55 protein-coding genes and 2 tRNA genes (1 of these 57 running past the window's edge) are annotated in these 57,671 nt (G+C 43.6%); 22 read left to right on the top strand and 35 right to left on the bottom strand.

Translation table 11 applies throughout. The annotated features are described in order from the left end of the window. Window positions 1–58 precede the first annotated feature (58 nt). From HN980_05670 to HN980_05690, 5 genes are all read left to right on the top strand, one after another. Window positions 59–337, top strand: a complete 279-nt coding sequence (locus HN980_05670; GenBank protein MBT6928961.1) for a hypothetical protein — start codon at window positions 59–61, stop codon at window positions 335–337. Window positions 338–368: 31 nt separating this feature from the next. Beyond that, the gene (locus HN980_05675; GenBank protein ID MBT6928962.1) at window positions 369–656 is read left to right on the top strand and encodes a hypothetical protein; all 288 of its coding nucleotides are present in this window, start codon (window positions 369–371) and stop codon (window positions 654–656) included. Next, on the top strand, window positions 653–1,576 hold the full coding sequence (locus tag HN980_05680) for an RluA family pseudouridine synthase (protein ID MBT6928963.1): 924 nt from the start codon (window positions 653–655) through the stop codon (window positions 1,574–1,576). Before HN980_05675 ends, HN980_05680 begins: the two co-directional genes overlap by 4 nt. Beyond that, the gene (locus tag HN980_05685; GenBank protein ID MBT6928964.1) at window positions 1,576–2,019 is read left to right on the top strand and encodes a D-tyrosyl-tRNA(Tyr) deacylase; all 444 of its coding nucleotides are present in this window, start codon (window positions 1,576–1,578) and stop codon (window positions 2,017–2,019) included. Before HN980_05680 ends, HN980_05685 begins: the two co-directional genes overlap by 1 nt. A 102-nt stretch (window positions 2,020–2,121) precedes the next feature. Continuing rightward, window positions 2,122–2,403, top strand: a complete 282-nt coding sequence (locus HN980_05690) for a KH domain-containing protein (protein ID MBT6928965.1) — start codon at window positions 2,122–2,124, stop codon at window positions 2,401–2,403. 96 nt (window positions 2,404–2,499) lie between these two features. Here HN980_05690 and HN980_05695 read toward each other — a convergent pair. Next, window positions 2,500–2,573, bottom strand: a tRNA-Arg gene (locus HN980_05695). Between the two features lie 73 nt (window positions 2,574–2,646). Between HN980_05695 and dapB the strand changes: the two genes are divergently transcribed. Continuing rightward, window positions 2,647–3,357, top strand: a complete 711-nt coding sequence (dapB, locus tag HN980_05700) for a 4-hydroxy-tetrahydrodipicolinate reductase (protein ID MBT6928966.1) — start codon at window positions 2,647–2,649, stop codon at window positions 3,355–3,357. Between the two features lie 103 nt (window positions 3,358–3,460). Here dapB and HN980_05705 read toward each other — a convergent pair whose 3' ends face one another. After that, window positions 3,461–4,819, bottom strand: coding sequence for a YihY/virulence factor BrkB family protein (locus HN980_05705; GenBank protein ID MBT6928967.1), 1,359 nt, complete (start codon window positions 4,817–4,819; stop codon window positions 3,461–3,463). Between the two features lie 99 nt (window positions 4,820–4,918). Between HN980_05705 and kdsA the strand changes: the two genes are divergently transcribed. The 4 genes from kdsA to lptB are packed head-to-tail and all read left to right on the top strand — an operon-like array spanning window position 4,919 to window position 8,657. Next, on the top strand, window positions 4,919–5,743 hold the full coding sequence (kdsA, locus tag HN980_05710; GenBank protein MBT6928968.1) for a 3-deoxy-8-phosphooctulonate synthase: 825 nt from the start codon (window positions 4,919–4,921) through the stop codon (window positions 5,741–5,743). A 5-nt stretch (window positions 5,744–5,748) separates the two neighbouring features. Next, window positions 5,749–6,465: a hypothetical protein gene (locus HN980_05715; protein MBT6928969.1), complete on the top strand. Its 717-nt coding sequence runs from the start codon at window positions 5,749–5,751 to the stop codon at window positions 6,463–6,465. Then, window positions 6,465–7,907 (top strand): hypothetical protein, encoded by a 1,443-nt coding sequence (locus HN980_05720; GenBank protein ID MBT6928970.1) that lies wholly within the window; start codon window positions 6,465–6,467, stop codon window positions 7,905–7,907. Before HN980_05715 ends, HN980_05720 begins: the two co-directional genes overlap by 1 nt. Before the next feature lie 12 nt (window positions 7,908–7,919). Next, window positions 7,920–8,657: an LPS export ABC transporter ATP-binding protein gene (gene lptB / locus HN980_05725; GenBank protein ID MBT6928971.1), complete on the top strand. Its 738-nt coding sequence runs from the start codon at window positions 7,920–7,922 to the stop codon at window positions 8,655–8,657. 153 nt (window positions 8,658–8,810) lie between these two features. Here lptB and HN980_05730 read toward each other — a convergent pair whose 3' ends face one another. After that, entirely contained in the window at window positions 8,811–9,767 is a 957-nt protein-coding gene (locus HN980_05730; protein ID MBT6928972.1) for a D-2-hydroxyacid dehydrogenase, read from the bottom strand. 102 nt (window positions 9,768–9,869) lie between these two features. Between HN980_05730 and rplU the strand changes: the two genes are divergently transcribed. From rplU to obgE, 3 genes are all read left to right on the top strand, one after another. After that, window positions 9,870–10,184 carry a 50S ribosomal protein L21 gene (gene rplU / locus HN980_05735; protein MBT6928973.1) on the top strand — a complete coding sequence of 105 codons (315 nt, stop codon included), beginning with the start codon at window positions 9,870–9,872 and terminating at the stop codon, window positions 10,182–10,184. 21 nt (window positions 10,185–10,205) lie between these two features. Further along, a complete protein-coding gene (rpmA, locus tag HN980_05740; protein MBT6928974.1) occupies window positions 10,206–10,457 on the top strand; it encodes a 50S ribosomal protein L27 in 252 nt (83 codons plus the stop codon). Window positions 10,458–10,541: 84 nt separating this feature from the next. Beyond that, window positions 10,542–11,567 carry a GTPase ObgE gene (obgE, locus tag HN980_05745; GenBank protein ID MBT6928975.1) on the top strand — a complete coding sequence of 342 codons (1,026 nt, stop codon included), beginning with the start codon at window positions 10,542–10,544 and terminating at the stop codon, window positions 11,565–11,567. A 7-nt stretch (window positions 11,568–11,574) separates the two neighbouring features. Here the strand turns inward: obgE and HN980_05750 are convergent, their stop codons facing one another. From HN980_05750 to HN980_05770, 5 genes are all read right to left on the bottom strand, one after another. Next, window positions 11,575–12,405, bottom strand: coding sequence for a hypothetical protein (locus HN980_05750; GenBank protein ID MBT6928976.1), 831 nt, complete (start codon window positions 12,403–12,405; stop codon window positions 11,575–11,577). A gap of 154 nt (window positions 12,406–12,559) precedes the next feature. Then, window positions 12,560–14,011, bottom strand: a complete 1,452-nt coding sequence (rho, locus tag HN980_05755) for a transcription termination factor Rho (GenBank protein ID MBT6928977.1) — start codon at window positions 14,009–14,011, stop codon at window positions 12,560–12,562. Window positions 14,012–14,051: 40 nt separating this feature from the next. Beyond that, a complete protein-coding gene (locus HN980_05760) occupies window positions 14,052–14,633 on the bottom strand; it encodes a dephospho-CoA kinase (GenBank protein MBT6928978.1) in 582 nt (193 codons plus the stop codon). A 1-nt stretch (window position 14,634) separates the two neighbouring features. Beyond that, window positions 14,635–17,295, bottom strand: a complete 2,661-nt coding sequence (gene polA / locus HN980_05765) for a DNA polymerase I (protein ID MBT6928979.1) — start codon at window positions 17,293–17,295, stop codon at window positions 14,635–14,637. Further along, window positions 17,292–18,338, bottom strand: coding sequence for a S49 family peptidase (locus HN980_05770; protein MBT6928980.1), 1,047 nt, complete (start codon window positions 18,336–18,338; stop codon window positions 17,292–17,294). The genes polA and HN980_05770 overlap by 4 nt, the downstream gene beginning before the upstream one ends. A gap of 89 nt (window positions 18,339–18,427) precedes the next feature. On the opposite strand from HN980_05770, the gene HN980_05775 reads away from it, so the two are divergent. Together HN980_05775 and HN980_05780 are read left to right on the top strand one after the other, a co-directional pair. Continuing rightward, on the top strand, window positions 18,428–19,486 hold the full coding sequence (locus HN980_05775; GenBank protein ID MBT6928981.1) for a mechanosensitive ion channel family protein: 1,059 nt from the start codon (window positions 18,428–18,430) through the stop codon (window positions 19,484–19,486). A gap of 123 nt (window positions 19,487–19,609) precedes the next feature. Continuing rightward, a complete protein-coding gene (locus tag HN980_05780) occupies window positions 19,610–20,146 on the top strand; it encodes a CDP-alcohol phosphatidyltransferase family protein (GenBank protein MBT6928982.1) in 537 nt (178 codons plus the stop codon). Window positions 20,147–20,194: 48 nt separating this feature from the next. Here the strand turns inward: HN980_05780 and HN980_05785 are convergent, their stop codons facing one another. After that, window positions 20,195–20,800, bottom strand: a complete 606-nt coding sequence (locus HN980_05785) for an ATP-binding protein (protein ID MBT6928983.1) — start codon at window positions 20,798–20,800, stop codon at window positions 20,195–20,197. 21 nt (window positions 20,801–20,821) lie between these two features. After that, complete coding sequence (locus tag HN980_05790; protein MBT6928984.1) at window positions 20,822–21,073, bottom strand: hypothetical protein; 252 nt, start codon at window positions 21,071–21,073, stop codon at window positions 20,822–20,824. Window positions 21,074–21,461: 388 nt separating this feature from the next. Here HN980_05790 and HN980_05795 point away from each other — a divergent pair, with 388 nt between their 5' ends. Both HN980_05795 and HN980_05800 read left to right on the top strand, forming a co-directional pair. Next, window positions 21,462–21,776 (top strand): hypothetical protein, encoded by a 315-nt coding sequence (locus HN980_05795; GenBank protein MBT6928985.1) that lies wholly within the window; start codon window positions 21,462–21,464, stop codon window positions 21,774–21,776. A 4-nt stretch (window positions 21,777–21,780) separates the two neighbouring features. Further along, entirely contained in the window at window positions 21,781–22,662 is an 882-nt protein-coding gene (locus tag HN980_05800) for a DUF4065 domain-containing protein (protein MBT6928986.1), read from the top strand. A gap of 44 nt (window positions 22,663–22,706) precedes the next feature. Here HN980_05800 and HN980_05805 read toward each other — a convergent pair. Both HN980_05805 and HN980_05810 read right to left on the bottom strand, forming a co-directional pair. After that, window positions 22,707–22,779 (bottom strand) — tRNA-Phe (locus HN980_05805). Between the two features lie 43 nt (window positions 22,780–22,822). Next, complete coding sequence (locus tag HN980_05810; protein ID MBT6928987.1) at window positions 22,823–24,811, bottom strand: PDZ domain-containing protein; 1,989 nt, start codon at window positions 24,809–24,811, stop codon at window positions 22,823–22,825. A gap of 391 nt (window positions 24,812–25,202) precedes the next feature. On the opposite strand from HN980_05810, the gene HN980_05815 reads away from it, so the two are divergent. From HN980_05815 to HN980_05835, 5 genes are all read left to right on the top strand, one after another. Then, the gene (locus HN980_05815; GenBank protein MBT6928988.1) at window positions 25,203–26,780 is read left to right on the top strand and encodes a protein kinase; all 1,578 of its coding nucleotides are present in this window, start codon (window positions 25,203–25,205) and stop codon (window positions 26,778–26,780) included. An 81-nt stretch (window positions 26,781–26,861) separates the two neighbouring features. Then, entirely contained in the window at window positions 26,862–27,605 is a 744-nt protein-coding gene (locus HN980_05820) for a segregation/condensation protein A (protein ID MBT6928989.1), read from the top strand. Continuing rightward, entirely contained in the window at window positions 27,605–28,264 is a 660-nt protein-coding gene (scpB, locus tag HN980_05825; protein ID MBT6928990.1) for an SMC-Scp complex subunit ScpB, read from the top strand. The genes HN980_05820 and scpB overlap by 1 nt, the downstream gene beginning before the upstream one ends. 103 nt (window positions 28,265–28,367) lie before the next feature. After that, on the top strand, window positions 28,368–29,600 hold the full coding sequence (locus tag HN980_05830; protein MBT6928991.1) for a PAS domain S-box protein: 1,233 nt from the start codon (window positions 28,368–28,370) through the stop codon (window positions 29,598–29,600). Beyond that, complete coding sequence (locus HN980_05835) at window positions 29,591–30,826, top strand: sigma-54-dependent Fis family transcriptional regulator (GenBank protein MBT6928992.1); 1,236 nt, start codon at window positions 29,591–29,593, stop codon at window positions 30,824–30,826. Before HN980_05830 ends, HN980_05835 begins: the two co-directional genes overlap by 10 nt. Window positions 30,827–31,221: 395 nt before the next feature. On the opposite strand, the gene HN980_05840 is transcribed toward HN980_05835, so the two are convergent. From HN980_05840 to HN980_05950, 23 genes are all read right to left on the bottom strand, one after another. After that, the gene (locus HN980_05840) at window positions 31,222–31,599 is read right to left on the bottom strand and encodes a desulfoferrodoxin (protein MBT6928993.1); all 378 of its coding nucleotides are present in this window, start codon (window positions 31,597–31,599) and stop codon (window positions 31,222–31,224) included. Then, window positions 31,571–33,397 (bottom strand): motility associated factor glycosyltransferase family protein, encoded by a 1,827-nt coding sequence (locus tag HN980_05845; protein MBT6928994.1) that lies wholly within the window; start codon window positions 33,395–33,397, stop codon window positions 31,571–31,573. The genes HN980_05840 and HN980_05845 overlap by 29 nt, the downstream gene beginning before the upstream one ends. Next, the gene (locus HN980_05850; protein MBT6928995.1) at window positions 33,382–33,837 is read right to left on the bottom strand and encodes a hypothetical protein; all 456 of its coding nucleotides are present in this window, start codon (window positions 33,835–33,837) and stop codon (window positions 33,382–33,384) included. Before HN980_05850 ends, HN980_05845 begins: the two co-directional genes overlap by 16 nt. Window positions 33,838–34,257: 420 nt before the next feature. Next, window positions 34,258–34,743 carry a hypothetical protein gene (locus HN980_05855; protein MBT6928996.1) on the bottom strand — a complete coding sequence of 162 codons (486 nt, stop codon included), beginning with the start codon at window positions 34,741–34,743 and terminating at the stop codon, window positions 34,258–34,260. Next, entirely contained in the window at window positions 34,743–35,279 is a 537-nt protein-coding gene (locus HN980_05860) for a hypothetical protein (protein MBT6928997.1), read from the bottom strand. The genes HN980_05855 and HN980_05860 overlap by 1 nt, the downstream gene beginning before the upstream one ends. A 1-nt stretch (window position 35,280) precedes the next feature. Beyond that, complete coding sequence (gene raiA, locus HN980_05865; GenBank protein ID MBT6928998.1) at window positions 35,281–35,904, bottom strand: ribosome-associated translation inhibitor RaiA; 624 nt, start codon at window positions 35,902–35,904, stop codon at window positions 35,281–35,283. Window positions 35,905–36,013: 109 nt separating this feature from the next. Then, complete coding sequence (locus HN980_05870) at window positions 36,014–36,358, bottom strand: Hpt domain-containing protein (GenBank protein ID MBT6928999.1); 345 nt, start codon at window positions 36,356–36,358, stop codon at window positions 36,014–36,016. Then, window positions 36,355–38,604 carry a response regulator gene (locus HN980_05875; GenBank protein ID MBT6929000.1) on the bottom strand — a complete coding sequence of 750 codons (2,250 nt, stop codon included), beginning with the start codon at window positions 38,602–38,604 and terminating at the stop codon, window positions 36,355–36,357. The genes HN980_05870 and HN980_05875 overlap by 4 nt, the downstream gene beginning before the upstream one ends. Before the next feature lie 43 nt (window positions 38,605–38,647). After that, window positions 38,648–39,157 (bottom strand): hypothetical protein, encoded by a 510-nt coding sequence (locus HN980_05880; GenBank protein MBT6929001.1) that lies wholly within the window; start codon window positions 39,155–39,157, stop codon window positions 38,648–38,650. 59 nt (window positions 39,158–39,216) lie between these two features. Next, window positions 39,217–39,741, bottom strand: coding sequence for a hypothetical protein (locus HN980_05885; protein MBT6929002.1), 525 nt, complete (start codon window positions 39,739–39,741; stop codon window positions 39,217–39,219). Between the two features lie 2 nt (window positions 39,742–39,743). Then, complete coding sequence (locus HN980_05890) at window positions 39,744–40,577, bottom strand: hypothetical protein (protein ID MBT6929003.1); 834 nt, start codon at window positions 40,575–40,577, stop codon at window positions 39,744–39,746. Between the two features lie 27 nt (window positions 40,578–40,604). Next, window positions 40,605–41,108 (bottom strand): hypothetical protein, encoded by a 504-nt coding sequence (locus tag HN980_05895; GenBank protein MBT6929004.1) that lies wholly within the window; start codon window positions 41,106–41,108, stop codon window positions 40,605–40,607. A 39-nt stretch (window positions 41,109–41,147) separates the two neighbouring features. After that, window positions 41,148–43,952 carry a hypothetical protein gene (locus HN980_05900; GenBank protein MBT6929005.1) on the bottom strand — a complete coding sequence of 935 codons (2,805 nt, stop codon included), beginning with the start codon at window positions 43,950–43,952 and terminating at the stop codon, window positions 41,148–41,150. A 12-nt stretch (window positions 43,953–43,964) separates the two neighbouring features. Further along, window positions 43,965–47,771 (bottom strand): PAS domain S-box protein, encoded by a 3,807-nt coding sequence (locus HN980_05905; protein ID MBT6929006.1) that lies wholly within the window; start codon window positions 47,769–47,771, stop codon window positions 43,965–43,967. Further along, window positions 47,768–48,271 (bottom strand): PAS domain-containing protein, encoded by a 504-nt coding sequence (locus HN980_05910; protein MBT6929007.1) that lies wholly within the window; start codon window positions 48,269–48,271, stop codon window positions 47,768–47,770. Before HN980_05910 ends, HN980_05905 begins: the two co-directional genes overlap by 4 nt. A gap of 50 nt (window positions 48,272–48,321) precedes the next feature. Beyond that, window positions 48,322–49,140 (bottom strand): HAMP domain-containing histidine kinase, encoded by an 819-nt coding sequence (locus HN980_05915; protein MBT6929008.1) that lies wholly within the window; start codon window positions 49,138–49,140, stop codon window positions 48,322–48,324. A 20-nt stretch (window positions 49,141–49,160) separates the two neighbouring features. Beyond that, the gene (gene cheB / locus HN980_05920) at window positions 49,161–50,525 is read right to left on the bottom strand and encodes a chemotaxis-specific protein-glutamate methyltransferase CheB (GenBank protein ID MBT6929009.1); all 1,365 of its coding nucleotides are present in this window, start codon (window positions 50,523–50,525) and stop codon (window positions 49,161–49,163) included. A 24-nt stretch (window positions 50,526–50,549) separates the two neighbouring features. Then, on the bottom strand, window positions 50,550–52,646 hold the full coding sequence (locus HN980_05925; protein MBT6929010.1) for a hybrid sensor histidine kinase/response regulator: 2,097 nt from the start codon (window positions 52,644–52,646) through the stop codon (window positions 50,550–50,552). Window positions 52,647–52,727: 81 nt separating this feature from the next. Continuing rightward, window positions 52,728–54,578: a methyl-accepting chemotaxis protein gene (locus HN980_05930; GenBank protein MBT6929011.1), complete on the bottom strand. Its 1,851-nt coding sequence runs from the start codon at window positions 54,576–54,578 to the stop codon at window positions 52,728–52,730. A 4-nt stretch (window positions 54,579–54,582) separates the two neighbouring features. Further along, the gene (locus HN980_05935) at window positions 54,583–55,110 is read right to left on the bottom strand and encodes a purine-binding chemotaxis protein CheW (GenBank protein ID MBT6929012.1); all 528 of its coding nucleotides are present in this window, start codon (window positions 55,108–55,110) and stop codon (window positions 54,583–54,585) included. Between the two features lie 4 nt (window positions 55,111–55,114). Further along, window positions 55,115–55,612 (bottom strand): purine-binding chemotaxis protein CheW, encoded by a 498-nt coding sequence (locus tag HN980_05940; protein MBT6929013.1) that lies wholly within the window; start codon window positions 55,610–55,612, stop codon window positions 55,115–55,117. Continuing rightward, window positions 55,605–57,110, bottom strand: a complete 1,506-nt coding sequence (locus HN980_05945; GenBank protein MBT6929014.1) for a hypothetical protein — start codon at window positions 57,108–57,110, stop codon at window positions 55,605–55,607. Before HN980_05945 ends, HN980_05940 begins: the two co-directional genes overlap by 8 nt. A 144-nt stretch (window positions 57,111–57,254) precedes the next feature. Beyond that, window positions 57,255–57,671, bottom strand: the end of a protein-coding gene (locus HN980_05950; protein ID MBT6929015.1) for a PAS domain-containing sensor histidine kinase. The gene runs 753 nt beyond the window's last position; the window shows 417 of its 1,170 coding nt (coding positions 754–1,170); its start codon lies beyond the right edge, outside the window; the stop codon is at window positions 57,255–57,257.

A 57,671-nucleotide genomic window follows, 5' to 3' on the forward strand; every position in this document is an offset into this window, starting at 1 on the left:
CCTTTCGCTACGCCACTAAAGCAAGATTAACGCGTAACATCAGTCAAGGAGTTTTATTATGTCTATTGATCCTGGCAATGCCGTTCCCGATCCTAGCACTGTAGCACCGTTGGGTGGTGTTTCCGATCCTGTTGTCGACGAAAATGTTGCAGCGGCTCTTAATGCCGAGAAGGTTGCTTCTTACACCAATGCCTCTACAGTAAGTTCTCTTGAGGACCTTAAGAAGAAGGCAAAGAAGGTCTATGATCAGATGATGAAGGGCATTGCACAAACAATAATCACGCAGATGCGCAGAAGTCAAGAACGCATAAAAAAGATAAACCGCAGTGGCAGATAAATAAACCGCAGCAACAGATAATTAATATAGCATGTTCAACTTCGATATTTTTCTTGGATTCCCTGTCGACGCTTCTTGTGAAGAACGCCTTAGCGCTATCCCTTCATCGCGTCGTGCTATGTTTATCGACAGTGGCGACGACTATCTTTCTAGCGTAGAATATTGTGGCATACAATATCTTGGAAAGAGTCTTGGTGGCGTTGTTTCTCTCGACGCTCTCGATGACATTTCAAAGAATATCGTTTCTATATTTGCCTCTCTTTCTGGCGAAAACATTTTACCTCATTCACTACAACTTTTTGCGATACCAACATCATGACAATAGATACTATTTTTATAACGGACACCGAAGCCAACACGCGTCTTGACATTATCCTTACGCGTCGATACCCCGACCAGTCGCGCAGTTATTTCCACTATCTTATTAAGGAAGGGCTTGTTCTTCTCAATGGCAAAGCTGTGAAGAAACAGCTTCGTCCGAAGTGTGGCGATGAAGTGAAGGTAGAGTTTGCGTTGACGCCGGAGATATCTGTCGTCGCCGAAGACATCCCTCTCGACATCATATATGAAGACGAGCATTTTCTTGCTGTAAACAAGGCAGTGGGCATGGTCGTCCATCCCGCTCATGGTAATTGGTCTGGCACGTTTGTTAATGCCCTTTTATACCACTGTAAGGAGCTTCCTGATGTCGGCGACAGCCTACGTCCTGGCATAGTCCATCGCCTCGACAAAGACACTTCTGGTGTTCTTATTGCTGCGAAGACCCTTGAGTGTCACCGTGCTCTTGTTGAGATGTTCAGCAGCAGGAATGTCTCCAAAAAATACCTTTCTATATGTGTTGGAAACCCCGGTTCTGGCGAAATAATTACTAACATCGCCAGAGATCATCTTGACAGGAAAAAGATGTCCGTCGTCGAGGACCGCGGCAAGGAAGCGATAACGCGATATACTTCTTTAGCTCACAACGAGGCTCTTAGCATCGTAGAGGTTGCTCTTATGACGGGACGCACACACCAGATACGCGTACATATGCAGCACCTCAAAGCCCCAGTTCTTGGCGATAGTATTTATGGCAGTGTTTCTACCAACAAAAAATATGGCGTGAAGCGTCAGCTCCTCCATGCTTGGAAGCTAAGCTTCGATCATCCAATAACCCACGAGCATCTTGACATTGTTGCGCCGATACCTTCCGATATGGCCTCGGTGTTAAAGAAGATCGCCCCCTCTTGGAGTGAATAATGAAAGTCTTGATACAGCGCGTCAAAGAAGCTTCTGTAACTGTTGATGGTAAGGTATGTGGTAGTATTGGCGGTGGTCTTCTTATTTTCTTTGCTGCGCATATCGACGACACCAATAAAACGATACCATGGCTTTCGGAGAAAGTCGTGGGGCTTCGTATTTTCCCTGACGACGCTGGTAAAATGAACATAAGCGTCAGTGATATTGACGGAGAAATTCTTGTGGTAAGTCAATTCACTTTATATGGCACATGCTCCAAAGGTAAAAGGCCAGAATTCACAAAATCTGCGCCGCCGGAAAAGGCAGAAGCTCTTTATGATGAATTTGTCGAAGTTCTTACAAAGAAGCTTGGAAAGCCTGTTTCTACGGGGAAATTCCGCGAACATATGGACGTTTCTCTTATCAATGATGGTCCTATTACTTTAGAAATAGAAAAAAAATAATTTGTTTAATATTAAAGTTTTTTGTATTGTTGTATGTGAAGGATATTACATACTTATCCATAGTTACTTACGAAATAAACACTGCTACAATAGAGGCTGCTCATGAAAGAATTCGTCGAATACATCGTCAAAAACCTAGTTGACAATCCTGAACAAGTCAAAATTAATGAGATCAGCGGCTCCCAAACGTTGATCCTTGAGCTTTCCGTTGAGAAGTCCGATATCGGCAAGATCATCGGCAAGCGCGGAAAGACTATCAATGCTATTAGGACGCTTCTGATGTCTGTGGCTAGTCGCAATGGCATACGTGTAAACCTTGAGATTCTCGAAGATGGCGACAGGGCCACCAAAAAGCCTGTCGAAGCAGAGACTGAAGAAGAATAATAATTAATATCGTAGAGGAATAGCATATATCGTATAGCGTATAGAAAAATCTATCCGCTATCTGCTATCTGCTATAACTATCCGCTAAGAAAAGGATGGACTGGACAGGACTCGAACCTGTGACCCTCTGCTTAGAAGGCAGATGCTCTATCCAACTGAGCTACCAATCCGTGGATGTTTATTATTGTAATATGTTAACGTTAAATGATCAAGTTTTTTCGTGATGATTATGGTGGTGATTATATGAGTATTACTTTTTGTATTATAGGCGCTGCGGGGCGTATGGGTAAAGAAATCGTTATGGCAGCTTCCGTCGACGATAGATTTTCTTTTGTTTCCGCTTGTGACGTTCATGCTGTTGGCGAAGACATCGGTGATATAGCCATCACCGACGACATCGTCGAGGCCTTATCTTGTGCTGATGTCGCCATAGATTTCGCCACTGCCGACGGCGTTGCTGGCCGCATCGCCTCTGCTGTTAATAGTGGGACTCCTTATGTTATAGGAACGACGGGTCTCTCTGGCGAAGACATCAACGTCCTTAAGGAAGCATCTTCGACGATACCTATAGTATACGCTACGAATTTCAGCATCGGAATTACTATGCTTCTTAACACCGCCCGCGATCTTGCTACTAAGCTTCCAAAATCTTTCGACATTGAAATCGTCGAAGCCCACCATACCAAGAAGAAAGACGCTCCTAGCGGCACGGCGCTAACTCTTGCTTCTGCCATCAACGCCGTTCGTGGTGGTAACATCCCGGTCCATGCCATCCGCGCTGGCGATATCGTCGGCGACCACACTATTATTTTGGCAGGCCCTGGCGAGCGCATAGAGATAAAACATCAAGCGCACAGCAGGGCGACCTTCGCCAATGGTGCTCTTACTGCGGCGGCATTCCTCGTCGGCAAAACTCCTGGATTATATACTATGGACAACGTCCTTGAGCATTGAGCATTTATCAATTTTAAGTATTTAATCTCAATGTCAATGCCGGGCGATAAAAGCCAGCTTCCTATTGTTCAATGTTCAATGTTCAATGTTCAATGTTCAATGATTACAGGTCTTTTAGCAGGTGATTTTCTTGTGTTTTTTCTGAAGTTTTCGAGAAAGTTTCTAGACTTTTCTTTATAGCTTTTATTTCTTGTGAGTTTGCTATCGGCACTGTGGAGCTGCCGGAGTTTTCTAGTGCTGTTATTACGTATGTCATAGTATAGCGTTCGACGTCATGGGCGGGCTGGTATGATGTCTTTCCGTTGTCAGCGATTATTTCTGCGATGATCTTTGCGTCGAGGAGTTCTTTTAGTATCTGTGTTACTAGGCGTATCGGCGTTCCTATGTCGTGGGCGATATCTTCGTCGCCCATCACTTTTCCGCCGTCGCAGAAATTTTTTATTATTGCTGTTACTATACGTAATGTTATTAGTTGTTTCATCGAATAGCTAACATTTTTACAGTCGGGTTCGAATTCGTAGCTATCGACATTCTGCAGGGCGTACGACATTTCTGCTCCGAAGAGGACGATAAGCCAGCTTATTTGCAGCCATATCAGGAAGAGCGGCAGTGCTGCGAAGCTTCCGTATATTGCGTTCGTCGTGGCGACGCCGACTTGGAAGTGTATATATGCCCATTGTGTTATCTGATACATCGTCCCTGCAAATATCCCTGCTACGATGCCATAGCGGAACCGTACTTTTGTGTTGGGCATAACGATATATATGAAGGCGAACAATATCCATACTAGTGCATACGGCATGATTTTCACTATGGCGAAGACAACAGGTCCTAGGGTTTCTAGTACGGTGAATTTTGCCGTCACCGTAGTAATAAGCGCTATAGCAAGGACGTTGATACTGCTTGCCACGACGAAAAATATTGGTCCTACGATGAGCATTGACAGATAGTCGCTAAATTTCCTTACCATGCGTCTTGGTCTTTTAACTCCCCAAATATCATTGAAAGCACATTCTATGTTCCCTAATAGTTTTATAAGGACCCATAGCAAGAAAACCACTCCTACTCCGGCGATTACGCCACCGCGAGTATTCTGTAGTATTCCTTTAGCGAAGGTTACGACTTCTACTATCACCTCGATATGTCCTGGGAATTTTTTTATCAGCTGTGCTTCGAGGGTTCCTTCGAAGCCGAAGCCTTTCGCTATTCCGAATGCCAGCGCTGCCACTGGTACTATCGAAAGCATAGAATAGAACGTCAGCGCTGCTGCTCTTAGGTAGCATTTATCGTGGTAGTATCCCCGCAGGGCGAGGACGACGATGCGCAATGTCCGTAAGCAGAAGGCTACGAACTGCGAAGCCTCTCGTAGTGGAATTCTCCAGATGTCTTTAAGTAAAAAATCTATGCTTTTGAATATCATGATGTATACCTCTAAAAAATACTGTACCTTATTGCATAGCATTATTATCTTTTCATGTGAACCAAAAACCCATTTTTGATTTATATTTCATATAAAATACCAAAGAGTTTATAGTGAGCGTTTTAGAATAGGAGCGACGACATGCAAGATATTAATATTAAAGATTTTATTATCGGAGAGGGGCATCCCCTTACTGTTATTTCGGGGCCTTGTGTCATCGAAAGCGAAGAACATTGTCTTCGTGCTGCCGAGGCGCTGAAGAAAATTTTCGGCGATCTTGGGATAAACTTCATCTTCAAGTCCAGCTATGACAAAGCGAACAGATCTTCGATATCGTCATTTCGTGGTCCTGGTCTTGACGAAGGTCTTCGTATTTTGGAGAGGGTAAAAAACGAGCTGGAGCTTCCGATCGTAACTGATATCCACTCCCCTGCCGAAGCTTCTGCTGTCGGCGAGGTATGTGATATGGTACAAGTTCCTGCGTTGTTATGTCGACAGACAGACCTCATCGTCGCTGCTGGCAATACGGGACGTGTAGTTTCTGTTAAGAAGGGGCAGTTTATGGCGCCGTTAGACATGAAGAACGTCGTCGACAAGATATTATCTACTGGCAACGACCAGATACTTTTCATCGAACGTGGCACGAGTTTCGGCTACAACACCCTTGTCAGTGACATGAGAGGCATCCCTACCATGCAGAGTATCGGATATCCTGTATGTTTCGATGCTACACACTCGGTGCAGCAACCAGGAGGACTTGGGACGTCTTCCGGTGGGCAGCGGGAATATATTCCCACTCTTGCCAAAGCTGCTGTAGCGTCGGGGTGCAACTGTCTTTTCATGGAGTCACATCCTATGCCTTCAGAGGCCAAGTGCGATTCCATGGCGGTCCTTGACTTCAAAGACATCCCCGAGCTTTTTACTACGCTGTTACAAATTTATAATGTTGTGAACCATCAACGATAAAAGATATGTCTAACAAGAAACTTGCCGCTATCATCGCTTTCATTATCATCCTCGTTGCTTTTTTCATCGTAAAGATCAGCGTCATTTCTGACGGCGACAGCGAGCGTTATCATTCTCTTATTATGAGCAGCGAGGCTTCTCCTGAGCAAAAAGTCTACCATGTCGGCAGCCAGCATCGCCATGACGTCACTAGAGACTACTGGTTTGAAGACGTCAACAACACTTTGATGCACTGTCGTATATCATATGCCAACTCTGAGCTTTCTATAATATATAGCGACGAAGACTCTCCGAAACTTATCGAGAAGATGCATGACGTCACGATCTCCATGCAAGAGGAGCTTTACTATATTCTTCCTGACGGTCGTGAAGCTGTCAAGCAGAGCAACGGATTTCTTCTCGTCCGTGACGGCGATCCTGACGATTCCGAGTCATGGTTTTCCGACGACACTCCCGGTCTTATCACCATGCAGCGCATTCGTCATCTCGATAGTGCCGAAGCGGTATATTATTATAATACCGAGACCTTCGACGCTCAGAGTGCAACATTTTCAATTGTCATCGACAAAGGCCATGATATTTCTGCTTCTTCCAAAGATGCTACGCTCCTTATGGAAGGCATCGCAGATTCTGTGACATTCTCTTTGAAGAAAAACGCTATAAACTTCCATGCCAAGCATCTTAAGATGAAAATGCCCTCTCATAATGAAGGAGGTTCTTAATGAAAAAACATCATATCATCGTTGCCACAGCAGTAGTGACCTCTATGTTTTTTGGAATAGCTCATTGCGTCGCCGACGATGACGACATCATCACAATAGAATCGTCCTCTGTCGACTATGACGGTGAGAACCTCGTTCTTTCCGACGACGTCGTCATAGACCATCCTTTTGGCGTTGTCATGTCGCAACATGCCACGCTCTTTGGCGACAAAGGCTCCAACATCAAAGTTGTCAAGCTCAAAGACGACGTCATCATTTCTCTCGACGGCGGAGCGGAGCTACGCTGCCATAATGCTTCTATCAACCAACAAACTCTTTCTGCTGTATTTTCTGGGTCTTCACCGGAAAGGCGTGTCGTCTTCACGGGAAGCAATGACGACGGAACTCCTATCGTTATGAAGAGCATGACGATGAACGTTTCTTTCTCTAAAGACGAGATATCTTCTATTTATTTTGTAAATAATATTTTCTCCCAGGAAAATGTATTTTTCACATATGGCGACTCTTTAACTGCTATTGGTGACAGAGCGATATATCATTCTATGAAAAAATCTACCGACGCCGGAAGCCCTCGTGGTGTCATCTTTTTGACGCCCTTAAAAAAAGGTGGGTTATGCCGTATCTTTAATGATGACATTATCATTAACGCTATGAAGATACGCCTCGACACCAATGGCCAGGAAATCCTTTGTTCCCATGTTGCTGGTTCTGTCGTCGACGAAGATACTGCTGCTACGACGTTCAAAGCGAATACTGTTGCGTGGGATGTTGACGACGACATTCTTTCCCTTCATGGCGATGTTTTTATCGAGCAGAAATCTTTGGGCGTCCTCACTGCCGATGACGACATATATCTCCACAAAGGTTCAAGTGCTTCCTGGGACACCATCAACGGCGATGGGACGACGACGTGGACATATACCAACGAACTTGATGGCACCATCTCGACGATAACGTGTCACGGCACCATGCTCCTCGACAACGTCGGCAAGAAGCTTCTTTTCCAGAGTCCTGAAGACACCGTCTCCAATAAAACGCAGGTGTATTATCATAATTCTCTTGGCGAGATATATGCCGACACCATAGCAGTACATTATTCCGACGACGTTGGGTCGACGACGCCAACGATGATGAATGTCACCGGCAACGTAAAAATTATCAGCAGTTCTTCTTCTCGTGACGGTTCTTCTCTGCAACGCTTTGCTCTTGCTGACAGTGCAGAATATTCTATTGGCGCAGAAGGTCTCCTCCTCAAAGCTGACGCGGGACGTCGTGTCCTTTTCCTCGACAAGGACAACGACCTTCAGGTTAGTGCTGAGGCTGTGATGGTACACCTTGTCGAAGACAACGACGAAGAGACCATCTCTACTGTCGGCGACGTACGCTTTGCTCTAAACGAAGAAGAGTATTATGATTTAAAACAAAACTTTAACATAGAATAAGATAATAAGATGATGAAAGACACAAAAGCTCCGATCCTCAACGTCAGGATGCTAGTAAAAGCATACGGCGGAAAAAATGTCGTTGACGGCATATCGTTTCACGTCGACGAAGGCGAAGTCGTCGGCCTTCTTGGCCCCAATGGTGCTGGCAAGACCACTGCTTTTTATATGACGATGGGACTCATACGCCCCGATTCTGGTCGTGTCATCTTCCGTGGTCAAGACGTCACGAAATATCCTGTACATCGTCGTGCACACATGGGCATGGGTTATCTCGCCCAGGAGCCTTCGGTATTCCGTGCTCTTACTGTCGAAGAGAACATCTTATGTATCCTTGAGACGTTGCCGATAAGCAAGAAAGAGCAGAAGCGCCGCCTCGAAGAGCTTCTCAGCGAGCTACATCTCGAGCCTCTCGCCAAGAAACGTGCTATGAGTTTATCTGGCGGTGAGCGTCGCCGTCTTGAGATAACACGTTCTCTTGTTACGAACCCCTCTTTCCTTCTTCTTGACGAGCCTTTTGCCAACATCGATCCTATTGCCATCCACGATGTCAAACAGATGATAAAACTTCTAGCCAAGAAAAACATCAGCGTCTTCATCACCGACCACAATGCCCGCGAGATATTTTCTCTCGTCGACAGAAGTTATATCGTTCGTGAGGGCAAGATCATGTTATCTGGGAATGTCGACGAGCTCATCAACAACGAAGAAGCCCGCAAGCACTACCTTGGCAGTGAATTCAGGCTTTAGAGATTTCGGAATAGGATTTTTCACCACAGAGCCACAGAGGACACAGAGAGGATAAGAACATGGCTGGGGGAATCTCCCCCAGACCCCCTTTTTGCATTGATAACTGTTCACTGATCACTGAAAAAGCTCTGTGGCAAAAATGGGGTTTTAGCGTTAGATAACGATATTGCGCATTTCCGAGAATGTCCCTGATGAGAACTGTCGAAGGTTGTGTAGGAATGTCATGAAGCCACGATGTTCTGTTGATTCTGGCGATGTTGCTACATGTGGCGTTATTATAACGTTTGGCATCTCCCATAATGGCGATGTTGGTGGTATTGTCATATCTTCTATGGCGTCGATGATGATCCCGCGGAATTTCTTCGTCTTTGCTGCTTCTGTCAATGCTTCGACATCTAATGCGTTTCCTAGTCCCGATATCACTAATATTGCATCATCTTTTATGAGGCTTATCTCTTCGGTGCCTAGTTTATAGTCATATGATCCATCACGCGGAAGGCTTATTGCTACGACGTCGGCATTTGGCAGTATCGCGCTTATCCCTTCAATGGCGAAGGTTTTATTACAGTATGGGTGGAATGATCGTTGTTCTTGTGCTCCCCATACGTAGAATCCTAGTTCTTGTGCACGTCGTGCTACCTCGGTACCTTCTTCGCCGAGTCCTATCTGCAAAAATTTCTTTCCTTCTGCTGTCCACATTGTTTCCAGTATCGCTGAATTTTCGCTATCGTAATTTCCACGATACGATGTTTTCCATAGGAACATATTCTTGGCAAAGGCAAGGACAGCGCTGATGATATATTCCCCTACCGTTGTTATATCTTTACCTCGCGTCGTTGTTATTATAATATTTTCTTTGTCTTTGAGCAAAGGAACGCATATTTTGTTGAGGTATGGCACTGGAGCGTGGACCCATCGCAGCCGTGGGATATGTGGTATTTCTTCAGCGTCGAGGCTATCGGCATATATTATCTCTATATCATCCCACTGTTCTTTCCCTGGCATTACACTCCCGTCGAAGTCGGGAAAGATGGTATATCTGGGGAATTCTTTCGTTATCATCGCCATTTCTTCTGGAGACAGCGGCGCTTTTACTAATATAATACTCATAATGTCATCGTTTTTTGTTGATTGGTAATAGTATCTTTCGGTATACTTCGTGTCTTGTAAAAAAGCAATTGTAAATACGCATTAGATTTCGAGGTTATAATCATGTACGTTATTATTAAGACAGGCGGCAAACAATATCGCGTAAAGAAAGACGACGTCATCGACGTTGATCTTCTTGGCGTCGAGGAAGGTGACAAAGTTGAGTTCAGTGACATCTTATTCGTCAATGAAAACGGCACTGTAAAGATAGGAGTTCCCGTTGTCGAAGGATATTCTGTCGTCGGCGAAGTTCTCGGCAATATAAAAGGCCCTAAAGTTGTGGCTTTTAAATATAAGAGACGCCAGAACTACCGTCGTAAGGTTGGTCACCGTCAAAATTATTCACGTATTAAGATCACAGACATCGTGAGCGCATAAAAATCTATTTAGGGGGAAACCATGGCACATAAGAAAGGACAAGGTTCTACACGAAACGGTCGCGACTCACATTCTAAGCGTTTAGGCATCAAGGCCAATGATGGTGAATATGTTACAGCTGGATCGATTTTGGTACGTCAGCGCGGCACCAAGTGGCATCCTGCCAAGAACGTATCTCGTGGCAGCGATGATACTCTCTTTGCTAGCATTAACGGTATTGTAGCTTTTAAGAAGACCAACAAGACGTATGTTTCTGTTGAAGCTGCAGTTTAGTAAGGTCTCGTATTTAGAGAAAAATCATAAACGCAAGAAAGGAAACTTTTCTATTTCTTGCGTTTTTATTTATGGTTAAAAAAAATGTTTGTTGACAGTGTAAAAGTATTTTTTGTTGCAGGTCGTGGTGGTGATGGCATTGTTGCCTGGCATCGCGAGCGTTGTGTTGCCAAGGGAGGTCCTTGTGGTGGCAATGGTAATAGGGGTGGTGACATCACCATCGTTGCCGACGCCCAGATGCCTTCTCTTGACTGGTTCCGCAACAGGCGTCGTATTGTTGCTGAGAACGGCAAGCCTGGCGGCCCCAACAACCGTCAAGGTCGTCGTGGTCTTGACAGGGAGATCCGTGTTCCTTGTGGTACTATCATCAAAGACGTTAACACTGGTGAAGTTCTTGTTGATTTTGTCGAAGACGGACAATCTTGGGTAGCTTGTCATGGTGGTCGTGGAGGTCGTGGCAACAGAAGTTTTGCTACTCCTACCAATCGTGCTCCGCGGCAGTGCACTCTGGGTAAAGAAGGTGAATCTCGCGAGATTTCTTTCGAGCTTAAGATTATCGCCGACGTTGGTCTTGTAGGTTTCCCTAATGCTGGAAAGTCGACGTTTATCTGCAGTGTTACTAAGAGCAAAGCCAAGGCTGCTTCGTATCCTTTTACTACGTTAAAGCCCAACGTTGGTTTCATAGAATATGACGATAATTCTCGTGTTCTTGTCGCCGACGTCCCTGGAATCATCGATGGTGCTGCTGAAAACCGTGGTTTAGGCCATGAATTCCTCCGTCATATTGAGAGAACGAAGGTTCTCGTCTATATTCTCGATGCTTCTGGCATCGACGGCAGAGACCCTTGGGATGATTATGTTGTTTTACAGCAGGAGCTCAAGAAATACAACCCTGCTCTTCTCGAGAAGCCTTATGCTGTAGCCCTCAACAAGATCGACGTCGCCGAGGCTCTTCTTTTTGCTGAAGAGTTTCAGGAGAAATATCCTCATGATCCTTCTACGCTTTTTATGATGTCGGCAAGTGAAGGTGATGGTGTTAGCGCTTTAGCTGCATACATCAAGAAAGCCGTTGATATTGCAAAAAAAGAAGAAGTGCAACCCTTTTCATAATTGCGACCTAAAATACGTCTATTATTCTTTTTCCGTTTAGTGCGTTCCAATATGTTGTGAATACTGAGCCGTCGGGGTTCATAACGCGTATTATGTAGACGGGCAAGAAGACTTCCGATACGTTCCTTATGGCGAAGCTTTCTCCGAATGCTGCTTTGCAGACGTTTTCCACCTGAGACTTACTATATTGTCGTGGCATCTTATTGACGCCTTTGAATGGCTTAGTTACTAGCCATGTATTGATTTTTGTTATGGGGTCGACGTTTAGTCGTGGTTTGTTTAGGTGTATCCTATATCCGTCGCCACTTCTTATTATCAGTTGTTTTTTTCTTGCGGCGTCGAGCCAGCTATCGAGGATAGCGCCTTCGATATTTAGTGTATTTGCCAGTGTTTCACGAGTCACTGTGCCACGGTTTTTAGCTATGATGTTTAGTAGTTTAAAGTCATTACGCGAGGCTCCGGAATTTATAGCGTCTTCGAAACCGTGAGATCTTTCCCATGTTGTAGCGTCTATTACCATTTCTCCGTTATCGAGTCCCCATAGTAGCATCCCTTCTCCTGTCTTATCTCCTGAGGCGACATATTTCACTTCCATAAGGAGGTATGGGTAGAAGATAAGGTCTGGTTCTAGGAAGGTATAGCTTTCGTCTTTAAGAAGTTCTTGTTCGTTTGCTGCCATTATCTGTTCTGAAGAGAACTGTTCTTCTAGGGTGAGGAACTTCCCTGTCTCGAGTTTATCTTGTACGAAATTTCTCACTGTGGGGTTATTATTCCACAGCCAGAATCCTCCATATACTAACCCTGCGAAGATGATTATATTGACGATAAGACGTATCATAGCAAAGAACCCCTTGGAATATATATATTATATCTCCCAAGAGGTTCTCAAAAAACGAAAAGTTTGTCAATCTTATTTACGTAGCTACGCTACTCAGTTCGGAGTTCGTAGTTCGGAGTTCGGAGACGAAAACCTATCCGCTATACGCTAATATTTATTTCATTGACAGCAGGAACTCTATGTTGTTATTAGACTTCTTTAGTCTATCGAGTAGCAGTTTCATAGCGTCTAGTGGTGTAAGGTCTGATACGGCGCTACGCAGCTGATATATTTTGGAGAGTTCTTCTGGGTGGTATAGCAGTTCTTCTTTCCTTGTCCCACTTTTTATGATATCGATAGCGGGGTATACTCTTCTGTCTGAGAGTCTTCTATCGAGGACGAGTTCCATGTTGCCAGTACCTTTGAACTCTTCGAAGATGACTTCATCCATCCGCGACCCTGTATCTATCAGTGCCGTTGCTATTATCGTCAGCGACCCGCCGTTTTCGACGTTACGCGCTGCTCCGAAGAAGCGTTTTGGCTTATGTAGGGCGTTGGAGTCGACACCACCGGAGAGTATTTTCCCTGAGTGTGGTTGTACGGTATTGAACGCTCGTGCTAGGCGTGTTATCGAGTCGAGGAGGATGACGACATCTTTGCCATGTTCCACCTGTCGTCGAGCTTTTTCTATCACCATTTCTGCTATCTGCACGTGTCGTTCTGGTGGTTCGTCGAAAGTCGATGCCACGACTTCGGCATCAACATTACGGCTCATATCGGTTACTTCTTCTGGCCGTTCGTCGATTAGTAGAACGATAAGCATAACATCGGGGTTATTTTTAGTGATGGAGTTTGCGATATTTTGTAGTATCACAGTCTTTCCTGTACGCGGTGGCGCTACGATGAGTGCGCGCTGTCCTTTTCCTATAGGGCATGCCAGGTCTATCACTCGTGCTGACATGTTTTTGTTGTCGGTCTCCATTACAAGGCGTTCTTCTGGGAATAGCGGTGTAAGGTTGGAGAAAAGCACGCGCTCGCGGGCTTGTTCTGGTGTAGTGTCGTTAACACCATCGACCTTGAGAAGGGCGAAGTATTTTTCTTTTTCTTTAGGAGAGCGTATTGTTCCTGATATTGTGTCACCTTTTTTAAGGTCGAAGCGCCGTATTTGTGCGGGAGAGACGTATATATCTTCTGCTGAAGGGAGATAGTTGTAGTCTGGTGAGCGAAGAAACCCGAAGCCATCAGGGAGGATTTCTAGTACTCCTTCACCGGAAAGAACTTCGTTTGGGTTTGCTGAGAGTGTTTTCACTATCTCGAAGACAACCTGCGACCTTGTCAGGGAGCCTAGGTGGTCGATCTCTATAGCTTTGGCGTAGGCGTTTAGTGCGTCGATATCCATCCGCTGCAGAATAGAGATTTTTGTTATTTTCTCCATACCTTCAGGTAGGTTTATAGGCTTTGGCTTTTTTGGGGCCTGCTTTTTTTCTTCTACACCTTTAGCGCCGTTGTCGGTATTTTTGTTTTTGTTGTTATTGTTGTTGTTGTTTTTGTTGTTATTCTTTCTTATTACAGGCACTACCGGCGGTGGTTTGTGTGGTAATGTTGTTTTCTTTTTTTCTTTACTCATATTATAGGATTTTCTCTTTAAAATGGTTGTTGTGTAATTGTTATTTCACGAGGGCATCATAGCAGTCGCGAACTTGTTTTCGTAGATCTTCGATGGTTCCGTCATTATTGATGACGACATCGGCGGCGGCGGCTTTATCTTTAGTATCGAGCTGCCTTTCCATCCTTTTCGTATACTGTTCTTCGTCATATTTCGAGCGTTTACGACAGGTTGTATCGTTAGTGCTTACGGTGATGACTGTATCATAGAAATTCTCGTGTGAAGCTTCAAAGAGAAGTGGTACCTCTACAACAAAAAGGGAGGGTTTTTCTGTGTTTTTAACCTTGTTATACTGTTTTTTTATCTCGCATATCACTTGTGGGTGGAGAATTTCCTCCAGCCGTCGTAACATCTGTGGGTCATCGAAAACATCTTTTGCTATGACAGCACGTTCTACTGTTGAGATATCATAACCTACTAAAGTACTAATAGTCTTTTGTAGAGTACTGTCTGTGTCAAGTAAAGTATGGACGATGGTGTCGGAGTTTATAGTATAAGCGCCACATTCCGCAAACAAGCGGCACACTGTGGACTTCCCACTCGCTATACCTCCGGTAACAGCTATCTTTTTAGATGTCATCATTTTAACATTCTTTCCAATTTTTGCCAAGAGAGATATCAACTATTAGCGGAACGTTTAGTGAATAGACATTTTCCATGACATCACGGACGTCAGTTTCCAGTGTAAGGATTTCGTATTTCGGTGTTTCGAAGACGAGTTCATCGTGGACTTGCAGTATCATGAAGGCTTCGCTATTATTATCCTCGAGGCGTTGTTGCATCTTGATCATAGCGTGTTTTATAAGGTCTGCCGCTGTTCCTTGTAGTGGTGTATTTACGGCGAGTCGTTCTGCTGCGGTTTTTATCATTTTGTTGTTGCTATTGATTTCGGGGATGAGTCTTTCTCTTCCGAGCATCGTTGTAGCTTTCCCTGTTTCGCGGGCTTTTTCTTTACATTCTTCGATGAAGTCACGGACTTTCGGGAATCTTCCGAAGTATTCTTTTATAAACGTTGCTGCTTCTTTCATTCCGATGCCGAGTTCTTGTGCAAGTCCGAAGGCTTGTTGTCCGTATAGTATCCCGAAGTTTATCGTTTTTGCGTAGGTACGTTGTTGTTTTGTCACGGCATCGAGTGGGACGTGGAAAACTTTCGATGCTGTCATAGCGTGGATATCGTCACCGTTGTTGAATGCTTTTACCAGTGTAGGGTCTTCGCTGAGGTGTGCCAGCAGTCTTAGTTCTATCTGCGAATAGTCTGCGGCGAGGAACTGCCAAGAGGAATTTTCTGGTCTGAAGGCTTCGCGGATTTCACGTCCTATTTCTTTTCTTACGGGGATATTTTGCAGGTTGGGGTTTTTACATGACAGTCTTCCTGTTGCTGTCACCGACTGGTTGAAGGTACAGTGTACTCTATGTGTTTTTTCATTGACGTCGTTTGGCAGTGCATCGACGTATGTTGATCTCAGCTTTTCTAGTGCACGATATTCTAGGACTTTTGCTGCTATTGGGTATTCTATGCTAAGTTTTTCTAGGACGTCGGCGTTGGTGGAATATCCTGTAGCGGTTTTTTTCTGTGGTGGGATTCCTAGTTTTTCGAAGAGTATCGCACTAAGCTGTTTTGGAGAGTTTATCGTGAAAGTTTCTCCTGCGAGTTCGAAGACAATCTTTTCGAGTTCCTGGATTTTCGCGACGAGGCTTTTCGACATACTTCCGAGCTTTTCGACGTCGACATATATCCCGTGTCGTTCCATTGTGGCGAGGACTTTTAGTAGTGGCAGTTCCATATCTTCGAGGATATGTGTAAGGTTACGATCTTCGAGTTCTTTTTCGAGGACGTGTTTCAGTCTGCATGTGTAGTCGACATCTTCACAGCAGTATGAGCATACTTCGTGTATGGAGACTTCTGCCATGCTTATTTGTTTCTTCCCTTTTCCTATTAGGTGTTCTATTGGGGTCTTTGTTTTTGTGAAGTAGTGCATTGCCAGTGCATCGAGCGAATGTCTTCTTATGTGTGCGTTCAGCAGGTACGATGCTAATATTGTGTCGAAACATATTGTTTTAACGTCGATGCCGTAATTTTTCAGGATGTGGCAATCGTATTTAACGTTATGTCCGTAGAATCCGAGCTTGGGGTTTTCGAATATCGGTTTTATTGCGGCGATGACTGTTTCTCTGCCAAGGTTTCCGTTGGCGGGGATGTACCATGCTTTTCCTTGTTCTACGCAGAATCCTATGCCGACGAGTTCGGCATCGAGGGGGTGTAGCGCTGTTGTCTCGGTGTCGAAGCATATTGTTTTTGCTTTCTTTATCGTGGCGACGAGTTTTTGTAAGTTTTCTTCATCGTCGACGAGGGTATATTCTGTGTCGACCTCTTCGACATCGACGTTGCTGCCGACATCACGTAGCAAGGACATGAAGTCCATAGTACGATAAAATTCTGCGAGTTTCTCGTTGTCGGGGTCTCCGACTTCTGAGAACGTCATATCTTTTGGTATATCGACATTGATATCTATGGTGACGAGTTTTCTGCTGAGCCTAGCGATATCAGCTTCGGCGACGAGGGTTTCCTGTTTTTTCTTGCCGGCGACATTCTCGGGGTGTTCTAGGATATCTTCTAGGTCTTTGAAGTCGTTAAGGAGTTTCGCTGCCGTCTTTGGTCCGAAGCCGTATATTCCTGGGACGTTGTCGGAGGTATCGCCGGTGATAGCGAGGAAGTCGATGAACTTCGACGGTGGTATTCCGTATTTCCCTTCGACTTCTTTAGGTCCGATTATTTCGTTGCCTTTATGTGTATTCAGCATCGAAACGTTATCGTCGACGAGCTGGCACATATCTTTATCGCTAGTACATAGGAACACCTCGAAGCCTTCTTTTTCGGCTTTCCTTGCTATAGTTCCCATGGTGTCATCGGCTTCGACTTCTGGTATAGCGAGTGTTGATATCCCTGCGAAATTACAATATTCTTGTGCCCATGCTATCTGGTGTGGAAGGTCTGGCGCTATTGCTTCGCGGTGAGCTTTGTATTCGGGGTATATTTCTCTTCGTTGTTTTTTGTTGTCTCTTCCATCGAAGACAGCGACGACGTGGTCGGGGTTGAAGTCTTTGAAGAGCTTCTGTATGGACTTTATAAATCCATACAGAGCATTAGTAGACTTACCTTCGGCGTTCGTCATCCCTGTTATTGCGAAATACGCCCGGAACAGATACCCTGAGCAGTCGAGGAGGAAAAGTTTCTTTTTTGTCATCGTATAGGGTTATATAGGTATAGTGGTTTTCCCATAAGTTCTGGTGCTATCCCTGTTGCCGACATATCGATGGTATGTTCTACTGTACCGGTGAGCAATGGCGAGCGTTTCTCAAAGAAGGTATCTATCCAGTTTGATGTCTGCAGTTTTATCACCTGATATTCTTCAGGTTCTAGTCCTGCGGCGGTGGCGAGGGCTGTTAGTGTTCCGTCATATGTTGCGCCGCTTTCGTCGATGAAGCCTATTTTTTTTGCTTGTTTTCCAATGAAAATATTAGCGCCATATTCGTTGACGAGTTTCTTTTTGCTGACGGAAGGCCTTTCTTTTACGACGAGTGCGACGAAATCTTCGTATTGTGCGTCGATGATATTCTGGAAATGTGCATCCTCGTCTGGCGTCCATGGCCGTACTGAATTCATGGCGTCTTTTCCTTTACCAGAATATATTGTCTTGGCTTCGACGCCGACTTTTTCCATAAGCCCTGTGACGTTGAAGAACGGCGAGAATATTGCTCCTACCGAGCCTATAAGGCTCATATCGGTGGCGTATATCTTGTCAGCGGCGAGGGCTATCTGGTATCCCCCTGAAGCGCATAGTGAGTCGGTATATGCGTATACTGGGACGTCGTATTTCTCTTTATATTTTTTTATGGCGAGGTATATTGCTTCTCCGTCGGAGGCGATACCCCCGGGAGAGTGTATTGTCAGCATGATAGCTTTTACGCGGTCACCGTAAACGCCTTCGCGCGACTGTATAAGTTGTTCACACACTTTATCTTTCGTTAGCTCTTTCATTCCGACGACCCCTGAGATGTCGACGTTGAGGATAATTGGGGCTGTAGCATCGTGAATGACACGTTCACCTTCGGCATTAGGGAGTATTACTGGCGTCGGCGTGCTGACATATCCTGTATCTCCTGACCCTAAGATTCCTATGATAATAATTATGGGAATTATAGCGGCGCCTATTCCTATGATACCAAAGAACGTCTTAAGGAAAGAACGTATCGCCGAAGAAAACAGTGACTCGTGTATAAACTTCATAATCTCTACCTTGGATTTAAATTGTGTAAATAGATACAGTACATTGTAGAAGAGATAACATTTTTTTCAAAGGACAAAGGAGATATACCATGTCGTTTTTTCAAGAATATACATGGGCGCTAAACGCCGCCATCGCTGTCGTTGTCGTGATATTCGCAAATATCGCGCTTAAAATCATTCTGCAGCGTGTCGGTAAATCTTTAAAAGCACGGAAACACGGTAGTTCCAGTGACATCTTTATAGCGATACGTTCGCCGCTATATTGTCTTATCTGGATTTTTACGCTTCTGTATATCGCCGACGTCATGGCATATAATATCTTGGGATTTAGCGTGTTGAAGCCTGAAAGCAAGCTCCTTCACGTCATTGTCATCGTCATCGTGACGTGGTTTATCCTCAGGATAATAGGTTTAACGCGCAAGAGGTTTGCTCGCAAGGCGAGGAAGTCTTCCGACAGGCATATGGTCCATACTACTGGAAGGCTTATAAGCATCGTCGTCATTATCATTGCTGGCCTTATCATCCTCGAGACTCTTGGTGGCAAGCTATCAACAGTGCTAGCATTCGGAGGGTTAGGAGGTATCGTCATAGGTTTCGCCGCCAAAGACATCGTTGCTAATTTCTTTGGAAGCATTGTCATCCACATCACCAATCCCTTCTCTGTCGGTGATTTCATCGAATCTCCAGACCGTGACATCCAGGGGCACGTCAAGGAGATCGGGTGGTACCAGACGAAGATCATGCCACACCGTAAGCAGCCGATATATGTTCCTAACTCTTTATTTTCTACGATAATAATAACGAACGTCGAGCGTATGACACACAGATTTATCGACGAGACTATAGGAGTACGATACAACGACTTCACCAAAGTTCAGGGTATCGTCAAGGAAATCCGTGAGCACCTTAATAAGAGCGCCAATTTTGATACCGAGCAGCCGACATTCGTAACCTTCACACATTTCGGCGAGAGCTCTTTAGACCTATGGGTGTCGTGCTATACTGTAACTACCGACAAAGCAGAATACTATGACGAAAAGCAGAAACTCCTCCTGAAAATCGGGAAGATCATCGGTGACCACGGCGCCGAAATCGCTTTCCCTACTACTACTATCGAAGTTCCTAACGGCTTTTTCAGTGACCAGTGACCAGTGACCAGTGACCAGTGATCAATGCTTTTGCTATCCGTAAAAATTCCATTGCAAACGCTGTGCGATAAGAACTATAATGTGAAGATATAATTGTTTTTTAGGAATACTGTAGAATAATTTATGATGATACATGACAAAGGCATATTTACCATCTCCAACATTCTTACGATAGCTCGTGCTCCTATGGCGATCTTCTTCCTCGTTGAGAATAGCATGGTGCGTCTTATCATCGTCGCCGTTGCTATGATAACCGACGGTATCGACGGATATATCGCCCGCAGATACAACATGGAAAGTCAGGTAGGACGGTTTTTAGATCCTATAATGGACAAATTTTTCGTCTTTTTCGTCCTTGCAGTCCTTGTCTCTGAGGGTCGCCTTGTGTCGTGGAATCTCTTCGCTATGGTCTTTCGTGACGCCTGCCTTTGTGCCTTTGGCGCATACGTAAGCATCTTCGGGACGTGGGAACGTTGCAGCTCATGTACAGGGATATGGCTCAGCAAGGTGACGACAGCGTTTCAGTTTGCTATAATAATAGGCCTTTCTCTGGGATATATCTTCCCGGCGTATCTCTATATCTCCTTCATGGGCCTTGGCCTTCTTTCTCTTGGGGAGCTGTGTCTTTATTATAAAAGAACACCTATTATTAGCGAATAGTTATAGCGTATAGGAAGAGCGGATAGGTGATTTCTATATGCTATTATATTACGTCAAGGCGCATTCTTCGGCGATTTTCTCTCCACTGACAGTGGCGGCTATTGGGTGTATTTTTTCTGGGAGTCTGAAGTCTCCGAAGATATCGTCGGACTGTATAACGTATAGTTTTTCTTTAATGGCGTCTGGGAGTTTATTGACATATACCCTGAAGATATCACGTATCCTGTTGCGGTATTGTATCGAGGTGGCGCGTACGGCATCGACGGCGAAGGAGTCTGTGTCGCTGCTGGGTTCTACGAGGAAGATGGCGTCGTATTTCTCCATCCACTTCATCGCGGTCTTTTCTAGCTCGTAGAACTCTTCGCAGGTTGGGTTGCGCTCTGCCCAATAGACGAGCGGGTCCATTGGGCATCTGTCGGTGATTATGGCGTCGTAGTGTTGCGCTTCGGCGTCAAGCTCTTTGACTATCTGCGAATGTACTATCCACAGCTCGGTATTGTTGTTGGCGACCTCGTTTATCGGGAACGGACACTGTCGTGCCGTCTCGTTAAGGACTTTGACATTATGCTGCTGCTGCTTGAAATATGCAGCGAGGAGGTAGCATAACGTCGTCTTTCCGGCACCGTGGGTGCCCGTGACAACGATACGTTTCATAGCTAATACCTTATCTTATTGTTACGCTGCTTGTTTTGCGGCTTTGGCACTCTTCGTCCATGAGATTATGCCCCAGACTGTTAAGCCAAGATACACAGTAAATAAAAATGCAGATGCACTATCATGGTTATGGAAATAATGGAATGGTATCCAGCCTGTATTAGCTATTGCCCAGACCCATTGTCCTGTTACGTTTTTTTTAATGATAAAAAGATTCCCTGTTAAACTCAGAGCAGTAAGAAACCACGGCAACATTGTCATAATATCAGGCATAACCATTTTCTCCTTATTTTTGGATTAAAACACACGATTTTCCAAGCTTTAAAGGTACATGTTTTGTCCTTTTTTGTGAACAAAAAGATGCGAAAAATAACGATAAAATAAGCGGTCTTGAGGATCAAAAGGTTGAGCAAAAAACCAACGACTATTTTACGACATATCGTAAAATAGTCCGGACGGTTTTACGATTCGTCGTAAAATGGTCCTTGGTTTAAGCAAAAAAATAGTGGCTAATACCGCTTTTTTTATGTTTGCAATATTTCCCTTGCTTCTAGTATCATTTGATGCTATAATATGATATATAACAACAAATATAAGCATGAACAATTTCCCAAAACGCCCTACGAAGCGCGAGATCGACAAAAGGCTTAAAGAAGCGAGGGTGGCTTTGGAAGAAAGAAAGGGCTTTTTTGCCAATCCTTCAAAAGTTGTAGGCGAGCTTTTTGAATTAGAGCTTGAGAAAACAGAGGCTCTTTGGATAGTGTTATTGGATTTGCTCAAAGAAATTGAATTAAGCGACTATTCGGGAGCTTCTCCCCCTCTCAAATCCTATGAGCCTAAGATTGCAAACTGCGAACTTTATGCATTTACATGGGAAAGTTCATTGCTAAAAAAAACAATGTATTTGAAGTTCGCCATAAAGAACGACTGCTTTTACTATGTTTCTTTGCATCAGAGTAGACCAAAAACAAGGTGATTATATGAACAAACAATGCTTGAAATGTGATAGCACAGATTTTAAGAAAAAAAACATTCGATTCACCCCTGAAATTAAGGGTGAAACCGTTGAGGTTATTGCTCCGGCATACATATGTAAACATTGTCATACGCCATTGATGGATAGTGAGCAAATAGACAGGTTAAGAAAAGAAACTTCCGACGCATATCGAAAAAATCATGACCTTCTCTCTTCTGCAGAGATCATTCATTATCGTAATATTCTTGGGATGTCTCAGAAAGCTTTTGCAGCGTATCTTAGAGTAGGCGAAGCAAGCGTAAAACGCTGGGAAACATTTTTCATTCAAGATGCCAGCCAGGACGAACTTATCAGATTAAAATGCGATCAACAGCGCGCTGAAGATAATTCATTAAATGTTCATTGGATTAATCAACAACCAGACATTTATAGTGGGAACGAGAAATTTAATTTCGAGCGGTTTAAAAATATTTTACTCATAATCGTTCAGAAGATCAATACGAGCAAGATTTTTCTCAATAAAGTTCTTTTTTACATTGATTTTGGTCATTTCAAAAAATATGGGAAAAGCATTACCGGAACTCGTTATGTTCCTTTACAATATGGCCCTTGCCCAGACAACTATCAAGCTATTTTTCAACACTTTGTCGACCAAGGCGTATTAAAGTCTTTAAAAGGGCATCGATTCCATGCTAACATCGAACCCGACATGGGCCTTTTTGATGACCAAGAAAAAGAAACTGTTAATGCTGTTTGCAAGCTGTGTAAAGAAGACAATGGCAAAAAACTTTTCGATCTTTCTCATCAAGAAAAGGGATTCAAAGAAACGCCAGACTTCCAATTTATCAGTTATGAATATGCCCGAGACTTAAATGTGACCATCTAGTGTTTAATAAAAAAAAAGAGCGGCTGATGCCGCTCTTTTCGTTGTGGTCAGAGCCAGATTTGAACTGGCGACACAAGGATTTTCAATCCTCTGCTCTACCAACTGAGCTACCCGACCGAGTTGATGTATTACGATACAAGAAACGCTGTATTTTCTGCAATCATTTTTCCGAATCGCTTAGTTTTTTCTCGCTATATAGCTGCACCATATCTTTTACGATATCGACGGCTTCGGCGACCTGCAGGTCTGCGATGCCGTAGTCGTCGTTGCCTCTTACGATTTTATCTCCTTCGATAACTTTTTTGAAGAGCTGGTAGTTTTCATTTTCTTCAAGGCGGTGTGCGCTATTAATCCTTAGCTTTGGAAGCATCTCGCGCCATGTGCTGTCTTTTTCTTCGAGCGTAGGCATATAGTAGCTCCATAGCCATTCTTTTGCTTCTCCATCGACGTCTGACAGTGGGTCGATGAACACTGGAAGCACGCTATCTCTCGACAGTGGGTAATCGAGGAATCTTTCTCCTAGTTCTTCTTCGCTGAGAATCCCTGGTACGATGATATCGGCTTTAACACCTTCTATCTGTGTAGATTTCCCTGAAGCTGTGTAGTATCGTCCTACTGTGACCTTAAAGAATGCCGATTTTCCGCTTTTGTCTGTTACTGTCTGGTGTTGTATCGATCCTTTTCCGTATGTTGTTTCGTCTCCGACGACGATTGCTGCACCGTAGTCTTGTAGTGTCTGTGCAACTATTTCTGCTGCCGACGCCGATGCCCTTGATGTAAGTATCGCCATAGGCCCGTCGTAGTATGTATATCCGTCGATATCGCGGAGGTATGTAGTCTCTTCATCGGCGTATTTCGAGACGACGACGACGCCGTTTGTTATGAAGAGCCCAGCAACTTTCACTGCCTGCATGAGGAATCCGCCGCGATTTTCTCTTAGGTCGAGGACGAGGCCTTTTAGTTCTCCTTTACTTTCGAGTTCTCGCAGAGCGTCGCGTATATCTTTTTCGCTGCTTATCGTCCCTGACGAATTTTCATAGAAGGCGTAGAGTTTTAGTATTCCGATGATGCCATCGCCGAAGGCTTCGTATGATATATCGACGCGGTCTTCGTCTATCATGATACGTTCTCTTTTGAGCCGCACCTCGAAGAATCTGTCGTTGCCGTTACTTTCTTCTCTTATAAGTCCTAGTTTTATTTCTGTATTCTGCTGTCCTCTTATAAGTTTTAGGATATTGCGGAACGACATTTCGACGATGGAGATGCCATCGATTTCGACGATGTTGTCGTTGAGTTCAATCTTTTTGCTACGATATGCTGGGCCTCCTTCCATAAGGCGTACTATCGTTATACCTTCGAGGCCTTCCTGCAGTGCTACGCCGATACCTTGGACGCCTTTCTCAAGGCGCACGCGCATCTCGTAAGCTTCTTCTGGGCTGAAGAAAGCTGTATGGGCGTCGAGGCTTTTAGCAAGAGCTTTCAGTGTCGAGACGACGACGACGTGCTGTCGTTCTTTAGGGTCTTCGGCGAGGAGTCTATCTTCGAAATCTCTTTGTCGGCGTTCGAAGAGGCTGAGGATCTTCTTGACTTCGTCTTCAATGGGCTCGCGTTTAAGAACTTGCGCCTGGTATTTCACGAAGTTAAGGATCCTTCCGCGCACTCTATCTTTAAGTTCGCGGCTATTATTAGTATATCCGTCATATTCCATAACGCTGTTATATTCTTTGGCGTCTTGGTAGATATCGTCGCGTTCTTTTTCTATCTCTTCGCGCCATGCTCTAGAGCGTTTTATCGCCTTACATACGAGGTCGTGAAGTTCTTCGTAGAAGGTGATCTCGTTATTTTTATATGCTGCGAGCATTTTTTTCAGGAACTTTTTGTCGGGATTTTGGTAGAAAGATATCTCGCTTTCTAGGAAATATATGTATAGAGGATCGAATTGCTCTATATAGCTTTTCAGCGAACGTTTTAGTATCTCGGCGGTGACTTTTTTCTCGTCGACATGATATTCAAGGAGCTGATCCATGATACGTTCGATATCTTTAGGCTGAAGGTATTCTTCTTCGCCGGCACCGTCGTTGCCATATGCCATCGGCATCGCTGCCATCGTCATTATCACTGCAATAATCGCTGTCACCATTCGCTTCATAATCGTTCCTCGTTCGTTATGTAAAAAACTTTATACTGACGTTACGCGCTAATCTTGCTTTAGTGGCGTAGCGAAAGTGGTGAGATGCAAGTATTCCGATGAACCAAGCTCAGATAGAGCTGGGTGAGGAGGAATACGAAGCAGATTACCCCTTGCAGCACGCCAATAAAGTGAGAGTGGCGCATAATGTCAGTTTATATAAAAACTCTTGTAACAGAAAATCATACCGTCAACAAGTTTTTTCTTTTGAACACTCGTTATTGCTAAAATGTTGTGGCTGTCCAAAGATTATTCCGCAATAATGTGTTAGCAGAATGGAAGGCTTTACTAAATTGTGTAATATTGTTTATCATTTTTGCTATATAATTAACAAAAAAGAGTAAACACTATTATGCCAGGACCAGAAATACCGTCTCTTTGTGGCGGATCATCGCAGCGTCAGTCAGATTCGCCTCGTCCGGATGAAGTTTCTCGCCGTATCAGCCCTAGTACAGGGGCTCCTATACAAGAGGGATATCATCAACGTGTTGGTGCTGACAGAAGACTCACTGCTGCAGCTCTCGCTAGTCTCGCTCCTGCTCCTGATCCTGCCATAGAAAGCGGTAGAGTGCTTCCTATTAGTCCTACACATACATTAAAGAGAGGGAAACCTTTCGGTCCTCATTTATCTCAGCGTGGCGGTACTCCTGCAAAGACAACAGGTGGTGGAGATGATGCATTCAGAGAACAAATGGCACTTCTTGGTATCCCTGTAGACCTTGTAGAAGACGAAATAGATGGTGGTACACATAAAGCAAGGGACCCTCGGGCTGCCTGTGGTGTAATCAGAGAACCAGCACGAATTACCGGCCATCAAGAGTCTCATGCTGAGACAATTGAACGTCTTAAAGATACAACTTTAGATGAGTTCGTTTGTACGAAGATTCTTAGCACAGGGACATTTGGCACTGTAAGACATGTCAATTTAAAAGGTACCAGAGACTATTATGCTATTAAAGAACTGTCTAAAACAGGGCTACTGCTTGGAGACCAGGTTGTACATACCGCCGACGAAATAAAGTTTCTGCTTGCCTTAGATAATCCTCATATTGTACAGGCGTATAAAATCTTCGAAGATAAAAAACGCTTCTATATCGTCATGCAATATATTCCTGGCGGTGAACTATTCTCTCATTTGCGCGGCAGACGTTCCTTTAATAGCAAACAGACACGCTTTTATCTTGCGCAGATGATTTTAGCATTAGAATATCTGCATTCTCGAGGAATCGCATATCGTGACATAAAACCCGAGAACCTCCTCATTGGTAAAGATGGGAAGCTCTATATCACCGACCTTGGATTCGCCAAGTTTGTTCGGGATAGAACATATACACTATGTGGCACAGAAGAATATGTCTCTCCGGAAATGATTACGCTTCCTAAGCAAGGTCATAGTACTAAAACTGATATGTGGAGTTTGGGGGTCTTGGTATATGAGATGCTCCACGGTTATTCTCCATTTCTTCTCACAGAAAGAGAAGCAATAACAAATCGAGGAAAAGAAACAGAGGCTTTATACGCCAAGATCTTACTAGGAAGCTTCCGTTTTAAAAGAGGAATACCAGAAAAAACCAAATCGCTTATTAGTGGGCTCCTTCAAATAGACCCTTCAAAGCGTCTTACTATAGAACAATTAAAAAAGCATGATTTCTTCAGTATTACAAGAGGTACTGAAACAATAAAATTCGATTGGGAAAAAGCTGAACGTGAAGAATGTCAACACAGCTTGCTTTGTAGTCCTCTTGAATTAGGGGAAATTTCACCGCGTGATACAAGCTATTTTCCAGATGAACCCCTAGGCGACAACAAATACCGTTCATGTAACAGGGATGTAACCGAAGAAGATAATAAAGCTTTAGAACCTATAAGAGTGGCAGTGAAAGATGCTTTCGATTCGATTTTCGTTCGAACTGATCCTCCGGACGTATAAACCGCCAGCATTTCTCACAAATCATAGGAAGAAGCTGGTAGTCCTTTACCAAAAACAGTATTGGTATGTATCATCTTTCCTATGGCGACAGTAGAGAAGCAAACATTTTCTTTGGAGAACTTCGAGGGTCCTTTAGACCTTCTTCTTCATCTTATCAATAACGACGAGGTCGACGCCTGTGAGGTCGTTGTCGATGATATCGTCAAGCAATATCTCGCACGCATTCATGGCAGCAAAGAGCATAACGTCGAAGCCGGCGGCCTTTTTCTTTCTCTTGTTACGTGGCTTCTCGTAATAAAAAGCCGTAGACTTCTTCCTCGTGAAGAGCGTTCTATCCTCGACGATGATGTCATCGACGATGACGGCGATGTCTTCTCGCTGACAGAGCATCTTCTCGACTACTACCGTTTCAAAAAGGCAGCGAAGGATCTCTCCGAGAAGGAAGACGAGCGTTCAGGGATTTTCTACCGTCCTCCTACGGAGGCACCATCGGTACGTCGTCGTACCGGCGTCGAGCATCTTTCTCTCGACGATATCGTCGACGTCTTCCATGAAGTTTTACAGCGATGTCCGCGTCCTCTTGCCGAGAACCGCTATCATGAAGAGTGGACCGTCGCCGATAAGATCACCGCCATACAGCACCTTATCGCCGAAGAAATCCGCGTCCAGCTTTCGACGGTATTATCAGATACGATGTGTCGCGAAGAGATAATAACGGCGTTCCTAGCAATATTGGAGATGATGAAAAACGGCGAAGTATACCTTTCAGGCGACGTATCTTCGATAGAAACAATCTATGTTACGACAACAAAGGAACCATCATAATGAATACGAGCATCAACATCTTCGAGAAAGAAGTCGACGTCGTCGACGACGATGCCGAAAGCATCAACGTCCGTGTTACGATGAAACGCGTCGTCGAAGCCCTGCTTTTCTCGTGTAACGAGCCGATATCTCTCGAGAGGATCCGTAATGTCACAGACACGATATGTCCTTTGTCGCCGAAAGTCCTTAAAGACATAATAGCAGAACTTCGTAGCGACTATGAACGCCTGCAGATGTCATTCCGCGTCGAAGAGCTCAGCGGCGGATATATCCTCACAACAACAAAACGCTACAGCCAATATATCGCCCTCCTACACAGCGGACGCCGCTCAGAGAAACTGTCGCGTGCCGCAACAGAAGTCCTCGCCATCGTAGCATACCGTCAGCCGCTAACACGAGTAAACGTCGAAGCAATCCGCGGCGTCGACTCCTCAGGAATCCTTGCCTCGCTAGTAGATCGCGGCCTCGTAGAAGTCGTCGGGAAGGTGGAAGCTCCGGGGAGGCCTTCGCTTTATGCTACTACTAAGAAGTTCTTACGCCATTTCAATCTCAACAACATCAAAGATCTTCCTCAGCCTGAGAGCGTCGCCGCTGTAGACTTCCTGAAACCAATGAACAATGATCAATTATCAGTGTTCAATGAAGAAGCTCCGCAATAGAAATTTCCTGTTTTTCTTCTATGAACTATCGACTATTAACAAGCTTGTAATATAAACGCTGTGTTATATACGATGGTGATGTTATCAAGGTTGGAGGTTGTTTGTGGAGAAGGAGAGGGTTACCGGCAAAGAGTTGAAGGCTGCGTTCGAGCGTTTTTCTGTGGAGACATCGGCGCTGAAGGATGGATATTCCAAGCTGCAGGAGCAGTTCCGCACGGTAAATATGCGCCTCGATATCGCCAATAAAAAGCTTAACGCCAAGGTGTTAGAGCTCGCCAAGGCGCAGGAATACCTCAACACCATTTTGACAAATATCTCCCAAGGGATAATTTTCGTCTGTGACGATGGCATCGTCACGACATACAATGCTTCGGCGCTTGCAATCTTTGGCGCTGAAGATGTCATCGACAAAGATTTCTCTGAAGTTTTTGCTGATGATATTTTCGGGTTCTCGATGTCGTCGTACCTATCGCGTCGGGAATCGATGCCTTCGTCGTTCGTACAGTATACTTGTGATGGCGCTGTTAAAGACCTCGACATTGCGGCGACGTATGTCAATGCTGGTGTTGGCCAGCATGCTGGTATCATCATCGTCGTCCGTGACATCACGGAAGTTCGCAAGCTACGCACTATTGCCAACCGCAACGACAGGCTCCATGAGCTTGGCGAGATGGCGGCTTCTATCGCCCATGAGATCAGGAATCCTTTAGGTGGCATTGAGGGCTTTGCCTCGCTGTTGTGTCGCGACCTTGAAGATTCTCCTGGGCAGCATAAGATGGCGAAGTCTATCGTAGAGGGCTCTAAGGCGCTGAACCGTCTGGTTAGCACGGTTTTGAGCTACGCGCGCCCTACTACTTTGGAGTTTTCGAAGGCGAGTCTTAAAAACCTTATCATCGACATTGGAGATTTGTTTTCCGCAGACAAAAAGTTTTTGGACAGGGTTTCTTTCGTCGTAGACCTCCCTAACGATGACATCGAGGCATATTTCGATATAGGCACGATGAAGTCTGCTATGATGAACATCGCCCTCAATGCCGCACAGGCAATGCCTGACGGTGGTGCTGTGACGATGTCTTTAGAAGAAGCCGACAACCATGCACATATTACCGTCCACGACAATGGTTCTGGCATCGTTGACGATGACCTAGAGAATATTTTCTCACCGTTTTTCACTACGAAGGTCGAGGGCAATGGCTTCGGGTTATCGGAGGCGCACAAAACATTACAGGCTCATGGCGGCAGTATCGAGGTGGCATCGGTTCCTGGCGATACTACCTTCACGATGAAGATACCATTAACAAACGCTACATGTACGAGGAGCGCATCATGGCAATAGAAAAGATCCTCGTCGTCGACGACGAGATACTAATAAGAAGTTTTTTGGAAGAGACGCTTTCGCGTAAGGGCTTCGACGTCACCACTGCCGAAGACGGTAAGGAGGGAATATCTCTCCTCGTGAAGAACAGCTACGACCTCATCATCACTGACATGAAGATGCCCCGAGCCACTGGCATGGACGTCCTCCGCAAAGCCCGGGAGGTTTCACCTTCTACGCTAGTCGTCATCATCACGGCATTCGGCAGCATCGACAGTGCCGTCGAGGCTATGCGTTTAGGGGCTTTCAACTATATCCTTAAGCCTTTTTCTCCTGACACCATCGAGGCCGTCCTCGTCAAAGCTCAAGAGCATATATCTCTAGTCGAAGAGAATCGTTTCCTCAAAGAAGAAGTGTCTTCTGGTTCAAGACGTGGAAGTTCTAATATCATCGCCGAGAGTGATACGATGAAGAAGGTCCTCGACGACGCTTCTCGTGTTGCTGCAAGCAATGCCAGCGTCTTCATCAGCGGAGAGTCCGGCACTGGCAAAGAAGTTATGGCGTCTTTTATTCATAGCAACTCTCCTCGCAGCCATAAACCTTTCATCCGTGTAAATTGTGCTGCCATCCCGGAATCATTAGTGGAGTCGGAGTTCTTCGGCCACGAAAAAGGGGCCTTTACTGGCGCCAACAGCAAGAGGCTTGGACGCTTCGAGCTTGCCAACAACGGCACGCTCCTTCTCGACGAGGTCACCGAGATCCCTCCGGGCTTACAGGCCAAACTTCTTAGGGTCGTCCAAGAGCAGGAGTTCGAACGTGTCGGAGGTTCTAAGCTTGTCACCGTCGATGTACGTCTTATTTCGACGTCTAACAGGAAGATGGAAGACGCCATCGCTGAAGGCATTTTCCGTGAAGATCTTTTCTATAGGCTCAACGTCATCCCTATACATCTTCCGCCGCTACGTGACAGACGCGAAGATATCGTCCCCCTTGCAGAACATTTCCTCGAAAGCTTCTGCATCGAAAATCATAAGAAGAAAAAAAGCCTTGCTTCCGATGCTAAAAAGCTTCTCATAGAATATCATTGGCCCGGAAATATTAGGGAGCTTGCTAATATCATCGAGCGTGCCGTCGTGATGGACTACAGCGACGCCGTCGCTGCCGAGCATCTAAACATCGGCGTTATCGATGCTGCCAAAGCGAAACTTCAAGCGCTGTCGAAGCATGCTACTATTAATAGCGGGTAGCTCCGAGCCCCATTTTTTTTTACCACAAAGTTTCCTAGGGAGCTCTGCCGCCCCTGCAATAAAAAATAACAAACCCCAATTTTTTCACCACAGAGCCACAGAGCACACAGAGAGCGCCCACTGCGCAGAGCGCGCGCAGCGGACGCACAGCTGTCGCCATTATCGTTGATTGTACTTCCTTTCTTTGTTTTTACTATAGCAAACGTAAAGATACAATCTTACTATTACGACAACGGCGAGGGAGGCACTACCGTGTCCAGGTGAAAGAATAGCGTAGAGTTCTAGTTTACCGTTCACAGTTCAAAAACGGGGGTCTGGGGGAGAATCCTCCAGCCATGTTTTTTCCTCTCTGTGTTCTCTGTGGCTCTGTGGTAAAAATCCTACTCCGAACTATCTTATGATTTCCAGAGTCCGTGGAGGTTGCAGTATTCTCGTGCTGTGATTTTGTCTGCGTCGATTAGGAATGTTGCTGTGGGTTGTTGTCCTGGGTGTAGGAACTGTCGGTATGCTTTGTCGCCGGCGAGGACTTCTATCCATTCGATATGGTGATCGTCTTCCATGGGGTGTGCTTCGCTGCCGACCTTTACCGTGAAGCCTCCTTCGATTTTTTCAATGACAGGGACGTGTTTTTCTTTGGCGGCGTCGACGGTATTTTCTTCGAAGAGTTTCATTGTCTCATTACAACATACGAGCTCTCCTATGCCTTCGTGTTCCATCTCGACGATATTTCCGCATACTTCACATTTATATATCTGTAAAAGTGCTGTCGTCATTGTTTTTCTCCTTTTTTACGTGTCTTAGCATTTCAAGGTTTGCCATAGCAAGTATTTTTAGTGATACCATCTTTTTGCTGTTAAGGTCAAGTGTTGCAATGGTGCGTTCTTTTTCGTCGGCGATATCATTCAGGCTTAGGTATTCTCTCTGCATCGCAACTGTAATCGCCACTGCTTTGTCTTTTAGGATATAGTTATAAGCGACTTCATCACGAAGGTCAGCCTCGCACAAGGCTCCCCTTCCCGTCTGCATCTCTGGGGAGATATATCCTCCTTTAGAGACCTTGCCTTTAATTTTTTCGTTCTCTTCGGCGAGAACATCCAAGAGTTCTATAGTATTTTCCAGGCTTTTCTCAAGTTCTTCTATGGAGTTTTCTACGATGTCTTTTGTGTCGGGTGGCATATGTGCATCTTCTAGTGCTGCGTCGATGATGCTCTTGATATCGTATTCTTTTGTTAGATATCGTGCTATAGCGTCGTCTAGTGTTATGTTTTCTATACCTTCGAAGCCGATACCGCCTTCTGTGGCGTTAAGGAACGTTGTCTTCTTATGATCCTTAGCATATTTTTCTGTCCACATCGCTTCGTTACGCCATTTCTGTGTAGTGATGACATCGTTGCCATTGATATCTTTTGCTAAGATAGTTTCGCCGTCAACATCTGACCTTGCTTCAATTTTCTCGTGGGTAATTGTGTCATCGCCGACTCCTGGTGCGTATGCTTTCATGCCGGTATATGCGAGGTCCATCCCCGCGAAAATTATTGGGTTACACCCTAGTGCTCCGAGGATTTCTATGAGGAGGTGTATAACATTATATCCTTCATTTAATACATTGTCGTCAGCAATACCTACTTTTTCTTCGAACCATTCCGCTATAGAGTATCCAGCGCATCTATTGACGTATAGTTTCTTACCATGTATTGCTTTCAATGCTTTGTGATTCATTCTATTACGATAGAAATATGGCACGTCGAAAGCTGTATTTGTGCTGATGCGGTCATATTGTGCGTCGTTGGGATCGACTCCACCGCCGAAATGCGGGGTAACACCATTGGCGTTGAGTGTGTTCATCGCCGACCCTCCAGCTGCTATTACTGCGCGGCCTCCTATATTTTTTATGGTATCGAAATGTTTTTCCAGTGAAGGTCCAGCGCCGCAGACGATAGCGGGAACGTCTTTGAAAGCGCCGTATAAAGCACTAGCTCGATATGCTTCGTGTAATATTGTGATGTTTCTATAGAAGTTCATAAAGAAAGCATGTCCCGCGCCGACGAACTCTGTAAAGGTTCCATCTTTTAGATAGCTATCATGCGTGATGATATCGAAGATACTGGAATATTTTTTCGGGTTTTTCTTTTTATAACTTCTCAATGCTGTAACAGCAGGTTTCATGAAGACAAACAGCGACGTTATCATTCCGACACTTTCTTCGAGATTATCTCCAAGATAGTATATGTGTGCTTGTTTGTCTTTTAGGATATCATTGGCGCGTTTTGTTGCGATGGTGGTTTTTAGTGCTTCTATGGAATCTTCTAAAAATACTATCTGTCGTCTTTCGTCGAAACGAAGCCATGGCACAAGGGCGTCGTAATACCATCCTTCTCCTATGCCGTAGACATATATTATTCCTACGTCGTCGATGTCAGCAGAAGACATATATTTCTGTGCTTCTTCGCAAAAGTCTGATAGCACCGTTTCGTTTTCGTCGGGGCGATAGTTACGAAGTTTTATTGCTACGTCGGGAAAAGTTTTTTCGAGAATTCTAAGGTTCTCGGAAAGCATCACATTGGCATCCATTTTTTATTGGCACCGGCACGTTTGAGGCTGCGTTTTCTTTTTTTGTTTGCGGCGGTTTTTCCTTTCTTGTCTTTTTTATCTCCACCCAACCTCATTGGCTTTTCATCGACTTTTTTGTCGTCGGCCATTTTCTTTACCATAACCTCAACAAACTGTATTTCTCTCTTCATCTGATCTATCTGTTCGAAAAACTTAAGATCTTTCTTTGACAGTTTCTTTTTATTTTCTTCGAGGTATTCTTTGGAGTTTTTCGTTTTAACTCCAAGGGCAGTATTAATCTTATCGGTTTCATCCTTAATAGCTTTCAGGCCATTCTCTATATCGCCAAGGCGTTTAGTGACATCATCGGGGAAATCTTTGTTGATAGTACGTTTCTTCTCGGTGATAAACTTCCACATGGTGAGTACGCTTTCGAACATCTCGTTATATCTTTTATCCATACTTCTATCCTCTTTTTGATACTGACCCTATCGTAATAACATGGCTGTTATATTACAATAATTAGTTCTGCCTTTGGAGTTCGGAGTTCGAAATAGGAATTTTCACCACAGAGCCACAGAGGACACAGAGAGGAAAAAACATGGCTGGGGGATTCCCCCAGACCCCCATTTTTGAACGGTGAACTGTGAACGGTAAATGGTGAACTATAACTCTACGCTCTACGTTATTCCTATCACCCGGACACGGCAGTGCCCCCTCTCACCGTTGTCGTAAGAACTGGATTGTGTTGTGACGTTTGCTATAATAAAAACAAAGAAAAAAAGTACAATCTTCGACAATGGCGACAGCTGTGCGTCCGCTGCGCGCGCTCTGCGCAGTGGGCGCTCTCTGTGTACTCTGTGACTCTGTGGTGAAAAAAATCAGAGTTCGGGGTTCGGAGTTTGGATAGCGGCGACAAGCTCGTCATATGTTGGCATGCCTTCGATGAAGGTATATTTGTCGAGGGTGTTGTTGTACCATCCAGTGCGGAGTTCTGTATCGTTTGCTACGGCGACGAAGCATGCCTTCATATAGTGATTATATCCTGTGACCTGGCTTATCACTTTTTCTGTTATCTTCACGGCCTTACATTCTACGACGAGTAGAGGATATAAGTTGTATGAGGGGTGTATGCCTTTGGCGAAGGCGACGATATCAACGCGGCGGTCGGGAAGAGAGCCTTTGATGTCGGTGAGGTGTGGCATATCGCGAAGGCTTTTTTCGACGGAGATAAGTTCTTTTGGGAAGCCTTTATCTTCGATCATCATAGCAACGAGTTTTTGTCGTATTATCTCTTCTGGTAGCGCCGCCACCCATTCGTTTCTAATGATGTCATATATCTGCTGTTCATTGGAGTCGGAATTCATCACAATACCCAATATATCATTGCTGCTCCTACGCAAGCTCCTACGAGGAAGGCTAGCATGCTTCTCAAGAAACCTCCGCGGCGTATCGTCGGCGCTCTGGGGAATGTCACAACTTTGACAGTACGGGCGTCGGCATCGACGAGGAGCACACCGTCGAAAGGTGCGCTGTGGTAATATTCCATCATCTGTCTTCTTGTGCTGCTATAGAATGGGCTGCTGGCATATGTGCCCGTCTTGGCTTCTACGACGTATATGCTTTTCTTTTTGCGTGCTATAGCGTCGGGGCGCACCTGGTATGTTACGTCTTTGCCGTCGACATACATAGTCATCGACAGTGGTTTTTGCACTCCCGTAACGTCATAGCCGTACGACCTTAGTATACTATCGATACGTTTTTCAGCTTTTATTCCCCAGCGCATGCGGCGTACGCGTCGCCATTGTTCCCACCAGCGTATAAGCTTATAAAATATTATTCCGCCGACGATACCGACGACGACGGTAATACCAATTCCGAATAAAAAAATATATGGTGGCACGTTATTCTATCTCGATGACGCCATAGTCTTCATCGACACGACGGTATATGACTTTTAGTTTATTGCTTTCTTCGTCTCTGAAAATTTTAAACATATCTTCTGAGAGTTCCATCTTCATCATAGCTTCGTCGATAGAGAGTGATTTCAGAAGACGCTTTTCTTTTTTAACGATCTTATGCTGTGAGAATTCACTGGCAAGGCGGCTATATGTCTCTGCTTCGATGGCGTCGTTGATATCATCGACGTCTTCATCGTGGGGGCGTATCACGTTAACGTTCATATCGATAGCCGATAATGCTTTTGTCTGGTGGTGATGTAGGCGGTCTTTGTATTTGCGAAGTTTCGTCTGTAGCCTATCTATAGCTTTGTCGACGGAGACATACATATCGTTACTGACGGCGTTGACCTTTATTTTTACATGTCCTGCTTTTAGCACGATGTCGACGCGGTGTTCGAGTTTCTGTATGTCCATGGTGATAACGACGTCAATGAGATTCTTGCTAAAGCGTTCTATCTTAGCGATTTTATCTTTGGCATATTCTTTCATGGCGTCGGTTACATGAACATGTCGTCCTGTTATTGTGATTTTATATTCTTCGCTTGGTGGTGTTGTTTTTTTGTTCATAAAATGCCTCTCGATTAGATTTTTGAATTATTGACTGCATGCTACCATATCATCGCCGATGATTTCCAGCAAAAACACAGTATTTGAGATTACTACCCCTGTTTGCGACCTATGGAGAAGGGTTATCTGTCAGCCACAGCTTAATTTCTTCGACGAGCTGTTCCACATTTTTTTCAAGGGAAGCAAAAGTATCAGCCGCCTTTTCCAGAGTGTCTTCTCTTGCCATCGTCACCAGCTCCTGTGCCAGGATAAAAGGCTCGCCGGTGGTGATATTACCGACCATACCTTTAAAGGTGTGGGACGTCGTTTCTACAAGATGCACGTCGTTGTTTTGCACGGCATCTCTTATTGCATCGAATGGTTCCTTATATGTCGTGAGGAAAAGCTCAAGGATCTCCCTGATGAACTCTTCTTCTCCGCCGGAGATCTCTTTAAGTGCTTCATGGTCTATCATGTTTGCGCATCCTCTTTCGTTGAGTCCACTTTATCTTTTAGCGCCCATTTTTTCATCACCTGCCACAGTGTATCGAGTTTCACTGGTTTAACGAGATAGTCATTCATTCCGGAGGCCAAGCATTTTTCTCGCTCGCCTTTCAAGACGTGCCCTGTTAGAGCGACGATAACCGCGGGTTTTCCTTCAGAAGACTTTTCATACTCGCGAATATTCTGCGACGTTTGATATCCGTCCATTTCAGGCATCTGGCAGTCCATAAAGATCACATCGAAATGCTTCTGTTTTATCAGCTCGAGGGTTTTTGCTCCGCTCCCACATTCGACGACATCGCAGTTAACGATTTTTCTTAGCATCTTCGCAACGATTTTGCTGTTGAACGCGCTATCATCGACGACGAGTACGCCTTCCATCTTCGTCGAGACGACAGAGAATTCGGCTTTCTCTTCGTCTTCTTCTGCTACGACGACGCCTTTGTCTTCCTCAGCGATTTTGAATGGAAGCGCCAGTGTGAATGTGGAACCTTCGCCCTCTTTGCTCTTAACGGTGATGCCGCCGCCCATCGCCTGTGCTAGCTTCTGGCAAAGATGGAGTCCGAGGCCTAGGCCCCTCTCTGTGGTCTTTTTGTTATTCTCACTGTGGAAGAACCTGTCGAATATCTTAGGAAGGTCTTCTTTTGAAATCCCTGCTCCGGTATCACTGACGGCGATACTATAATTATAATGTTTATTAACTTTCTCGGCGACGACGTTGATTTCCACCTTGCCATCCTCGATGAAGAACTCAGCGTTTTTGATGATACCCGAAAGGATCTGACGGATACGCGACTCATCGCCGAGCACCGTATGTGGTATGTGCATCTCATAATGGCTGTCAAACGACACTTTCTTTTTACGCGTCGTTAGCACCGTTGTAGACAATAAATTCTTAATCATTTCCTCAAGGTTGAAATAGTCTATTGCCAATTCAACTTGTTCTGTTTCTATGTTGGCGATATCAAAGACATCATTGGCGACGCCAAGCAGCGACTCAGCAGAACGCATTATTTGTTGTACTTCTTTCTTTTGTTCTTCGTCTATTGTGCTTTCCAACAACAGCTCGACATTACCGACGATACTCGTCAGTGGAATGCGCATTTTATAGCTTATGGTATCAAAGAATTCATTCCCTGCTAGCACTATCTTCTCGTTCTCTTTCTGAAGTTTCTCAACATTTCCTTTATGCACGAGCATCTCATCTACGGCGACCTTACTCTTTGATGCTTCGTGCCACATAGAGAACGCATATGCCAAGGTTAAGATTATGCTGATGAATAAAACTACGAAAGCAAGAATGCCATAACTCAAGACATAATATCCATCTTCGGCGACACATGTTATCTGCCAGGAACGCGCCCCTATTGTACGGACGTCGACATACGTCATTTTTTTCTCATCGGAGATTTTTATTGAACTATATAGATGCTGTGGGTTGTCGGATTCTGTGACATCCGCTATCGCTATCTCCAGATGGTTGCTTTTTATCGACTTAATATTATAGATGAGGTCTGCAGAGCGGAAGAACCCTAGCAGAAAGCCCTGGATGGCTTCGCGACGATCACGCGCCATACCAAAAACCCTGCCCTGCTTGTATACAGGAAGGTATGCCAAGAAGCCTTGTTGTTTATCATTTTTGTAGACGATGTCGATAGGAGCGCTGATAATAGCACGATTCTCATCAGCAGTTTTTTGCATTATCATCATACGCTCCTTATCGGAGGCTATATCGAAGCCGACAGCTGCCTCGTGTCCTTTCAAAGGCTCTATAAAATAAATGGGGTAATATTCGTCCTGATCAGCGACGGGTATCGAGCGTCCGTCAGCTTCTTTTACTACGATGGAAAATCCTGGAGAAAGTTCTCGCGCTTTTTTCTCAAACTGAACGCGTTGCTCTCGTAAAACTCGTGGCGCCCACTCTACTGCCAATAATACAGGCTGAACTCCTAGAGCTTTATATGCAAAATCGATGAACTTTTTATGATCTACCTCATATATAGAATCAAAATCGCTGAAGAACGCCGTCGTTCTCTTAAAGAAAATAAGCTCTTCGTTGATCTTATTTTCGATAAGGGTCGCTGTTTTTTCCGACGCGTCCCCAAAGCGTTGAGTAACACCTCGTTGTCCTGTCATTCCTAGCAGGTAAAAAATTGCGCCCGAAAATATCAAGCCAAAGAACAGAACAACAACTATATTTTTTTTTCTATTTTCCATTTTCACTTCTCTTTATTTAATTTTACATTTTTCTATTATAAACTTACTGGTCAACAAGCTCTATATTCATCTCGATATCTCCCTGCAGCGCTGTTGCTCCGAGGCCAACATGCAATCGATACTGTATCGTATTATTTTTATAATACGCCTGTGAAATATCATCTACTAATGTTACAGGAGTCGTTGAAATCGTATGCCATCCTAAAGATGTCGCTTCTCCCTGTCCTTGGCCATCGACAGTAAAAGCCGCTTCAAGATATATATATGAATCCTGAATAGGCTGTGCGATGCTCGCCACGATCTTTTTATTGCTCTCATTAGACACGAAACTAAATGTCGTATCACCCTCTCCAATAATATCTTCATCAACGGGCTCTGTCGGCAACGTATTAAACTCCATGAGCACCGTTGGAAATTCAAGGCGCAATATTGCTAAAGAGGGAACCGATATTGTAATAGTATGCGTTACTTCTCTGTCCTTTGGCGCTGCTTCCAAGGAAACCATAAAAACCATAAGAAGAAAAAGCAGTAAGCGCCCGCATTTTTTTTTCATATTTTCTATGCCTTGTTTTTGGCTATCATACGCACTATTTTTTCTCTACAATATTTGTCTTACTCAGCCGATATAGTATACGTTACTATTACACTTGGTATTGATGTAGCGCTAAGGTCTGCCGTTGCGGGGTCATAACCGAATTGATAGGTTAGCGTCGATGCGAATACTGCTCCATTATTAATACTCGTCACAAGGTTTAATGGCGTAATAGACAATATTTTTTCTCCCTGAGAAGATGGTGATGGAGAGCCCTTAACGGTTCCATCTGTATCCATTGTTGCGCTAAGCGTCGTTCCTACCGGCATATTAGCACTAAGTTCTGCGGTAATTTTAGCCGTTCCTGGCTGCCCCATAAGAAAGAAATTGTAATTGGTAGTATCGTCCGACACTGACACTGCCGATCCTCCTCCTGCTATATCAAGTTCGCTAGAAATATCGAGTGTAACGGACCCTCCTTCTATAGTAAACAGCAACAATTGTGGGATAGTAAAGTTAATGGTTTGCGTTTCGGCGTATAGTGTTGATATTATAATGACAAAACCAACACTTGCTAGCGTTACAATTTTTTTCATAACCTTCATAGTTATTTTCCTTGATTCTTAATTGTTTCCATCTTATCTTCAGATCCTGGGACAGTAAGATCATACTGTGCCGCCAAAATGTCATCTTCGCCCTCGAGGAAAAGAAGTATTTGATATTCTCCTTGCGGTGTTTCTTTAGGTATCGTGTATACAAGTTCTATCGACTCATCAGGAAAGATTCTTCTTTCTCGGCCTTTCTCGTCGATGATTTTTTCTCCTGTAGAAGAGAACATCTGAAAAGACGCTGGAGCCTTGAAAACCTTTGAGCCTTTATTATTTACTGCTATCTTAATTAACAGCTCTTCCTCTGAATCTACAATTTTCTTGTCGCCGATTTCAATAATGGCTTCACCAGTACCTCTAATTGTCGCTATCACTCTTATCGCATATCGTATTACAGGGGTTATGCTAAAACCTTTGTTGGTAGTGATAATATTTTCTGTCACAGGCTCGACCATAGCCACACACCAATAAGTTCCAAACAAAGAGTTATCTCTTGGTACGTCGACGCTATATAATATTTTCTTCGACTCCTCAGGCTGCAATGTTACGAACTCCGGAGATTCTAATGTGATCCAGTTAGCGTTAGAACGTGGTGCGCTACCTGGAGGACCGCTAAACGTCGACAATCCGCTGTCATGAAAATCATTAAGATAGATTTTAAAGCCGGCACTTTTGTCACCTTTATTAGACACCGTTATAGAACCATAGCTTTTAGTGCCGATATCTACCGAATAATCGTGTGTTAAAACGCCGTCTATTACAATGTCTCCATACAAATTTCCTAATAAGCATGATGCCATTGTCATAAAAGCAAATACTATTTTTTTATTCATTTGTCTCCTTCTCTCTTTCTAAAAAGCCTATCTTTTTTTTACTTTATTAATAACATTAAGGCTATAAGTTCCTGGCAAGGTATTTTCTGACCACCCTTCAAGCTTATATTGCCCATAAACATCAGCAGCATCTATCTTTGCCGTGCCATAAAAAAAATCGCCTTCATTCTTTTCGATTACAGTATACGACAAGCCTCCTGACAAACCTGCTTGCCCATCATCAATACGTTTAACAGACAATATAAATCCTTCAGGCAAGTCATCTCTTTGAAGAACGGTAACCTTCCATGCTTTTTTATTTGCCCCTGAAATACTCAAACTTAGATCCGCATCATTTTCGAAAACAGATGTAAATCCAACATCCATATCAAAGTCTGCTTGCGAGAGTGTCAAAATCCAACTTGTCCCTGACCCTGACATTGTAAGGGCCCCTTCAGCAGTTGCCGATGCCAAACAAAAAAACATATACAATAAAAAAACACAACCTTTCTGTATCATCCTAAACTTTAATTTCACTTTATACATATTCATATATATATTCAAATTTATTATTTTATACACCTTTCTATATCAAAATTTTCCTTTTTCAAGAAACTTTATTTTTTTTGGTGGCGGAGGAAGTATGCGAATGTCCAGCTCCTTGTCATCATCGGATAAAAGTTCTACCGCATATTTTTCTTGTTCTACCTTATATTTATTTGGCAAATCAGAAACCATAACAGTAATCGTCCATTTTCCTGGAAGGATCTTTAAAATATCAAACTCTCCGGCACTATTAGTGATTGTCCTTACCGTCTGTTGTGCATCTTCTGAGATGAGAAGTATTATGGCATTAGGAACAACCCTTTCACGTTCAAGGTCTTTCGGAACATCAATCGGTGTTTTGGGTTCGCTCCACTTATATTGTATTACCGATCCTTTTAATCGCGCTCCTACAACAAAAGGAATATCTTTCGTTATAGTTTCTTTTCCTGGAAGATTAATTTCTATAGGCTCAGGCAATGTGGCAACGAGTTTATCAGGCTCGCGCTCAATATACATTTTATGCTTCCCTGCGTCGACACCTTTGAAAAAATATTCTCCTTGACTATCAGTTCTTGTCACCCTATCTTCCATTTTTAACAGCAATCCCTCGATAAATTTCCTCTCTTTTTGTTGCTGTTGGAATGCGGTGCCTTTCAATGAGGCTTTTTTAGGATCTCTACCATATCGCAGTCCAAAAGGAACGGCATATGAAAGAGACAGCCTGGTATCCCTATCAATCACTCCTCTTGTCGTAGACCTCCAGAAGGCCAGGCTCGTTCTGAAGGTGTATGCCTTTCGCTTGCGGGCGATGAAATCTAAGCGCACTCTTTCACTTTTTCTGTCGTTGCCGGTCATTCTGTGTCTATATCTCATAGCAAGATTAATATATGTGGCGCTTTTATTTTTTATTCTCCAAGAGCCTGATATAATCTTCTCTCGCGACCATAGCGGTATTATCGCATCAAAGTTTTGATGTCCCGCCATATATACGGCATTAGCCGAATAGCTATCGCTTATTTTGAAGTTCCATGAAATCAAATAGCGTTGCAAATCTTTTTTATAGCTATTATCGGCGACGTCATGATACGTGCCGCGTTCCGCAGAAAGCATCATACTATCTGAAGAGGTTGGAACATTTAATGTAAGTTGCCCCCATTGCTCTCTGTTATTCGACGTCTCTGCATCGAGAAGGTCGATATATTTTTGGAAGCGATATGCAAGGGATGCTTGTATGCCACTACTATATTTATGTGATATTCTCGAGCTATAGTTTGTTCTAGAGCTCGCCGAAGTTTTTTCAAGATCTTTATGAAGATTGCTTTTTGTTTTGCTTGCGGCGACGTTAGCTCTCGTATATGTTCCAAGTGGAGTAGAAAAAGAGCATGTTAGCATATCCCTGTCGTTATATGAGCTTATATAAGATGGTGAAGCACGCAGTTTCCCTAGAGAAAAGTAACGCCCATGGTCGTCTTTTCCGTCATAAAACATGCAATATGCGGAATGTGTTTCCGCATAGCCCCTACGGACACTTTTTCCATATTCGGTATAAATTTTATGGTTTTTAACATTTTTCATCTGTACGTCAACGGTATATGTTATCCCGCCGTAGACATCTGGCGTGAACAATTGTTTTGTATCGAAGAGATTACATCCCACCTCAACATATTCATGTGGTGCTACGGCGATTTTCACCCCCTTTCCCTGTTCTGGCCTCTCACTATCGGGATGATTTTGCACGTAGAAAGCTTCAAGTGACACGATATCATTACTCACGATGCTCTTCATTCCACGACCATATCGTCCATTTTCCGTCAGCCTTGAAAGAGTGTAGGAATTATCGCCAAGCTGTAACGACCCTGAATCTTGATAATAGTTGGCATACAGCCTTAAGTCATTATTAGGCTTTTTTAAGTCAGGCTCTTGATAATAAGGGCGATGAAACATATATTCCACTCGGCTATTTTTTTCTTTATTGATGGTCCCCTCTCCCTTTATATCTACCATGAGTTCTCTTTTTGAATTCTGCTCTTTGTAAGAGATCTTAAATTCCGACGGTATGCTAAGGAAATATCCCTCATATGCCTCGGGAGAAGGGATAAGCATCACCGACGTAGGTATGCGTGCTAAAATGGTGTCGTCTTTTTTCGAGCTCGCGATAAGGGTAATTTTTTGAGTCGCCTGTTTTTTTAGAGAGACGTCGGTGTTACATGTTATTTTCACCGACGTTGAAGAGCCTGGTAAGATAGAAAACTCCTCGGGTGTTATCTTGATAGGCATCTGTGGCGTTGAAGCGACACTCATCATAAGATCAACGGGGAAATTCCCCTGGTTATACACGTTATATTCTATGGAATATGTTTCTCCGGCGATGATGATTTCAGGTTTGACTTCGACGCTTCCTGTTATGTTCACGAACTCTTCGATCACAACGGATATTTCTTTGCTCACCTGTGTATATGGGGTATTTTCGTCTTTGACGACACACTGTATGCTGTATTCGCCGGCAGCTGCCATGCCGTTCGATTTCACTATGGCCATATTGAGCTTCGATTCTCCAGGCTTGAGAGTCATCGGTTTTTTCATGCCGAAGACAAGAGACCACTTTTCTGGAAGAACAACCTCGCTCGACAGTGTCATCTCATTATCCGATGTGTTGGTGACGAGGTATTGTACAGAGATGCTTTCTCCTGTCTTTGCCATTATTGGTGAAGCTGTCGTCCACGCTACTGTAAAAGACGCGGGTTCTTCTGCGGAAAAACTTTGGTGTGGCACAGCAATAAAAGATAAGCATATTGGTATTAATAGCGCATAGAAAAACGACAACCTCCTTTTTTTTTGTATGCTTTTCATATTATTTATGGTCTATGTTAATAATGCTCGCAGCTTAGTCATAAGCTCTTTATTGCGGTATGGTTTTTGAATAAATCCTGCTAAGCCCACCGCCTTTAAATTACTGACAGCTTCCTGTTCGTTATATCCGCTACAGATTATAACCTTCACATCTTTTTCAATATCGCTCAGCTCATGGAACACCTCTTCGCCGTTCATCTTCGGCATGACGAAGTCAAGGAGGACTGCGGAGATCTCATCTTTATTCTCACGGAAAATGTCTATACCTTGAGGGCCATCGGAGGCCACGAGGACGTCAAATCCTGCCTTCTCCAGAAGGCGCTTTCCAACGGTACGTGCAAGTATTTCGTCGTCGATGAGTAATATTGTTCCGCTACCTTTCCAGTCCTTTAAGTCGTCGCCATCTTCATCTCCATGCTGTATCGCCACTTTTTTTGTGCTCATCGGGAATAGGCAGGTAAACGTTGTCCCTTTCCCTATCTCGCTCTTAATACGGATGCTGCCTTTATGGCTATTGACGATCCCCAATACGGCAGCAAGCCCCAGACCTCTTCCTGTGAACTTCGTGCTGAAGAAAGGGTCGAAGACTTTTTTTATAGTATCGTCCGACATCCCTCCGCCGGTATCGGTTATCTTATAATACACATAGGTGCCAGCTTTTGGCTTCCCGCTAAAGGAATCGTCGTCGAAACAATGCTCATCACACTCAGCGACTCCCGTTGAAATTGTTATGACGCCTGTTTTGTCGCCGATTATCTCGGCGGCATTGATAATGAGGTTCATAATAATTTGTCTGATCTGTGTGATATCGGCTTCGATGTTTGGTATTTCTGCGGCAAATTCCTTCCTAATCTCGATTTTCTTTGATATCGAGGCCGACATCAGCTGCGCCATATCGTTCAGAACATCGCTGAGGCTGAAGATTGTTGTCTCTATCTCGCTACCTCCCGAATATGCTAGCATCTGCCTGCAAAGCCCTGTTGCCCTATCGCCTGCAGACTCTATATCTTTGACATACTGATACGTCTTGGAATCCTTTGGGACGTCCATCAACACGGCATCGACATTACCCATAATACCTGTCAGCAGGTTATTGAAATCGTGTGCGATGCCTCCTGCCAGCATACCGAAGCTTTCCATTTTTTGCGCATATTGAAACTGTGTCCTCAGCTTTTTCCTCTCGCTGATATCCCGTAAGATTATCATAGTTCCTATGATGTTCTTATCGACATCTTTTACCGGCGTTATATTGCAGTACAGTGTCCTTTCATCTTCATCAACGACTTCTTTCGTGGTAACTTTTTTCGCCTTCAGCGTCTCGGCAAGCTCCTTATCAAGGCTTAGTTTTTTCAATATATCTCTGAATTCTTTTCCGCTAACCTCAGCATCGGCATTGAGACCCAACAACGTCCGTGCTCGCGGATTTAATATTACAGGGTTATTTCGTTCGTCAAGCATGATGACACCGTCTACCATGCTCTCGACTATGGATTCCATCTTTGTTTTCTCTGCAGTAGCCAATAATCTCAAGTGGTGGATAGCATTAGAAACCTGATTTGCCATGGTATGTATTATCTTTATATCTTCTTCGCCAAAAGCCTCATCTTTACAGCTCGACACGTTCATCATCCCTATGACATTACCGCCGACGCTAAAAGGTGCGTTGAATGAAGACCGCAGAATATCGAACTTCCTATCTTCTTCCGGTTCTGCATCGGGATCTGAGGGTATAATGGAAACGCTCGTATCTTTGTCGCTGATGTTCTCTTCTGTGGACAAAGAAGTTGAATAGATAAGGCCATCTTTGACCTGTGTGACGAAGTCATCGCCTTCTGAATACGCTGATTTTACGGTGATATTTGCCGTGTTCTCGTCGAACAAAAGAGCGGCACAGACATCATAATCCACGATTTTCAGCAAAGACTCCATTATCAATTTCATCAATTCCTGATAATCCGATGTGTATGCGATGGCGCTAGAAATCTCAGAAAGAGTTGTTAGTTCTGCCGTCCTCTCTTTGACTTTTTCTTCGAGGCCTTTGGAGAAGCTTTCGATTTCAGTTTTCGCAACGCTAAGTTCTTCGTTCGTTTTCTCAATCTCGCTCTTCGCTTCCTGCATGTCCTCCATTATGTTAAGAGCTGCTTCCTGCGATTGCTGTAATTCATCCGTCCTCTCCTTGACTTTATCCTCCAATGTTTTCGAGAAACCCTCTAATTCTTTCTTGGACTCTTCCAATTCAGAAATCATCGACAACTTTTGCCTCATATCGCGGGCAACACATACCACGCCTTTGAGCGCGCCCTCATCATCTATCATCAAAGAAAGGCTAAAATTAACAGGTATACTTTCTCCCTCTTTTGTTTTACATATAGTATCGAATTGTCGTGAGCGACCTTCTTGTATTAGCTTACTGAAGTTCTCTTCTCTGAAAGCTTCATCGTCGCAGAACATCTCCATATGCTCGCCGATAAGTTCTTTTTCTGTATATCCCAACAGCTCCTCTGTATATTCATTGACGGTCTCGAGTGCCCCATCGATGTCGATAACAAGCAACGCATCGTGCATCGAAGACACTATATTTTCAGAATATTCTTTTGCTTCCCTGCTTTCTTTCTGATTATGTTTTATCTCTGAAACCATCTTATTGAAGGCGTCGGAAAACTGTTCTATCTCGTCGCCGGTTTTTATCTCTATTATCTTGCTGAAGTCGCCTTTACCGATTCTTTCCGTGGCATCACGAAGTTTCTGTATAGGAGCGACGAGTTTTTTGCTGAAAACCAATGCCAAAATTACCATTACTATAATCAAAATCGGAGTGAGCAAAATTCCTTGTATAATAAGCCTGTTTACTGCGGCGAACACATCTTTTTCACTCTGCCCGACAAAGATTTTCCATGATATCCCTTCTTTTAATAAGAAAGGATTACGGACTTCCGCGCCTACTATGATTATATTTTTTTTTGCCCCAAAAAGTTCTTCTTTTATATCATCACTTTTCTTAATACCATCTGATAGTTTAAGGAATTTTTCGTCGTGAATTTTTATAGTATAAGGCTCCATATCATGATGGTATACTATATAACCGTCTTTCCCAATCAATGTTGCGCTGCCAGTCTCTCCTCTTTTAAATTTCTTCAGCATCGTCAAGAAACGATCTACGTTTACAATGGCTTTACATACACCAATTACCTCCTTTTCCTCACCATATATTGGAACAGAAATTGACATTCCTAATGTCCCTGCCGACTCGTCATATTCAAGATCTTCGACGAAAATCTTTCCTTCTCCTTCGCTATAGGCTTCCTGCCACCATCTTTCATCGGCCTGATAGAAGTCCGACGTTTTATTCGAAGCGGCTACCAACCCTCCTTTTTTGTCTGTTATGAATATCTCTTCTACAGCGTTGTCGTTTCTTGCTATGCTTTTAAGTTTTTCTCCTGAGCGGCTTTCTTGAGTTTTTTTCACCAAAGGGCTTTCGCTTGAATTTTCTTTCCATATTTTATCTTTCTCCAGGAAAGCTCTTTTTATATCTTCAGGGTTTATTGTCTTGTATTTTTCATTGGCTTCTACAAGATCATCTTCCCATAAGGACCTGTCGGAATATATTTTTATATCTTCGATTTCCTCGGAGACGATTTTACTCATAGTCTCTGCAAGCTGTGTAGACGACTCTTTAAAGGCTTCTTCTGCACTTTTTCTCATCAGATTCGTTGCAGCGTAATATCCTAGCCCTATTCCTATTGCTATAACGGTAAGAGTAACGGTAAAAACAAGCGTTATAATTTTACGTCTTATCCCTATCTTAGGTTCACCTTTCACTTTTCCTCTCCTAATTTCTCTTCTAGCTCTTTGATATATTTCTTCATCTTAATCATATCTTGTTCTCTACCAACGGCGACTTTTTGGAAGCTCTCCAAGTCTTGGACTTTCTTTTTTATTTCTTTTTCGGCATCTTTTGCCTCTGAGATGTTTCGTGCTATATGTATTGAGCCGGCGACCTCGCCTTTTTCGTCAAAGATTGGTGACGTTGTAACAGAGAGCGGTATGCCAATATTTGGATCGTCGACCTCTTCGATATGAGCCTTTCCGTCCTCTTTCGTCTGTTTAAACGGGCAATTTCCCCAAGGTTCGCCCCTGTTGTGGAGGACTTCGTAGCATTTTTTTCCGACGATATCTTCTTTTTTAACCTTAAGAGCATCGCATAGGGCTTTATTTGCTTTTGTTATGGTGAAATCTTTGTCCTGTATAAATACTAGGTCGGCGATAGCGTCGAAGGTTTCGTCCCACTCGTTTCTCTGTTCTTTTTCTTTGTCTGTCATCTTTCCATATCCTTGGTTGCGAGCTTTCTTTCCTTGCTTACTTACTGACGTTAATTACTGTCGCCATTCCGAGGGATTATTACTATGAAGGTATTTCCTTTTCCTTCTGGACTTTCAACCCACACTTTTCCGCCGTGGAGTTCTACGATATCGCGTGTTATTGGCAGTCCAAGCCCAGTACCTTCTTGCCTCCCTTCTGTTATACGTTCGAACTTATCGAATATTTTCTTCCTCTTATCATCGGGGATCTCTATCCCTGTATCAGAAACTTTTATACAAACATCTTCTTCTCGACATTCTAATGAGACGTGAATTTCTCCACCTTTTGGCGTGAATTTTACGGCGTTGCTAAGTAGATTTATTATGATTTCTTCGAATTTGTCTTTATCGACATTGGCGGTGCATCCTTTTATATCTAGATCGGCGTCTATGTCGATGTTTTTCTTGGCGCACTCTTTTTTATAGAGGACCATGGTCTCTTCTATAAGCGCCTTGACATCAATATTTTCTTTATTAAGCTTCATCTTCCCAGACTCTATTTTTGCGATATCGAGCAGGTCGTTAACCATCCTTATAAGTCGTTCTGCAGAACGTTTCCCCGACTTCAGAAATGCTTTTCCTTCTTCGGAGATTTTCTCGCTGAAATCTTCTAATATTGTCGCTATGGACTCCCTTATAACGAATAGAGGGTTTCTGAATTCGTGTGAGACATTTGCTACGAACTGTGATTTCAGCTCGTCGAATCTTTTAAGTGCTTCGTTTTTTTTCTCGACTTCCTTGTATAGGATTTTCATTTCTTCGTTAGTTTTCTGTAAATCCCATTCATTCTCGGCGAGTTTTTTTTTAAGATCTTCTATATTTTCTGTCATCTTATTTTCATCCTATTTTATTATAGCAGCTTCTCAGCTACTTCAATGAGGTGTTCGAAGTCTGACGTTTTAACGACGTAGTCGTCGGCGCCAGCATCTCGAGCTTTTTTTGCATCGAATGCATCGATATTCCCTGTAACCACCAAGACTTTTGGTTTAGCGAGGCCTTTTTCTTTCTTAACATTTCTACATACCTCGAAGCCATCGATTCCTGGCAAGATTGTGTCGACAATCATAAGATCATGATCTTTGAGCTTTTCAAGGCCTTCTTCTCCTGTCTCTGCCATAGTGACATCATAGCCTTCGCCTTCGAATGCTGCTGCCATCATTTCTAGTACGGTGGGGCTATCTTCTATGATAAGAACTTTCTTTTTCTGCCGTTTTTTTCCTTGCGTCGCCTTTATTATCTCTTGGTAGATATTTTCTAGGCTAACGACGACGTCTATACACCCTGTCTTTATTGCCTCTGCGTTCATCCCGAATATTGCCGAAGACTGTTCATCTTGTGCTATAGTAATCCCTCCAGCGGCTTTTATTTCTTGCATGCCTTCTACGCCGTCGCGTCCCATCCCTGTCATTATTACGCCTACGGTATTTTCGCCATACTCTTTTGCTGCAGATTTCATCATGGTGTCTATCAAAGACATGCCGTAGTCTCGTTCTCCTTTTACACAGGTTATTATTCCGCCTTCTCCTATCTCCATATCGCTATCATCGGGAGCGATTAATATCGTACCTTGTGCTACGATGTCACCTTCTTCAGCGACTTTTACGTTAAGTGCTGTTTTGGTGCCTAGCCATTCTGCGAAGCCTTTTATAAAGCCTTCGGTCATATGCTGTGCTACGACGAACCCTATGGGGAAATCTTCGGGGAATTTTGACAGAAAGAATTCTAGCGTCTGTGGGCCTCCTGTTGATATTCCAATAACGACAACTTTTGTTGCGCTACTTTTCTTTTTCTGTGGTCCTTTATTTATAGCGTATTTCTTCATCCTTTTTAAGGGCTTGACCTTCGAAGCGACTTTTATCTTCTCGACGAGTTCCTTTCCGAGGTCTTCGACATCTTGTTTTACTGAGATGAAGTCCATTGCCCCTACGTCTAGTGCCTTCATAATAGTTTTTGCTTCCATACCGCTTACTGCTATTATTGGTATTGGAAATTCTTGCATTATCCGTTCTATTGCTTCGAAGCCTCCCATTATTGGCATGGTGATATCCATAGTGATGACATCGGGTTTAAGCGACAGGGCTTTTTTAACGCCTTCTTCGCCATTTTTCGCTGTATCGACAACTTCAATATCTCCTGAAGTGTTAAGGATCTCTGTAAGCATCCCACGCACTAATGCAGAGTCGTCTACCACTAGAACTTTTATCTTTTTATCCATGTTTTTCCTGTATATTTTTTTTATTTACCCGATAAGTCTCTCTATAGTGTTTAGGAGAGCGTCGGAGGTGAACTCGCTTTTAAGGATATACGCTTCTGCTCCTGCTTCCAGTCCTCGTCTTTTGTCGGCATCTTTTGCCCGTGTCGTCACTATTATTATAGGAATATCTTTATAGACCTTATCATTTTTTAGCTTCTCGGTAAGCTCGAAGCCGTTCATCTTAGGCATAAGGACATCTGTTATAACGAGGTCGAATCTTTCCTGGTGTGCTATCTTGAAAGCTTCTTCGCCATCGGAGGCTATGACAACGGAGAACCCTGCGGATTCTAGGATGTTCTTCTCTAGCATGGCGGTGCTGATAGCATCTTCTGCTAGAAGTATTGTCTTCTTTTTGTTTTTTGTCCTTTTAGCTGCTTTAACTGTTGGTGCTTGTACGATATTCTTTATGACACCGCTTTCTGTGAAGTTTATTATCGAAGGAACATCGATGATAAGTATCACTTTCCCATCGCCGAGGATACTTCCTCCTGCGATATTTTCTATATTCCCTAGGATTCTTCCTAGTGGCTTGCTGATAATATCCTGGCAGCGTGATATAGCATCGACCTGCACCCCGATTTTACGCCCTGAGCATTGTACTATTACTACGACGATATGTTTTTCTTCTGATATCCCTTTCCTTGCTATACCGAAGACATCTTTTATATTTACAAGAGGGATTATCTCTCCGTTACGTGTTATCGCTTTTTTTGTTTCTACGGCGTTGATATCTTCGACGGCGACACGTACAGTTTCTACGATGTCATCGACGGGGACGGCAAAAACTTCACTTCCGACCTCTACGATAAGGCTCTCTGTTATTGCTAGTGTTATCGGAAGTTTTATTATGAAAGTCGTCCCTTTTTCTGGCACAGAAGATATCTCTATACTGCCTTTTAGATTTTTCACGATATTATAAACGACGTCCATGCCGACACCACGCCCTGAGACATCATCAACTTCGTCTTCGGTGGTGAACCCTGAAAGGAATAGCAGCTGATAAAGCTGCTGTTCGCTCATATTTTCGGCGTCTTCTTTTGTGACGATATTTTTATCTACGGCATATTTCTTAATTTTTTCTATATCGATGCCGCTGCCGTCGTCGGAGACTTCTATTACAACGTTCTGTGCTTTCTGGTATGCTTTAAGTATTATCTTCCCTGTGGCGTCTTTTCCTTTTTCTTTGCGGTCTTCGGTTTTTTCTATTCCGTGGTCGACGGCGTTCCTTAGGATATGCAGCAGTGGATCTTTCATGGCATCTACAATATTCTTATCAAGGAATGTATCTTCTCCTTGTATCTCAAGGTCTATATCTTTCCCTCTTTCTCGTGAGAGGTCACGCATAGCTCTCGGGAATATCTTGAAAAGTTTCGATATTGGCACCATCCTAAGGTTCATCACTTCACGCTGTAACGTTGCTATGATGAAGTCCATATTCTCGTCTAAGGTTTTAAGCTCTTTAATCATCCCTACGAAGGACTCTCCCAGGCTTTTTGTTGCCTCTGACTCTTCTATTATCCCTTTAACGACATCTTTCATGCCTATCTTCGCGACGTGTAGTGTCCCTGCTAGATTCATCAGGTTGTCGAGCTTTTCTAACCCTACACGCAGGCTCTCTTCTGTATCTTTTGATGTTTTTTTGTAGGTTGTTTTCTTGTCTTCTGATGTTTCTTCTTCTGCAGCATTATCTTCTACTTTTTCATTCTCTTTTCCGAAGAATATTTCGTCGCCTCTTTTACATAGGTCTTCAACGTCTATTTTTCCTTTCTTATCTTCTATCAACGCTTCCACGGCATCGATACTTTCGAACAAGACATCGAAATGCTTTTCCTCTATAACGAGCTGTTGTTTCAGGGCTTTTTCAAAGCCTTCTTCCATCCTATGTGTTATCTCTACGATATCTTCGAAGCCCATCATCGTAGCAGAGCCTTTTATAGTATGCGCTTCGCGCATCAAAGCTTCTAGGACGTCCTTATCTTTATTATCTTTTTCTAGTGCAAGAAGTCCCTCGTTTATCTTGAGGATATGCTCCTTAGTCTCTTCTTTGAAGCTTGCGATAAACTTCGACTTATCAATAGTCATATTTCCGCCTTCCTTATGTTGATGATGGATTAGCGCTGGCGGCAACATCTGCCGCCAGTGCGTTCTTTTGTCACAGGATCTCTACACTTCTTCTTTCACTGTGAATTTGTCTACCATCTTTTTAAGCGCTTCGCCGAGTTCTGCCATCGCCTGTGCTGCTGTCGTCGACTCTTGCGCTCCTTGTGTTATCTGTGACATGGCGGCGTTTATTTCATTCATCGCCTCAGATATCTGGTTGGAGGTGCTTATCTGCTGATTAGAGCTCATAGAAATCTCTTTAGTCCTTGCCGCGGTTTCTTCTGCGACGCGTTCTTCTTCTTCTACGCTGTTTGCGCTCTCTTCCATCGATATTATAGCGTTACTCATCTCATGTTGTATTATCTCTATTAACGCTGTTATATCTTTCGTCGACTTCGCCGTAGAATCTGATAGTTTCCTTATCTCGTCAGCGACGGCTGTAAATCCTAGGCCATATTCTCCTGCACGCTTCGCTTCTATCGCGGCGTTTACTGCGAGGAGGTTAGTCTGGTTTGTGACTTCGTTGATAACATCAGTTATCTGTCCGATTTTCTGTGATTTCTCGTTAAGGGACGTTACAATAACGCCGGTCTTGCTTATCGCTTCTTTGATTTTTGCCATCCCTTCCATAGCATGTGTTGCTGATTTAGCGACTTCGGCGATGTTCTCTCCTACCTGTTCGGCGCTAGTCATCATTTCCTGAGTAGAAGATGCTGTCTGGTTTATTGCAGCGGCCTGTTCGTTGGCGTTGGCGACTTGCTGCTGGCTCGACGACAGTATCTCTGCGCTAGAAGCTGCTATCTCGCTAGAACCTTTTTGTATCTGAGATATGATATTGTTAAGGTCGTCGACCATCGCTGTGAAGCTCTTCGAAAGGGCGCCTATCTCGTCATGGCTTTCTACAGCTATGCTCTTTGTAAGGTCTCCTTGCGACACTTCTGCTGCAAGCCCTGATATTTGTAATACTGGTGTAGCGATTTTTTTTGCGATGAACATAGCGACGACGGCTACTACTGCTGCCATGATAATTACTATCAAGATCATAACGTTTCTTAGCGCTATTGCTGGTGCGAAGGCTTCAGCAGCGTCGATTTCGGCGACGATAGTCCATTTCTTTCCGATAGCTTCTTCGATATTTTTCGCAGAATAATATCCTAAGACGGCGATGTCACGATAGTCTTTACCTAGTAAGGTGCTTTCTAAAACACTATGAGCCTCAACGACGCCCTTAGAAAACACTCTCTGATTCAGGATGACGCTATCGCCTTTCTCGAAACGCGACGCTGTAATCATATAATCATCTTCGTTGATGATATACATCTCTCCGGTATCTCCCATCCCCACTTTATCGTTGGTGATAATGTTGAGACCCTCTATAGAAACTCTTACAGCTAGGACTCCCGAGACAGCGTTGCTATGAATGTCCTTTATCGGCACAGAGATAACAAATCCTATATTACCCGTCGACAAGGACTTATATACATCTTTAAGGTACACATCATTTTCTATAGCGCCGACAAAATATGAATCTTTATTTTTGTCTATACCAATATTCTCTTCCTCTGAAGAGGCTATTATCATACCTTCTTTATTCATCACAAAAATTTCATCGAAGGTAAGCTCTGAATATTCCCCATCGATTTCTTCCTGTATACGTATCGCATCTTCGATATTTTCTATGACGTCGTTAAACGACATCGCCTTCACAGTTAAGAACATATGCTCGAAATAATCGATGATATGTGCTTCGCGCGACTCCCCTGCAGCTTGAAGCTTAGTAAAAGCCTCTTTTTCTATAGTTTTTTGGAATTGGCTATACGAAAACCATCCCATACCTACGAGCGGGATCAGCGAGATGCATAGCAATAGCACCACAAGCTTTGTCTTCAACTTCTTAAAAAATATTCCCTTCATTTTCTTATCCCCCTTCTTCTAAACTTGTGATTTCTCTACAATGTAAAACTTTCCCGAGGTCCAGCAGTGCTATGATGTCTTCGCCGACCTGCACCTGTCCTTTTGTGAAAGCCATGGCATCGCCTTTAAGCGTCGCTATCGGCTGCTGTATATCCTCAGGGTTTATTTCTATGGTATCGTCGACTTTATCGACAAGTATACCAACAAGGTCTTTGTTGACGTCTGTGACAATCACCCTTTTACCTTCTTTTTTTTCTTTATCTTCTTGATCTCCGACGCCGAAGAAATATCTCATATCGATGACGGTAACGATCTCTCCTCGCAGATTTATTACACCGACGATAAATTGCGGTGTATTTGGTACTCGTGTTATTTCAGGAAGTTTCACTACTTCTTTAACATCTTCTATTCTGACACCGTATTTCCCTTCTTCCAGTTCGAACGACAAGACGCTCATCATCTCGATATTATTTCTGTCTTCGGCGTTATCGTTATTGTCAGCCTCTAATATTATTTTATCCTCTTCACCCATGATATTATTCCTCACTCTCTGCGGGATGTTTTCTTATCTCGACTTTTCCTCGCACGTATTCTATCGCTGTCTTATCTTCGGCGACGAGCTTTTCGGCTTCCATGACAAGGATCATATCGTCTTCTTTTTTTATCATGCCAACGAGGTATGTGGCATCTTTTAGAAGTTCGTCGGGAGGCATGATATCGTTATCTTCTACGGAGATGATATCGGTGATGGTATCGACGATAAGCCCTATAAGGCTTCCATGTGCCTGTACTATTATTATACATCTAACGTCTTCAACATTATCTTCTTGAAGGAGCAGTTTTTTTCTTATATTGACGATAGGAACGACTTTGTTATTGAAATTTATTACGCCTTCGACATATTCGGCGGTCTCTGGCACTGAAATGATATCTTCATTCTTCACAACTTTTATTACGTGCAACATATCGACGGCGTATTCTTTGCCGGCGACAGTAAAAGCCACTAAATCTTTCATTGTTATGCCTTTATTCATACTTTAATCTCTCTATATTGTTCCTGCATGTGCTCAGCATTGTTGCTACGTTAAAGCCGTTGCCGTATGCTATCACTGTCTCTGGTGTTTCGTTGATAATAGTTTTAATAGTATTTCTGAACTCCCGCATTGCATTTTTAATATGCCCTTCTTGTTTATATATAGTGGCGAGCCCGAAATTCGCAAGGGAAAACCTGTCGTCGAGGAAAAGAGCCTTCTTCATATTCTTTTTCGCTAGAGACGTTCCGCCCTCTTCTACAAAGATACATCCTAGCAGGTAATATGCTGGCACGAATAGTGCGTCGACAGCTAAGAGTTTCTGTAGCTTATCTTTAGCGACATCATATTTTCTTCTATTGGCATATATCTCTGCTTCGAGATATCTTGCGTCGATATTTTCTTTGTCGAGCTCATAAACTCTTTCAATAAAATAGAAGGCCTCTCCATATTTTTTGTTGTACGACGCTATCTTTGCTTTGACGAGGAGTTTTTCTATATCTTCTGGGGAGGCTTTTTTATCTTTACGGGCGTCGACTTCTGCTTTGGCGATATCATATATTATCGAAGAAACCTTCTGTTTTATCGGCTGTATAGGTTCTTTTTTCTTTGGCGGTGCTTTTTTTATGGCGTGTGCAGCGGCATATTCTGCCTTCCTATATACTATCGCTTCGGCGCATTCTTCCATGACGAATCTTTCGGTGACGAATTGTGGACTCTCTGAATGCCCTGATATCATATACCCTTCTTTTGTCAGGCTATCATTAAACTTATTCATCACCTCTACTGTTGTCTCAAGCTCGAAATATATGACGACATTACGACAGAAGATTATATCGAGATCTTTTGGGAAGCCTTCTTCCATTAAGTTAAGGTACGAGTATTCGACCATATCTTTTATTTCGTCGGAGATCTTATATATTACATGCCTGCTATCGCCTTTGACTTTAGTGAAATACTTTTCGCGTAGATCCTTATCGATAAGTTTCATATGGTTTTCACTATATATTCCTTGGCGCGCTTTCTTTAATGCTTCCGTCGAGGCATCCGTCGCTAAAATCTTTACGTCGAGATCTTCCCGGTCTTTTAGTATCTCCTTAATTACTATAGCTATAGAATACGGCTCTTCTCCTGTAGAACATCCTGCGCTCCATATCCGTAATATTGGCTTTGTTTTGCTGCTTTTATCGCGATGTTTTATTTTTTTGGCGATAAGTTTTGGTAAGATCTCTTCTTTTAACGCTTTAAAATGCGGCTCGTTCCTAAAAAAATACGTGTGGTTTATCGTTAAGAGATTAAGGAGGTTGCGCAGCTCGTCTTCGTGCTTCTGGCTTGTTGTAATATGACGATAATATTCTTTTATGCTGGGGAGTCTTAGCGCTTCGGCGCGCCGTATCACCGTTTCTTCAAGGCCCTTAAGCTGATAGTCGCGAAAATACAGGCCTGTTCTTTCTGTAACGAAGTCTCCTATCTTCTGTTGCATTTCTTCAGTAAAAAGCATCTATCTTGCGCCTTATTTAAACCCAGTTAATTACTATTCTTAATCATCTCTCTTTTTTGCAGCAGCACATATATGTAGAAAGTTCAGAGTTCGAAGTTCGGAGTTCGGGGAAGGAGCGCTGAACGCTGAGTGTCGATATGCATGTCATTCTTGACAATTTCTTGGTATGCAACAAATAAATTTACTCCCTTTTTCTGCTGCTCTTTCAACCCATAGTTTACCTTTATGCAGCTCAACAATATCCTTTGCTATTGCAAGCCCTAGTCCTATCCCTTCTTGATTCATATCGGTGGCGCTTTCGAATTTATCTAATATTTTTTCTTTCTTTTCTTCAGAGATTCCTTTGCCGCTATCGGTGACTTTGATGCATACCTCTTCCTTTGACCCAACAAGTTCAATCTTTATATCACCTTTTTTGTGGGTGAACTTTATAGCGTTGTTTAACAGGTTTATTATCACTTCTCTTATTTTGTCTTTATCGCCCCATATCATTCCTATATCTTTATGAATCTCTTTTGTTATGGTGACGTTATTTTTAATAGCCTCGATTTTGTGGAAACT

Source organism: Waddliaceae bacterium (genome assembly GCA_018694295.1).
In the GTDB taxonomy this organism is placed as follows: domain Bacteria; phylum Chlamydiota; class Chlamydiia; order Chlamydiales; family JABHNK01; genus JABHNK01.

Excerpts from the sequence above, each read along its gene's own strand:
- HN980_05670 (MBT6928961.1), top strand. The coding sequence starts at position 59 with ATGTCTATTGATCCTGGCAATGCCGTTCCCGATCCTAGCACTGTAGCA.
- HN980_05675 (MBT6928962.1), top strand. The coding sequence starts at position 369 with ATGTTCAACTTCGATATTTTTCTTGGATTCCCTGTCGACGCTTCTTGT.
- HN980_05680 (MBT6928963.1), top strand. The coding sequence starts at position 653 with ATGACAATAGATACTATTTTTATAACGGACACCGAAGCCAACACGCGT.
- HN980_05685 (MBT6928964.1), top strand. The coding sequence starts at position 1,576 with ATGAAAGTCTTGATACAGCGCGTCAAAGAAGCTTCTGTAACTGTTGAT.
- HN980_05690 (MBT6928965.1), top strand. The coding sequence starts at position 2,122 with ATGAAAGAATTCGTCGAATACATCGTCAAAAACCTAGTTGACAATCCT.
- dapB (MBT6928966.1), top strand. The coding sequence starts at position 2,647 with ATGAGTATTACTTTTTGTATTATAGGCGCTGCGGGGCGTATGGGTAAA.
- HN980_05705 (MBT6928967.1), bottom strand. The coding sequence starts at position 4,819 with ATGCTATGCAATAAGGTACAGTATTTTTTAGAGGTATACATCATGATA.
- kdsA (MBT6928968.1), top strand. The coding sequence starts at position 4,919 with ATGCAAGATATTAATATTAAAGATTTTATTATCGGAGAGGGGCATCCC.
- HN980_05715 (MBT6928969.1), top strand. The coding sequence starts at position 5,749 with ATGTCTAACAAGAAACTTGCCGCTATCATCGCTTTCATTATCATCCTC.
- HN980_05720 (MBT6928970.1), top strand. The coding sequence starts at position 6,465 with ATGAAAAAACATCATATCATCGTTGCCACAGCAGTAGTGACCTCTATG.
- lptB (MBT6928971.1), top strand. The coding sequence starts at position 7,920 with ATGAAAGACACAAAAGCTCCGATCCTCAACGTCAGGATGCTAGTAAAA.
- HN980_05730 (MBT6928972.1), bottom strand. The coding sequence starts at position 9,767 with ATGAGTATTATATTAGTAAAAGCGCCGCTGTCTCCAGAAGAAATGGCG.
- rplU (MBT6928973.1), top strand. The coding sequence starts at position 9,870 with ATGTACGTTATTATTAAGACAGGCGGCAAACAATATCGCGTAAAGAAA.
- rpmA (MBT6928974.1), top strand. The coding sequence starts at position 10,206 with ATGGCACATAAGAAAGGACAAGGTTCTACACGAAACGGTCGCGACTCA.
- obgE (MBT6928975.1), top strand. The coding sequence starts at position 10,542 with ATGTTTGTTGACAGTGTAAAAGTATTTTTTGTTGCAGGTCGTGGTGGT.
- HN980_05750 (MBT6928976.1), bottom strand. The coding sequence starts at position 12,405 with ATGATACGTCTTATCGTCAATATAATCATCTTCGCAGGGTTAGTATAT.
- rho (MBT6928977.1), bottom strand. The coding sequence starts at position 14,011 with ATGAGTAAAGAAAAAAAGAAAACAACATTACCACACAAACCACCGCCG.
- HN980_05760 (MBT6928978.1), bottom strand. The coding sequence starts at position 14,633 with ATGATGACATCTAAAAAGATAGCTGTTACCGGAGGTATAGCGAGTGGG.
- polA (MBT6928979.1), bottom strand. The coding sequence starts at position 17,295 with ATGACAAAAAAGAAACTTTTCCTCCTCGACTGCTCAGGGTATCTGTTC.
- HN980_05770 (MBT6928980.1), bottom strand. The coding sequence starts at position 18,338 with ATGAAGTTTATACACGAGTCACTGTTTTCTTCGGCGATACGTTCTTTC.
- HN980_05775 (MBT6928981.1), top strand. The coding sequence starts at position 18,428 with ATGTCGTTTTTTCAAGAATATACATGGGCGCTAAACGCCGCCATCGCT.
- HN980_05780 (MBT6928982.1), top strand. The coding sequence starts at position 19,610 with ATGATGATACATGACAAAGGCATATTTACCATCTCCAACATTCTTACG.
- HN980_05785 (MBT6928983.1), bottom strand. The coding sequence starts at position 20,800 with ATGAAACGTATCGTTGTCACGGGCACCCACGGTGCCGGAAAGACGACG.
- HN980_05790 (MBT6928984.1), bottom strand. The coding sequence starts at position 21,073 with ATGCCTGATATTATGACAATGTTGCCGTGGTTTCTTACTGCTCTGAGT.
- HN980_05800 (MBT6928986.1), top strand. The coding sequence starts at position 21,781 with ATGAACAAACAATGCTTGAAATGTGATAGCACAGATTTTAAGAAAAAA.
- HN980_05810 (MBT6928987.1), bottom strand. The coding sequence starts at position 24,811 with ATGAAGCGAATGGTGACAGCGATTATTGCAGTGATAATGACGATGGCA.
- HN980_05815 (MBT6928988.1), top strand. The coding sequence starts at position 25,203 with ATGCCAGGACCAGAAATACCGTCTCTTTGTGGCGGATCATCGCAGCGT.
- HN980_05820 (MBT6928989.1), top strand. The coding sequence starts at position 26,862 with ATGGCGACAGTAGAGAAGCAAACATTTTCTTTGGAGAACTTCGAGGGT.
- scpB (MBT6928990.1), top strand. The coding sequence starts at position 27,605 with ATGAATACGAGCATCAACATCTTCGAGAAAGAAGTCGACGTCGTCGAC.
- HN980_05835 (MBT6928992.1), top strand. The coding sequence starts at position 29,591 with ATGGCAATAGAAAAGATCCTCGTCGTCGACGACGAGATACTAATAAGA.
- HN980_05840 (MBT6928993.1), bottom strand. The coding sequence starts at position 31,599 with ATGACGACAGCACTTTTACAGATATATAAATGTGAAGTATGCGGAAAT.
- HN980_05845 (MBT6928994.1), bottom strand. The coding sequence starts at position 33,397 with ATGGATGCCAATGTGATGCTTTCCGAGAACCTTAGAATTCTCGAAAAA.
- HN980_05850 (MBT6928995.1), bottom strand. The coding sequence starts at position 33,837 with ATGGATAAAAGATATAACGAGATGTTCGAAAGCGTACTCACCATGTGG.
- HN980_05855 (MBT6928996.1), bottom strand. The coding sequence starts at position 34,743 with ATGAATTCCGACTCCAATGAACAGCAGATATATGACATCATTAGAAAC.
- raiA (MBT6928998.1), bottom strand. The coding sequence starts at position 35,904 with ATGAACAAAAAAACAACACCACCAAGCGAAGAATATAAAATCACAATA.
- HN980_05870 (MBT6928999.1), bottom strand. The coding sequence starts at position 36,358 with ATGATAGACCATGAAGCACTTAAAGAGATCTCCGGCGGAGAAGAAGAG.
- HN980_05875 (MBT6929000.1), bottom strand. The coding sequence starts at position 38,604 with ATGGAAAATAGAAAAAAAAATATAGTTGTTGTTCTGTTCTTTGGCTTG.
- HN980_05880 (MBT6929001.1), bottom strand. The coding sequence starts at position 39,157 with ATGAAAAAAAAATGCGGGCGCTTACTGCTTTTTCTTCTTATGGTTTTT.
- HN980_05885 (MBT6929002.1), bottom strand. The coding sequence starts at position 39,741 with ATGAAGGTTATGAAAAAAATTGTAACGCTAGCAAGTGTTGGTTTTGTC.
- HN980_05890 (MBT6929003.1), bottom strand. The coding sequence starts at position 40,577 with ATGAATAAAAAAATAGTATTTGCTTTTATGACAATGGCATCATGCTTA.
- HN980_05895 (MBT6929004.1), bottom strand. The coding sequence starts at position 41,108 with ATGAATATGTATAAAGTGAAATTAAAGTTTAGGATGATACAGAAAGGT.
- HN980_05900 (MBT6929005.1), bottom strand. The coding sequence starts at position 43,952 with ATGAAAAGCATACAAAAAAAAAGGAGGTTGTCGTTTTTCTATGCGCTA.
- HN980_05910 (MBT6929007.1), bottom strand. The coding sequence starts at position 48,271 with ATGACAGACAAAGAAAAAGAACAGAGAAACGAGTGGGACGAAACCTTC.
- HN980_05915 (MBT6929008.1), bottom strand. The coding sequence starts at position 49,140 with ATGACAGAAAATATAGAAGATCTTAAAAAAAAACTCGCCGAGAATGAA.
- cheB (MBT6929009.1), bottom strand. The coding sequence starts at position 50,525 with ATGGATAAAAAGATAAAAGTTCTAGTGGTAGACGACTCTGCATTAGTG.
- HN980_05925 (MBT6929010.1), bottom strand. The coding sequence starts at position 52,646 with ATGACTATTGATAAGTCGAAGTTTATCGCAAGCTTCAAAGAAGAGACT.
- HN980_05930 (MBT6929011.1), bottom strand. The coding sequence starts at position 54,578 with ATGAAGGGAATATTTTTTAAGAAGTTGAAGACAAAGCTTGTGGTGCTA.
- HN980_05935 (MBT6929012.1), bottom strand. The coding sequence starts at position 55,110 with ATGGGTGAAGAGGATAAAATAATATTAGAGGCTGACAATAACGATAAC.
- HN980_05940 (MBT6929013.1), bottom strand. The coding sequence starts at position 55,612 with ATGAATAAAGGCATAACAATGAAAGATTTAGTGGCTTTTACTGTCGCC.
- HN980_05945 (MBT6929014.1), bottom strand. The coding sequence starts at position 57,110 with ATGCTTTTTACTGAAGAAATGCAACAGAAGATAGGAGACTTCGTTACA.